We start from the raw sequence: 57,671 nt of genomic DNA, 5'->3' as shown, positions 1-57,671 counted from the left end.
ATCTTCAAGCCGCTTCAACGCCTCATCTATTTCCCATTTTATTTTTTGCGGAAGCTTTTCACCGTTTTCATAATAGACCTTGCATGCCTCTGTGGTAATTGTGAATCCGGGCGGTACAGGAATACCTGCGTTGGTCATTTCAGCAAGCCCTGCACCTTTTCCTCCGAGCAGTTCTTTCATATCGCCTTTACCGTCAGCAGATCCCTTCCCGAAAAAATAAACAAATTTAGCCATACATTCCTCCTGAATTAATATTTACATCCTTTTCATAATTTAGTATTTAACCCTCAGATATTCTGCTGAAATCAGCAATTCTGGAAAAAAGTCCAATCACATTATTTAACAAACTGAGCCTGTTTTTTTTCAATTCAGCATCATCAACCATTACCATAACATCATCAAAAAACTTATCAACCTGGTCCTTTATCTTAGAGATTTTTTTAAGCGCCGCATAGTAATCTCCGTTATCGAGGAGAGTTCTGCTTTCTGCCTGTATTGATTTAAAAACAGTGTATAAATCCCTTTCAGCGTTTTCTCTGAGAAGCGATTCTCTGACATCGTTTTTTTCATTGCCGGGAAGAATCCTGATTGCTCTCTTAAATGTTGTGGTAAGGGAATTGAAGCCTTCCTCCTTTTTCATCCGTGATATTGCATCAATTCTGTTTTTTGAATCAAGCAGGTCATCAAAATTCTGCGAAAACACAGCATCAATCACATCTGATTCATAGCCCTGAGAGATTAAAATGTTTTTAAACCTTGCTGTAAAGAAACTTAAAACGTTTGACTGTAGACCTTCCCTGTTTTTTTCAACACCGTAAAGTTTAAGAGATTCGGAAATGGTTTCTTTCAGCGACAGCTTGTATTCCCTGTTAATCAGAATGTTTATTATCCCGATTGTTGAACGGCGCAGGCCAAGGGGGTCTTCAGAACCTGTTGGGACAAGAGAAATCGAGAAACATCCTGAAATAGTATCAAATTTATCTGCAAGGCTTAGCAGGGTTCCGTAGTCAGTTAGCGGAGTTTCATCCTCGGCAAATCTTGGCAGATAATGCTCGTATATTGAAGCGGCAATATTTTCATTTTCTTTCTGCAAAAGCGCATATTCCCTGCCCATTATTCCCTGGAGTTCAGGAAATTCCTTGACCATTTCAGTAAGCAAATCAGTTTTGCAGAGCATTGCAGACCTTTGCACTATACCTTCATCAAGGTTTAATGCCTCATTTTTCCCGCTTCTTAATACTTTACGGTTTAAGAAGGCAGCAAGCTTTCCAATCCTTACAACCTTGTCATAAACGGTTCCTAGTTTTTCCAGAAATATTATGCCTTTAAGAGCATCGACTCTGGATTCCAGTTTGATTTTCTGGTCTTCCTTAAAGAAAAATTCAGCATCTGAGAATCTTGCTCTCAGCACTCTCTCATTACCTTTTATTATAATGCTCAAATCCTTATTTTCAGTATCCGCAACACCTATGAAGTAGTTCATAAGGTTATTTTGGGAGTTAAAAAGAGGGAAGTACATCTGTTGTTTCTTCATGGTGTTTATAAGTACTTCCTTTGGAATGCTCAAGAATCTTTCAGAAAAGCTTCCAACAAATGCTGTAGGATATTCAGCCATGAAATTTACGGTTTCAAGAAGGGCGCTACAGTCTGATACAGACCCGTTTTTTGATGATGCCGCATTTTTTATACCGCTTTCAATAACTGTTTTTCTTTCCAATGGGTCAACAATTACAAAATTGGCTTTACATTTTTTCCTATAGTCTTTAAAATCCCTGACCTCAAATGTATCCGGGCTCAAAAACCTGTGCCCGAATGAGATATTAGAGCTTTCCACATCTCCAACCTTTAGTTTTATTACCTCTCCATTATACAAAACGAGGAGCCAGTGAACCGGTCTTGCAAACCTGAAATCAAGGTTTCCCCATCGCATAGATTTAGGAAAGGAAAGCTCGGATATTATTTTTAAAATAATTTCCGGAAGAATTTCTTTTGTGTTTTTCCCTGACAGTTTTTTCCTGGCGCAGACAGATTTCCCTTTTTTCGTTTCCTTTATAAATAATGAAGAGATATCAACGCTGTGGGCTTTTGCAAATCCTGCAGCTGCCTGAGTTGGATTGCCGCCGGAGTCAAAAGAAGCTTCAGCTTTTGGTCCTATTACTTCTTCAACAAGGTCCTCCTGCTTTTCCTCAAGCCCTTTTACGAGAAGAACAATTCTCCTCATGGTTCCGAAAGCAATAGTTTCTTTAAACTTAAGCCTCTCTGCCCTGAGATTTTTTTCAGCAACTGATTTTAAGTTTTCCAGGGCTTCCGGAAAAAACTTAGCCGGGATGTCCTCTGTGCCAATTTCTATTAGTAATTCTTTGGTCATAGTTTTTTCGTTGTCCGTGTCTGGTAACCCGTCACTTGTTGTTCGTGCCTTGTCGCTTGTAATTCACGGGTCACGGAGCCCGAGTCACGAGTCACTCATTACTCACACACCCCTTTAACAGCGGGAACCCCATCTCCTCCCGTTGTTTCAAATATGCTTCTGCGCATTTTCTTGCTATCTGCCTTACTCGCCCTATATAACCAACTCTTTCTGAAACTGATATTGCACCCCTTGCATCAAGAAGATTAAAGGTGTGTGATGTTTTCAGGCAGTAGTCATAAGCGGGAAGCACGAGATTGATATCAAGAAGCCTCAGGGCTTCTTTTTCGTACATTTCAAATAATTTTAAAAGCATCTCAATATTTGCTTCTTCAAAGTTATATTTTGAGAATTCAACTTCACTTCTGTGGTGGACATCTCCATATTTGATTCCAGGCGTCCACGTTATATCATAGACGTTTTCTATCCCCTGAAGGTACATTGATATGCGTTCTATTCCGTATGTGATTTCAGCTGAAACAGGTTTCAGGTCAATACCTCCAGCCTGCTGAAAATAGGTAAACTGGGTTATCTCCATTCCATCAAGCCACACTTCCCACCCAAGTCCCCACGCGCCAAGGGTTGGCGATTCCCAGTCATCTTCTACAAAACGGATGTCGTGTTTTAACGGGTCAATTCCAAAGCTTTTAAGACTGTCTATGTACATATTCTGTATATTTTCAGGCGAGGGCTTCATTATTACCTGAAACTGGTAGTAGTGCTGAAGCCTGTTTGGGTTTTCGCCGTATCTTCCGTCTGCTGGCCTTCTTGAAGGCTCAACATATGCAGCCCTCCAGGGTTCAGGCCCTAATACTCTTAAAAAAGTGGCAGGGTTAAATGTTCCCGCACCTTTTTCAGTATCATAGGGTTGGACAATCAGACACCCCTGTTTAGCCCAGAAATTCTGCAATGCAAATATCAGTTCCTGAAAAGTCATTTTTCTCTAACTCCGAACAATGGGAATGGCATAAATCCGATTTCATCCGATAGGCGGGACATTCTTGTCCCGCCAAAGCGGGGTTAGAAAACCCCGCCTATCGAGGGCGAACACAAGGTTTGCCCCTACGCCGAACTCCGAACTGGGCGAGTCACCGACTCGCCCCTACTTTCTCCAGCTTCCCGTCCTTTAACTCAAGAATTCTGTCAGCCTGTTTAGCAAGTGAAAGATTATGGGTGACAATAACGAATGTTTCTTCCCTTTCTTTTTTAAGTTTTTTCAGAAGCTCAAAGACCTCTTCTCCTGTTTTCTGGTCAAGATTTCCGGTTGGTTCATCAGCAAGCACAATCTTTGGTTTCATTACCAGAGCCCTTGCAATAGCTACCCTCTGCTGTTCACCGCCTGATAATTCTCCGGGTTTATGGTGAGCCCTCTCAGCAAGGCCTACACTTTTCAGAATATCATCTGAGATTTCTTTTGCCTGCGTTTTTTTGCAACCTCCAATAAGAGCAGGAATCATTACATTTTCAAGAGCGGTAAATTCGTTGAGGAGATGGTGAAATTGAAAAACAAAACCGATTTTTTCATTTCTGAATTTTGCCAGTTCGTTTTCTTTCAATCCGGAAGCGTCAATTCCTTCATAAAAAACCTTGCCTGATGTTGGATTCTCAAGAAGCCCAAGAATATGAAGAAGAGTACTTTTGCCTATCCCTGACGCTCCGACTATAGCCACCATTTCACCTTTTCTGATATCAATCTGAAGCCCTTTAAGTATGGCTAAAATAGTATTGCCGCTTGCAAATGATTTTGATAGATTCTCAGCCCTTAGAATTAAAGAATTATTCAATAGATTTACACACCAAAAAGTAGGTCAGGCGTCCCGCCTGACAATAGATTTTAAGTTCAAATTTCAAAACTCAAATTTTAAATCAAGTTCAAAGGATTAAATGTTAAAAAATTTCTTTCTTTTCTGCCATTTAGGCTTTGGATTTCATTTGAACTTTGAATTTTGACATTTGAAATTAATTTATTCCTCCCTATGCCTGTTTAAACTCAAATTCCACAATGTAGATAAAATGGAATGATCGCCGTCAGTCAGGTCACTGTCTTCTACATTTTTACTTTTTGGGAATCTATATGTGGAGTTGAAAAAAAGTCAAGAGAAAAAGGGAGAGAAAAGTTAGAAATTTTGATGAAAAAAAGCTAAAAAAACAGAAATCTGATTTGAGATAAAATATTTATTATCAATATGTTATAAGAAATTATTTAATGTATAAAGTTATGTTAATTAAAAAGAATTCCTCGATGCTTTGCAGGCTGTCCGACAATGTCATTGCGAGGAGCGAAGCGACGAAGCAATCTCAAAAATGTCATTGTTATAAAAGAGATTGCCACGCTCCCTTTGGTCGCTCGCAATGACAAAAAAGGAATTATCGGACAGCCTGCTTTCTGAAGGGTAGTTCATTTAAAAATAAAATTGAATGGGAGAATCTATATATAAAAATTCTCCTTGACATAAATCTATTTTTAGATTTTATGAATATCGTTGTTTTGGTGAATATTAATCAGAAAAGGAGGATTAAATGAAGGGTTCAGATAAAGTTATTGATGTGTTGAATGATGTTTTGGCTGCGGAGATTCTGGCAATTGTTCAGTATGAAACCCACCATGCTTATGCTGAAGAAGCGCTTGCTCTAAAGGGTCTGGGAGAGATGTTTCACGAAGAATCTCTGAATGAAATGGACCATATGGAGGATCTGGCTGAGAGGGTTCTTTTTCTTGAAGGGACTCCTGAGACAAAGTTAAAAGGAAAGCCTGTTCCGGGAGGGGAGGCAAGGGCAATGGTGGTGGCAGATATCGAGCTGGAATACGATGCAATTAAACGTCTTAACGATGGAATAAAGATATGTGTTGCTGAAGGAGACAACGGCTCAAGGGCTCTTCTTGAAGAAATCCTGAAGGATGAGGAAGAGCACGCTGATAAATTTGAAGATGTCAGGGATTTGATTGACAGCCTCGGCAAGCATTATCTTGCAACATTGGTTGATAAGAAATCTAAATAAGAGTGTCTGATTGATTCTATATCAATGAAAAGTTGTTTATATCTGATAAGGAAGGGCTTTTGTTCCGTGAGGAATAATATATGTTGATGGTTTTTCCCCTGTAATGGAAAAAGCAATATCCAGAGCTTCCTTAATGCCTGAGGCAGGAATCATCGACATTTTTTCCACAGTTTTTTCTGGAAGAGAAGAGACAAGGATGATTTTATAATCCTTGGCTTTTATAAGCGTTGAATATGCAGTCTGTCCATTGACCTCGAAATTTTTTCTCAGAGCAGTTTCAAACTCATATAAATCTTTATGCTCAAACCAGTTCAGGAAGGTTTTATTTCCAATCCCATCCCCGCACTCAGCAAGGAGTATTAATACTCCATTTTTGTTTAAGGCATTTCTGGAATATTCAAGGGTTTTATGCGCCTGTATAAAGTTTATATCAAGAGGGAAGCCTCCGCAGCTTGCGATTACCAAATCTGCCTTTTCTCTGATTTTAACCCCATAATGGTCAAGAAAATATATGCATCCTTTAAAAAAAGCTTCTCTTGCATCACCTGCAAAGATTTCTACTATTTTCTTTTTTGAGTTCATAACTGTATTCAAAAGAAAGCAGGGCTTTACCATATCAATAACTTCGTTCATTTCTTCTTCCATAGGATTACCTGTCAGAATTGCTGTTGAAGCCTTTGGATGCCGCCCTTTCCCTTGCCCGTGGCAGAGGCTTAATAGATGAAATAAAATAATGCTATCGTATGATGCAACCCCGGGCAGCAGACTTTTTCTTCCCCCTCCAAAACCTGCCAAATAGTGAAAATTTATTGCACCGGTCAGGATGACTTTATCTGCTTCAAAGATTTTTTTGTTCAGGGATATTCTATTGCCCTTTGAGGTTTTTCCGGCTGTTTCCGTTTCGTCTGACCACGCATCGTGATTGTATGTCTTTATCCTTGAGCATATATCTTTCCCCAAAAGAGCAAGCCTTTCATCATCAGTAAGGGGTCTGTGAATGCCTAAGGAAAAAAGTATCTTGATGTTTTTGTCAGGAATACCGCAATCATTAAGCTTTCCAATCAACAGTGGAAGAAAAATATCTGAGCCTGTTGCCCTTGTGATATCTGATACAATCAGAAGGATTTTTTCATTTGAAGAAAAGAGGTCTTTAAATGGTTCTGAATATATTGGAAATGATAAAGAGGCTCTGATTTTTTTTTTGATATCTTCAGGCGGAGCCGGTTCAGAAGCGAGAAGGATTTCCTTTAGATTTAGATTTGAAGTTGGAAGTTTTAATTTTTCTCTTCCATAAGAAAGATATATATTGCTGCTCCCTAAACCTTTCTGCACACTCATGAAACCTTTTTTATCAGCTTTCTTGAATTTTCAAAAACCTTTTCTATCTGATTTTCAGGGACTCCTGAAGCAAGCAGAACCCTTCCGGCAAAATCTTTTTTTATCAGGTCTGAAGGTGAATGGGAGTCTGTGTTTAAAACTACAGGGGCTCCTGTTTTTGTTGCCAGCTTTGCCACATTACCATTACCCAATGAATGTCCGCGCCTGGTTGTTATTTCAAGAAATATACCTCTTTCTTTTGCTAAAAGAACCTCTTCTTCTGTAATTAATCCCGGATGAGCGAGGATATCTATGTCTGAATTGATGGCAGCAAGGTTTGTTCCTTCCTGCACCGGTTCAACAAGCGTCTCTCCGTGAACAACAACTATCTTTGCACCAAGTTTTCTGGATTTTCTGGCTAAGTCCTTGACTGACTCAGGAGGGATGTGTGTTAGTTCTATTCCGGGAATGATTTTTATCTTCCAGAACCTTGCAAGCTCTTTTGAAACATCAACAATTCTCGGGATAATAAACTCAATATTTGAAAAATCTCCGTGGTCGGTTATGGCAATTGCCTCATAACCCATAACCATAGCTCTTCTTGCAAGCTCAGACGGGATGAGCTCTCCGTCACTGAATAATGAATGTGTGTGTAAGTCAATCATAAACTCCTTGCTCCATGACTCTGAAAATCTTAAACTTATTTTTAATTCGCCCAATATTTCTACCAATCCAGAAATTCAATGTCAAATCAATTTGCCTCAAAAAGAGAACTTGACAAGATTTCTTTTCTGTCTATATTAATTTTTATTAACTACTTAAATTTACTTAAAGACCAAATATTTGGTATTATAGCAAACAATCCTTTTTTTTAAAAGCAAGGAGGAAGTAGTGCTATGCCAGACAACAATAAGCCCATAGCTAATCCTATGGTAGTCCTTAGAGAAGAGTTTGACGATTGGGCTATTCTTTTTGATCCTGATTCAGGCAATGCCTTCGGCATTAATCCGGTAAGTGTATTTGTATGGAAACGTCTTGATGGCAAGCATACTGTTGAAGACATACTAAAAGAGCTACGTAAAAGCTGTGAAACCGTACCGGAGGATGCCTCTGAGCACATCAAAGAGTTCATTCAGGATATGGTCAAACATGGGCTAATAGGATACGAGGCTGAGAAGAGTTAATATAAATTATGAAAATAATGAAAACACCACAATCTGTTGATTTAGCCATAACTAACAGATGTAATCTGAGGTGTAAATACTGTAGCCATTTCACAAGTGCCGGTGATGTAGGTCAAGATTTGCCCAAAGAAAAATGGCTTAAATTCTTTGAGGAATTGAATCATTGCACTGTCATGAATGTTACACTTCAGGGAGGAGAACCATTTTGTCGGGAAGATTTGAAGGAACTTATCAATGGAATTGTACAAAACCGAATGCGCTTTAGCATCCTCAGCAATGGAACATTGATTACTGATGAAACGGCAGCATTCTTGGCTTCAACCGGACGTTGCAATGGAGTGCAGATTTCAATTGACGGTTCAATTCCAATGACACATGACGCCTGCAGGGGTAATGGAAGTTTTTACAAAGCAATGGAGGGAATAAGATACCTCCAGAAACATCATGTCACTGTCTCTGTCCGGGTTACAATTCATAGATATAATGTCGGAGACCTTGAAGGAGTTGCAAGGCTGTTGCTGGAAGAAATTGGGCTTCCTTGTTTTTCAACCAGTTCTGCTTCTTATATGGGGCTATGCCGTCAGAATGCTGAGCAGGTTCAGCTTACTGCTGAAAAACGTTCCTTGGCAATGGAAACACTTTTGAAACTCAATAAGAAATACAATGGACGCATTAATGCATCTGCAGGGCCTCTGGCTGATGGGAAACATTGGATTATGATGGAAAATTCCCGTAAAGATGGGAAAGAACGAATACCCGGACGAGGATATCTGACAGCTTGTGGCGGACAGCCAATGAACAAGATAGCAGTACGCGCTGACGGGATGATGGTTCCATGTATTCATATGAGTCATATTGAGTTAGGTAAAATCAACAACTATAAACTCAGAGAAGTCTGGCACAATCATCCCGAACTTAAAAGAATAAGAGAACGATGCAATATTCCATTGAGTGATTTTGAATTCTGCAAGGGGTGTGATTATATTAACTATTGCACTGGTAACTGCCCTGCTCTGGCTTTTACACTCTCTGGTAATGAGAATCATCCAAGCCCTGATGCCTGCCTCAGGCGATTTCTCAAAGAGGGAGGAAAACTTCCGGATGTGAAATTATTAATTACATCAAATAATATATGCTAAAACCTACTATGACTAAAGAAGAAACAGAAAAAATTAAAAAACCAAGATATAGATTGAATCAGATCTATTTTTATCTGACAGAAGGATGCAACCTTTACTGCCATCATTGCTGGATTGAACCTAAATACCAAAATGGCAACTACTCTTATCCTGCACTTGATTTAGACCTCTTTAGATCAATACTTGAACAGTCAAAACCCATGGGGCTTTCCAGTGTCAAGTTAACTGGCGGTGAACCCCTTCTGCATCCAAATATCCATGAAATCCTGGAACTGATTCGAACTCAAGATATTCGCCTTACCGTAGAAACCAATGGTGTTCTATGCACACCTGAATTAGCTCAAGAGATGGCATCCTGTAAAAAACCCTTTGTTTCAGTAAGTCTTGATGGCGCTGATGCTGAAACCCATGAAAGGATACGAGGTGTAACTGGTTGTTTTAAGTCTGCATTGGATGGCATAAGGAATCTTGTAAAAGCTGGCTTCAAACCTCAGATAATCATGACAATCATGCACCTTAACAAAGACCAGATGAAGGCTATTGTACGTTTAGCTGAATCATTGGGTGCTGGTTCAGTCAAGTTCAATATTGTACAGCCTACTGCAAGGGGAGAGAAGATGCGCAAGGCAGGAGAAACTCTGACTATTGAGGAGCTTGTATATCTTGGGCAGTGGGTGGGAAATACCCTTTCATCTTCAACAGATTTGCGTCTTCACTATAGCCACCCGCTGGCTTTTAGACCGCTTAGCAAAATGTTTGGCAATAATGGGGATGGTTGTGGAGTATGCGGGATACTGGGAATTCTTGGTGTTCTGGCAAATGGCTCATATGCCCTGTGTGGCATTGGACAGACTGTCCCTGAGCTCGTTTTTGGACATGCAAGCTCGGAATCCCTGAAAGATATTTGGAATAGTGCACCTGTACTTCTGGAACTCAGGGAGGGGCTACCAAACCGTTTTGAAGGTATTTGTGGTGAATGTCTTATGAAGGGTCAATGCTTTGGAAACTGTGTTGCCCAGAATTATTACCTGAGTAAGAATTTCTGGGCACCTTTCTGGTACTGCGACGAGGCTCAAAAAAAGGAACTTTTCCCTGAGACACGTACTCGTCCAACAACTTTATAAGGAGGTAAAGCAAAATGACATAGGATAGTATTTTTAGGAAGGCTAATTTTATGGTTAATTTAAAAATCAGAAAAAATATTTGCAAACAATCTCATTAAGAAAGGAGGAAATATGAAGTACGAAAAACCTGAATTAAAATCACTAAATCTAAAAAACCCCGAGCCAAAATCACCAAATGATGAAAAAATAGAAACTGCAGGTGGCGATGTGTGTACTGAGGGAGGAAATGCCGGAACTTGTAATATTGGTTATGATGACGGACATTTGACTGGTGGATAAGGCATAATGTAGATTGATATAAGGAGAAGAAATTTGAAAAAGTCAGATAATTCTGGCTATGTGTATAGCCTTGTCTTAGCCGATGGCCAGCAATGGAACATCAAAAGCAATGAAAATTCAAGGGAATTGGCAAGTAGCTGGGCAAAGGCAATGGGACTTCAACCTTATGAACTAAAAGAAGGTACTAACCTGATAGTTGTATTAGATGATTGCGACAAAAGTAAGAACATACAGGAAATGTGCAGTGTTGATAAGGATTTAATGTTAAAACTTCCAAGGAAAGGGTGGAAGAGCCGACAGGTAAAATATATTAGAATCTGGTATAATGACGCAGTGAAGGATGTGGTCTGCAAATTACAAAATAAGGCAACATTTAATGGAAATATAATGGGAATGTGGTATACACTCCATCCTATATATCACCGCGCACAAGATTCTGGAGGACTTCCCCTACACGGAGCACTTCTTGAATGGAAGGGAAATGGTATAGTGTTATCGGCTCCATCAAAAACCGGGAAATCAACCTGTTGTAGGCGTCTTCCACTTCATTGGCGTGCCTTGTGCGATGATGAAACACTCATTGTGAGCGATAAACAAAAACAATACATGGCACATCCTATCCCCTCATGGAGTGAATACATCGTGGATGTTAGCAAGCGGACGTGGAATGTCCAACATCATGTCCCGCTAAAAGCATTTTTTTTCTTAGAACAGGCAGAGAAGGACGAAGCTATACCGATAGGACATGGACAAGCTGCTATATTGATTAATCAATCAGCTATAGCAATATATCGCAAAAGTCTGGAAAATCTTGTTCCTGAAGAAAAAATGGTACTTAAAAAAAAGATTTTTGACAATGCGTGTGAACTTTCTAAAGCAATCCCATCATTCGTCCTCCGATTTAGCCTCGCAGGTCAATTCTGGGATGAGATGGAAAAAGTTTTATGAAGAATTGGCAGAGACAGCTAACATGGACAAATAAATAATATGGAAAAGAAATCAAAATATATCATCCCAATGATTTCAAAGTTTCCTAATGATTCTCTGAAAACTATAATCTACACAGGTACGTCCATGAATCCTACTCTTAAGACTCTGGATATACTTCAAGTCATGTCCTACAATGGTAAAAGAATCCGGCGGGGAGATATAATTGTTTTCCTTCCTCCAGGAAGTGATAGAAAATCTGCTCACAGAGTAATCTCTGTAAACTCACAAGGAATTACAACGCAGGGGGATAACAACAGTAATATTGATTCATACATCCTTACCTCTGACAGTATAGTCGGAAAAGTAGTATATGCTAAAAGGGGAAGCACGCAGTTGCGCATATACGGGGGAATGACAGGACGATTATTTCTTCTCACAATTAAAGCAACTCATATGGTAAACTTAAAAATCCTAACATTTCTACGCCCTATCTATCGCTGGTTAGCCCGATCAGGCCTTTTAAGGTGCTTTATACCCACCCGGATGAAAGCACGGGTTCTTTGTTTTGGCCGCCCTACTGGAAAAGAACTGCAATTACTAATGGGAAAGCATATAATTGGCAGGCTTAAGCCAGGAAAGAATCGATGGCAGATAAAGCGACCTTTCCGGCTGTTCTTAGATGAAACAAGCCTCCCAAAGCCTTTCACAGATTAGACAAATGCAAAAATTCTTTAGCGTAGAACCAACCAATAATCTGAAACTACTGCCTGAAGAACAATTTATCATTAACTGCCTTCGCTCAGAATTCAGTGGCGAAAATGACGACGATTTTGTGAATTTTAACTTTTCAAATATTGACTGGAATGTGGTTTATGAAAAATCAATATGCTGGAAAACAGCCTCTTTATTGTACAAAATCATTAAAGAAAAACCTTCACTTCTGCAACATTCAGGCATTCCAGACAATTTTCTACAGCAAATTAAATTAGCCTATCTAAAAGCATGCATTGTCAATGAAACAAATTTTAAAAATTTATTCAAAGTAATAGAAATTCTCCACGCAGCGGAGATAAAGGTTATCCTTCTCAAGGGAAGCCATCTTGCCCAATTTGTGTATAAAGGTATTGGTCTTAGACCTATGGGTGATATAGATATCTTGATAAAAAAAGAAGATTTAGACAAAGCTGAAAAGTTACTGCTTCAAAATGGGTTTAAATACTCGCAGTTGAATCAAAAAGTTTATTCTTACTTCGGAATAGACCAGGATGTTTTAAAACAAACTGACCTTATCAGACAGTATAAAAAAATTCACCACCATTCGCACCCTTTCAGTAATTCAAAAGGTATAAAACATTTAGAGATACACTGGACAATTGCAGATCAGAATAGTCCATTTGATATAGCCATAGAAGAAATATGGAAAAGAGCAAAAAGAGTAAAAACCAATGGAACAGACATGCTGGTACTTTCTCCTGAAGATTTGCTGCTACATCTATCTTTACATATTTCTCATAATGAAAAATTCAAAAATCATGGTCTAAGACCTTGCTGCGACATTGCAACAATTATTAATCATTACTCTTCAGGGATTGATTGGAATCAGCTTCAATCTCGTGCCTGTGAGTGGGGCGTTGGAAAATATCTTTATCTTATGCTTTATCTCTGCAAGGAGATTCTTGGATTGAAAATACCAAACAAATTATTTGATAACCTTAAACCCAAACCATTCAGCGGAAAAATATTATTAGATGCACAAAATCGTATTCTCTGTCATGAGAAAAAGAAATCTATTGCTCCGAGGATATATAAAAAGTTTCATTCTGATATCAGTCTCTCGAAAAAAATATCTTACATTTTCCATGAAATATTTATCCCCTTTAATAAGTTGGCATCTCGTTATTCAATACCAGAATCTTCCAAACGTGTTTACTTTTATTACTTTGTCCGTCTTATTTTATTATTGTACCGTAGAAGTACTCACTACGCTTCATTTTTCCTATACTTCTTAACCCATAAAAAAACTGATTTCTATAATTACAACCTTGATACATGGTTAATTCCCTCAGATTATAAAAATACAAAAAAATTCAATTAACCATTTTGGTTGCAAAAGGTTTCTTATCTCTTCTATATCTTAACTTGATATTTCTCTCCTTTTCTCTTCTGCTAAACAGGCATTTGCTATTTTCTGTTTGACAAAGAAGAAAAGATTTATAAAATAAGAACTACTTTGCGGGAATAGCTCAGCTGGTAGAGCACAACCTTGCCAAGGTTGGGGTCGCGGGTTCGAGTCCCGTTTCCCGCTCTTTATTTTTGTGAATAGTGAATAGTGAATGGTGAACAGTGAATAGTAGTCAGTAGATAGTGGCCAATTCTATTTTCATTCTTTGATATTCACGAACTCCTATTCACTATCGACTATTCACTTTCTTTCCGGCGGCGTAGCCAAGTGGTAAGGCGACGGTCTGCAAAACCGTTATTCCCCGGTTCAAATCCGGGCGCCGCCTTGAGAGGGTTAAAATATGTCCAAGGATAAAAAGAAAAAATGCAAGAAATGTAATGGGACAGGTTATGTCTCAAGAATTGAAGATTTTGCTGCTGAAGAATGGGTAAAGGGAGAGAATGAAAGAGTTCCTATTGAGACAGAGGAGTGTGAAGCTTGCGGAGGGAGCGGTTATATAGAAGATAAGGAATAGGTTTTAGCAGACTGTCAGGTTTTGATATCTTCTATTTTTTAATAGTAAAAAGTTTTGTAAAGCAGAAAACAAACAGGAATATTAATACTCCCCACGAGATAATCATAAAAATCCAACCGCTTAAAGTCATTCGGGACTGACCTCATCTGAAACAGTTTTGTTTTTCCAAGCTATTCTGACACAGATTATCAGCGCTAATATAATTCCGACCATTAACAACCTTGCGCCCCATTTCCATATTATTTCCTCAGGCTTTACTCCTTCCATCATAATAACTGAGATTCCCTGTTGCCATGTCCACGCACCAAGCAATATGAGTAAATAAACCGGGGTAATGTATTTGATGATGTAGTAAAAAACCTTTGGTATTTTTATGTCTGCACCTATATGGATTTCTTCCCATCCTTTATCCATCTTAAATATCCATGCAAAAATGACGACTTCAAGAAGAGCAAAAAAGGCAAGGCCAAAGGTTCCTGCCCAGAAATCCAATTCATCAAGAAAACCTTTGCCAAAGATAACCGGCTGGACACAAATGAATACGATTGTCCATACCAGCAGTACTGCTTTGGGTTTTGTTAACTTAAATTCATCTTCCAAGAAAGCAACTGCAGGCATTGATATTGCTACAGATGAGGTTATTCCTGCAAAAAAAAGAAGCAGGAACCATAGTGTTCCAAAAAGCTGCCCAAATGGAAACATCTGAAAGATTATTGGCATTGACTGAAAGCCGAGGCTGAAAGCTCCTGTTTTGGCAATTTCCTGTGTGGCTGCAATACCAAAAAAAGCGCAGGCAACAGGTATGGCTATTGAGCCGCCGAGGATTACTTCTGCAAACTCATTGAATACTGAAGTGGTTAAACCTGACAGGGCAACATCGTCCTTTTCCCGTAAATAGCTTGCATAGGTCTGGATAGCACCAAACCCGATGCTCAGGGTGAAAAAAATCTGCCCAGTAGCGGCAAGCCATACGCTGCCATTTTTTAACTGGCTAAAATCAGGATTCCAGATAAATCCGAGTCCGTTTAATACATTCCTGTCAGGATAGGCAGGGTGAGGAACTCCAAGAGTGAAAACCCTTATTACCAGTACTATACCGAACAGGAACAGAGCAGGCATTGCAATCTTTGCAAGAGTTTCAATTCCCTTAGCAATCCCCCTGTACATAATAAAAACATTTATAGCTATAGTTATAAGAAAGAATATATAAGCTGTTGCTATTCCAGTGAAATACTGGCTTTTACCTGAACCAAGAAATCCTCCAAAGAATTCTCCCATTCCTTCTCTTGATGTTATGCCAAAATATTTACCTGTAACAGAGAAAAAGCTATACGCGAGAGTCCATGATTCTATATAGACATAGTAGATTGTTACTATCAGAGGAAGGAATATGCCGAGAATGCCAATATATTTTGCAATCGGGTGTTTCCACATGGCGTTGAAGATTCCTGGCGTTGTTCCGTGACCTCTGATGCCTCCATAGCGACCCATTGACCATTCTATCCACATTAAAGGAATACCCAGCAGGATGAGGGCAATGAAATATGGTATCATAAAAGCCCCGCCGCCATTTGACGCTGCCTGAACAGGAAAGCGAAGGAAGTTTCCAAGCCCTATGGCATTGCCTGCCATTGCAAGAACGAGTCCAAAACGGGATGCCCATTGTTCGCGATGATTGTTACTCATGGTATATTAAATAAATTTATGTAACAAAAGCAGATATAGTTTGCAAACAAAAAAAATTAATATATTGACTTTGATGTTTTTTTTTCATAATAATATTGGAAATTGTCGCAGTGTTCAGAGCGATAGATACGAGAAATTAATTTTACCTGAAAGGTTGTTTAAACAATGGATATAATTGATTTAGCCAGCAGTTCTCAGAGTACAATATTGGGGTTAGTGCTGCACGCAGGGTTAGTGGTTAAGGGTGTGCTTTTACTGCTCTTGAGTTTTTCTGTTCTTTCGTGGGGAATTATTTTTTCAAAATTCAAACTTGTGCGCAAAGCCAAAAGTGAGTCTGATGATTTTCTCGAATATTTCTGGAAGAATAAAGATATGTCCTCAATAGATGAAAATATATTGCAGTACAAGAACAGCCCCCTTGCGCAGGTTTTTCATGCAGGGTATCAGGAAATTATAAAAATTAAAAAAGCAAAGGCAGGAAAAAATCCTGAAAGAGTTCCATTTGACGTTGATACTATTGGAACTGAAATAGACAGCATTGATAATGTGCACAGAGCCTTGAGGAATGCAGTGATGTCTCAGATTGCAAAACTGGAGAGAACAATTTCGTTTTTAGCAACAACAGGAAGCACAGCTCCCTTCATAGGGCTTTTCGGGACTGTATGGGGAATAATGGATTCTTTCAGGGGAATAGGATTGAAAGGCTCAGCCTCTCTTGCTGTAGTTGCTCCTGGAATATCAGAAGCGCTGATAGCAACAGCAGCAGGACTTGCAGCTGCAATACCTGCTGTCGTTGCGTATAATTATTTTGTAAGCAGGGTTAAGTCTCTGGCAAACGAGATGGATAATTTTTCTTCAGAATTTTTAAATATCGTAAAGAGACAATATTTCCACTTGCAGAAATAAATCTTAATACTTAGGGGAAAGGAGAAGAATTTGCAGATAGATACAGGAAGGAAAGAACTGACCGCACTTTCTGATATAAATGTAACTCCTCTTGTTGATGTAATGCTTGTGCTTCTGATTATATTCATGGTAACTGCTCCAATGATGCTTCAGGGGATAGATGTCAACCTTCCAAAGGCTGAAGCAAAACAGGTTGAAGTCAAAGAAGAAGAGCTCGTCTTGACGATTGGAGAGGGTAACAAGATATTCCTGAACAAACAATTGATAGGCATTGATAGTCTTGGCGGCAAGCTGAGGGAATTGATTCAGAAAAGGGGAAGCAAGGATCTTTATCTGAGGGCAGACCAGAAGATTCCCTACGGTTTTGTGATTAAGGTTATGGCTGAAGCCAAAAAAGCAGGTGTTGAAAGACTCGGTATGATTACAGAAGAAGAGGAAAAAGTGGTTGACACATTTAGCGGAAAATAGCTTTGGGGGTTATGCAATCCAATATGAATTCAAGGGATTGCTCATATCCCTGTTAATTCACTTGGTTTTTATAAGCGTTTTGATGTACATACCTGATTTCAGAAAAATCGAAATAAGCAGTTCTCAGGTCATTTCAGTGGATATTGTGAGCCTTCCCAGAACAGAACCTGCTTCTGGTTTACCAGGAAGCCTTGTACAGGAAATTAAATCTCCAAACCCTGTTCTGAAAAAAGAGGTAAAGACTGAAGAAAGCCGTTCCGCAAGGAAAATGGCTTACAAGAATGAAAATAAAAAAGATAAAAAGAAGGAGAAAAAGAAGGCAGAAGAAAAACATGAAATAAAAAAAGAAATAACTGCTGTCTCTGGTTATGATGAAAAAGCTGATAAGGCAATGGAGAAGGCTGTGGAGAAAATAAAACAGGGGCTTCTGGCAAAAAAGGGAGATGTGAAGACGGGTTCAGTGCCCGGAGCAGAAGGGGCAGGAGTAGGTTATTCATTGCCGGGACAGGGAGTATCCTCAGGCAAAACAACAGATTTGAGGTTTCAGATATATTATAGCATAATATGGTCAAAAATAAAAGATTCATGGGTTGTGCCTGAGAATACGGCTTCAGCAGATAAAAAACCTGAAGCCATAATTGCCATAAGAATAAAAAGAGATGGCGAGATTGTTAAGGTGTGGACTGAGAAGTCTTCAGGAAATACTTATTTTGACCAGTCAGCTTTGAGAGCAATTGCAAAATCCAATCCCCTGCCTCCTGTTCCTGAGGGATATGGCGAGGAATATTTTGAGCTTGGAATCAGGTTTTTGCCATCTGAGCAGTAACTTTATGATTACACAGATTAGAAAAAAGATTACACAGATTTTGGTTTTGGTCATTATTTTTTCCTTTTTACTTACAGATACCAGAATATGGTCTAAAGTTTATATAGATATAAATGCTCCGTCTATGAAAAAATTTCCAATAGCAATCTGCGAGTTGAAAAGCCTGAGCAACCTGCAGGATGAAAAAAAATCAGGAAATGTAGTAAGAGACACACTCTCAGCAGACCTTGATTTTTCAGGGTTTTTTTCAATAGTTGATGCAAAAAAAATTCCGCCTCAGTATGATGAGGAGGGAATCACAGGACAGGAGATTGATTTTAAAAAATGGGCATTTACAGGGGCTGAACTTTTGATAAAGGGTGCAATCATTCAAAAAGAAGATTCTTTATCAGTCGAGATGCGGCTTTTTGATATAACTCAGGGACAGTTTGTAACAGGAAAAAGATATAAAGGGAAAACAGGTGATTTAAGAAAAATGGCGCACAAGTTTGCAAATGAGATTCTGCTGAAACTCTCAGGAACAGAAGGTGTGTTTGATACAAAAATAGCATTTGTTTCAAACCAGACAGGTAATAAAGAGATATATCTGATGGACTATGATGGCTTTAATTTGTACAGGCTGACGTCAAATAAATCTATAAACTTAACACCTAACTGGTCTCCGGATGGGAGAAAGCTGATTTATACTTCATTCAAAGCAAGCAGCCCAAAGCTTTATCTTCTGGATTTAACGGTATTTAAGGAAACAAACCTTTCAGTCAGAAAGGGGTTAAATCTGGGAGGTTCATGGTGCAGGGCTAATAACAGAATAGCCACTACATTGTCTGTTAATGGCAATTCTGATATCTATACTATGAGTCCCGAGGGAGACGGACTGAAAAGGCTGACCGAAAATTTTTCCATTGATGTTTCGCCTTCATGGGCACCTAACGGAAAGTGGCTGGCATTTACTTCAAGCCGTTCAGGAACGCCTCAGATTTATATTATGGATTCAGAGGGAGGCAGTTTGAGAAGATTGACATTTGAAGGCAATTATAATGCTTCACCCTGCTGGTCTCCAAAGGGAGATAGGATTGCTTTTGTTTCCCAGCAGAACGGTTTGTTTGATATCTGTGTAATAAATGTTGACGGAAGTGATATGAAAAAGCATACTAATAATTCAGGAAACAATGAATCACCGAGTTGGTCTCCTGACGGGCGTTTTATAGCATTCAGCTCTACCAGAACAGGAACGGCAAAAATTTATATGATGAATTCAAACGGGAGTAACCAGAGGTTAGTAGGTATTACTAAGGGAAATGAATCCAATCCATCATGGTCTCCGGTTATTGCTGTTAACAACTAGTATTCTGACATAGTTTTAAAAGGAGGTGAAAGGGAAAATGAAGAGAGGTTTAAAAGGGATGGTTTTTATTGCAGGGGTTATTGCACTGATCACACCGCTTCTGATTTTTTACGGATGCGCAAAAAAACAGCTTATTAAACCAGAAACAACTGAAGAGACTCAGGGTGAAGGCGCTGCAGAAGGTTCCGCTCAAGGTGCGAAAGAGGGAGAAGGAAGGTTGCCTGAAGAAGGAAAAATAGGAGAAGAAAAGTTAGATGAGGAAGCATTGAAAGGAGAGGCTCTATCATCAAGGGTTCAGGAAGAGATGCTTGATATTAACTTTGAGTTTGATCAGTTTATGCTAACAGATACTGCAAGGCAGAAATTATCTAAAAATGTTTCAATCCTTTCAAAATATTCTGATGTCAAGGTTTTAATTGAAGGTCACTGCGATGAAAGGGGAACTGAAGAATACAATTTAGCCCTTGGCGAAAGAAGAGCAAATGCAGCCAAAGAATATATGGTAACTTTGGGCATAAACGAGTCAAGACTTTCTACCATAAGCTATGGTGAAGAGAAACCTTTAGACCCTGAGCACAGCGATGTTGCCTGGGCAAAAAACCGCAGGGTTCATTTTGAAATAGTTACAAAATGAATTTTTCTGTAAAAGTATATCACAGGGAATCTGGTTTAAAAAAGTTATTACTTTTGAGGAGTATAAGGTGAGAGGATTTTTATCAATAAATTTATTGCTTTTTTGTCTTATGGTATACAGCGGATGTGCTTACCATGAAGATGTAGTCCTGCTAAGGAAGGAACTGATTTCTTTAAGAGATAATGTTGCTGCTGAAAACATGGAACTTGGCAGGAGAGTAAAAACGAGTGAAGAAAAATTAAAAGAACTTGATTCCGGTTTAAAGCGAAAGCAGGCTGATTTGGAAGCCGACCAGAAAAACCTGCTCACTGAAGTACAGAGCATAAAAGGATTAATAGAAGAGAGTGAGATTAAAAGCAAAAAAATCTCGCCTGATATTGAGCAGATAAGAAAGAATTTAACCGTTATAATCCAGTCTCTTGGAGACCGCCTTACAGAGCTTGAAAAAAAGATTTATATTCCTTCTGGTACAAACCCTTCAAAGGAAACATCAACTGCAATACAGCCTCAGCAGAACAAACAAAATGAATCAGCTTCTCCTGAAAACAAGGTATCTTCAGAGACTACAGTTCCTGTTGAGGAAGAGAAGCCAACAGATGAAGAGGTGCTTTATAGTGAAGCTTGTAAGGAATTTTTTGATGGAGAGTATGAAAAGGCAAGGGAGAAATTCAAGGAGTATCTGGAGCTTTATTCCTCTTCAAAAAATGCAGGAACTGCGCAGTACTGGATAGGAGAGTGTTATTATTCGCAGAAAAAGTATGAAGAGGCGATAGTTGAATTCTTTGAGGTTATAAAGAAATACCCAAAAGGAAGCAAGGTCGCTGCTGCTTATCTGAAACAGGGTATTGCTTTTATTGAGCTTGGTGGAAAAGAGAATAAGGAAAACGCAAAAAACAGCTTCCAGAAGGTAATTAAGGAGTTTCCTGATTCAATAGAAGCAAAAATTGCCTCAGATAAAATGGCTCAGATAAAGTAAGAACTATGTCTTTAAAACCATTGGCTGGCCACAGCAGTAGATTGGACCTTTGCCAGCCTTGACAATTTCTATTTCTCTTCCGCAAATGAGACACTTGTAAAATTTTCCAACTTCATTCTGCATCAGTGTTTACCTTATGAGGATTTAACCTTCATTTCCTCCCCGCAGCAGATTAAACTCGGGCCTGAACCCCAGCTTGGATTGTTAGGTTTAACAATTTTAACTTCCATTCCGCATGCGTGGCATACCAGAGTTTTTCCTATCCAGTCAACCATTATAATCTCCATTTTAGTTTAAGTTCCGAGTTTTGATTTTAAAGTTTCAAGTTATAGAAATCAAGTTTTTCTTCTTATCAGATTAATAAAACCTGAAACTTTAAACTATGTAAAAATATTAACTCCACAGTTCATTTTGTCAGTCAATATCTCTTTTTTCTATGTAAGCAGATTGTTCTAATTCCTTTAAATAATCCTGATAAATTTTATCTTTTTTCTTACTGTAAAGAATTTCTTCTATTTCATCTTTTACTTCTGCGAAAGGATTTATTGATTCATTTTTTTTATCAGCTATTTCAATAATATGATATGCGCCTGATGTTTTTATGAGAGTAAAACTTCCTGTTTTCATTGAAAAGGTTCCTGCAAATTCCTGAGAAAGGTCTTCTTTGTTAAAAACTCCCATATCAATAAATTCAGATGATATTCCTTTATTCCTGAGTTTTTCTGAAAGCGAAGAGAGCCCTTCGGCATTTTCCCTTCCATTAAATATTTCAGAAATTTCAGAATCAAGGCTTTGCATTTCAAATGAAGTTTTTCCTTCAGGAATTCTGACAAGGATTTGCCTTAAATGAATTGTTCCTGAAACCTTAAAGAAATCAAGGTGTTCATTGTAGTAGTCAGTGAATTCTTTTGCTGTGAAAAATATCTTGGGTTTTACAACCTGGTTTGATAAAGCGATTATTGTTATCTGGTCTCTTATTCTCTGGCGGTACTCAGAAAGTGTCAGGCTTTCTTTTTTCAAGGATTCCTCAAACTGTTCATCTGTAAGGGAATATGCCTTCTTTTGCTCTTCGATTGCAGATGTTACATTCTCTTCAGAAACAGTAACTCCCAACTCTTTGGCTTTTTGAAGTTGCAGTTTCTGTTTTATAAGTTCATCAAGGATTTTATTTTTAATTTCTTTTATTTTTTCTTTTTGTTTTTCAGGAGAATACCTGTTTTTTATTTCCTCAATGGGAAGGAAAGATTCTCTCTTTATTTCGCTCAAAGCAAGAGACTCGTTATTTACCACGGCAACAATGCGGTCAATAATTTCTCCATTTGATGAAAACGAAATAAGAAGGATAAAAAAGGATAACATGAACAATTTGGTTTTTCTCATTATTTTCATAACTTCCTTAAAAAAATTAATTAGTCTCTTCAGAAATAATCTCATAGCTGCGGTTTATGGCGTCAGGAAGATTTTTAACATCTTTCCCTCCTGCCTGGGCAAAATCGTTTTTCCCCCCACCTTCGCCTCCAACAATCCTGGCAATTCTTTTTATTATATTTCCAGCGGGAATTTTTTTTGCAAGGTCTTTGCTCACAATAACTATTATTGATGCTTTACCTTTTATATCTGCGCCAAGCACTATTATTCCTGATTTTAACCTGTCTTTTAACCTGTCCCCAAGGTTTCGCAGTTCATCTATAGATTCTGCTTTTTCTAATGAGGCTACTACTTTTATTCCGCCTAAGTCTTTTAAATTTGAAGATATTATGTCATTTACATTATCCCTTGTTCCTTCATTTCTGAGCTTTTCTATCTGGCGCTCACACTCTTTGATTGTCTCGGCTAATTTTTTTATTTTAGGGATAATATCATCAGGTTTTGCTTTGAGCAAACTGGAGATTTCTGCTATCTCCTTTTCTTTTTTCTGTATGTACTCAAGTGCTGCCATTCCTGTTATCGCTTCAATCCTCCTTATCCCTGAGGCTATGGACCTTTCCTGAGTAATTTTGAAAAAACCAATATCTCCTGTTGCCAATATATGGCTTCCACCACAGAGTTCCTTGCTAAAGTCAGAGATTTTAACAACCCTTACCACATCCCCGTATTTCTCATTGAATATAGCTATTGCTCCTGAGTTTACTGCGTCTTTAAAATTCATATTACTGACTTCAACTTCGCGATTCTCCTGAATTTTTTCATTAACAATTATTTCAATCCGTTTAATCTCATCATCTGTCAACTGGGAAAAATGGGTGAAATCAAATCTGAGCCTTCTTGGCTCTACAAGGGAACCTGACTGCTTGACGTGGTCTCCAAGGACTTCCCTTAAGGCAGCATGAAGAAGATGGGTTGCTGTATGGTTGAGCTGGGTTTGCTTCCTGTTGCCGGAGTTGATTTTTGTATCAACCGGGTCTCCGGTCATTAAAGCTCCTGTTATCAGCTTCCCTATGTGGACTATAATTTCCGGAAGTGGCTTCTGCGTGTCTGAAACCTCAAAAATGGAACCATTTCCGATTATTTTTCCTGTGTCTCCAATCTGTCCTCCGGATTCTCCGTAAAAGGGTGTCCTGTCAAGGATTATTTCACATTCTTCTCCTTTTGAAACAGAGTCAACCGGAGTATCATTTTTCAGGATTTTTAAAATTTTTGATTTGGAAGAGCGGGCTTCGTATCCTATGAACTGGACAGGATTTATTTCAGAAGCTATCTGTCTGTAGGCAGGTTTTACCCTTTTTCCCCCTGTGCCGCTCCAGGATTCCCTTGCAAGTCTTTTCTGCTCTTCCATTGCAGATGTAAATCCTTCAGTATCAATTGTGAAGCCTCTATCTGAGGCAATTTCCTGAGTAAGGTCCACAGGAAAACCATAGGTATCATATAATTTAAAAATCTCTCTGCCGGGTATTGATTTTAAATTTTTTTCCTGCAACTCCAGCATCAGTTCATTTAGAATTTTTACACCGCAATTAAGGGTGTTGCTGAATCTTTCTTCTTCATTTAATGTGAGCTTGATTATTAGTTCCTTTGCTTCAACAAGTTCAGAATAGGCATCTTTCATCATTTCAATCAGAACACCTGTCAACCTGCTCATAAAAGGTTTTTTTATTCCAAGCAGGTTTCCGTGGCGCAAAGCCCTTCTTAAAATCCTGCGAAGGACATATCCCCTCCCGTCATTGGATGGAAGAATTCCGTCACTTATCAGAAATGAGATTGCACGGACGTGGTCTGCTATTACTCTTATTGAAATGTCATTTGACTGGTTTCTGCCGTATTCTTTTCCTGCAATTTCAGAGGTAGTGTTAATGAGCGGTTTTAGCAGGTCTGTTTCGAAATTGGAGCTTACACCCTGAACCACTGATGTTATTCTTTCAAGCCCCATTCCTGTATCAATGCTTGGTTTTGGAAGAGGAGAAAGATTTCCTTTTTCATCCCTGTTAAACTGCATAAAAACGAGGTTCCACAACTCAAGATACCTTCCGCAATCGCATTCTATATTGCATTCCTGACGCTTACAGCCAAAATCCGGTCCCTGGTCAATTATTATTTCCGAACACGGACCGCATGGACCTATTTCACCCATTTGCCAGAAGTTATGTTTCTGTCCAAGACGCACAATTCTGCTTTCAGGGAGTCCTATCCTGTTTTTCCATAAATTATGTGCTTCATCATCATTTTCAAACACTGTTACCCACAGGGATTCTACTGGAAGCTTGATGGTATTGGTGAGAAATTCCCATCCAAACTCTATTGCAGCTTCCTTAAAGTAATCTCCGAAAGAAAAATTTCCAAGCATTTCAAAGAATGTATGGTGTCTTGCGGTTTTGCCAACTATCTCAAGGTCGTTGTGCTTGCCACCTGCCCTTACACATTTCTGGACCGTTGCAGCCCTCTTATACTCTCTTGTTTCTTCTCCGAGAAAAATTTCCTTGAACTGATTCATTCCTGCATTTGTGAAAAGAAGCGTGGGGTCGTTTTGTGGAAAAAGGGAAGAGCTTGAAAGGATTTTATGACCCCTTTTTGCAAAGAAATCGAGGAAAAGCGCCCTTATTTCATTTCCAGATAAAAACATTTTTTAAAACTGAAACCTCCTTCTATAATCTCTTAAGAATTCGAAGAAAAATAGAATAAAAGCTTGTGGTTGTCAACTTAAAACAGAGAGATGCAGATTTAATAGTGAATTATTTGCGTTAGAAAATTTTATTTAAAAATTTTAAAATTATTTTATATAAAACAGAGAATTATTAGTGGATATAAAATTTTTATTGACAAAAAATCGATTATCCTTTATAAGGAAAAAGAATCTTTAATAAACAACCTCATTTTTTTCCTTCGGGTAATGCTACCTTGTGAAGAGAAGTGGTTAAAAAATCTGTAATGTGAAAGATATTTTTAAGTTCTGTAAATATAGGTTTTCTGCATGAGACAATCATCCCTGTTTTAGCATACAGAGGGATTAATCCAAAATTTAATGGAAAAATTCTAACCAAAAACATCTCTTTTTAAAATAGCTTTTAACCTAACATAAACATTTTTGAGGGAACACAAAGATGCCAAGAACAAGTAGTAGGGAAACAAAAAAAGAAAGCAGAGAAAGCAAGGAAGTCAAAGAAGTAAAGGAAGATATCAGAGAAGAGGTTAAGGTAGTTAAGGAAGAAATCATAAGAAGAGACAGCAAAGAAGATGGCATGGACCTTCGCAAACTCAAGAATATGACCATAGCCTCACTGAGTTCTTATGCTAAAGACCTTAATATCTCAGGAATAAGCGGTTTCCGGAAACAGGAACTGATTTTTGAGATTTTAAGGGCCCAGATTGAAAAGAACGGATTAATTTATGGAGAAGGTGTTTTAGAAACACTGCCTGATGGTTTTGGATTTTTAAGATCAGCAGATTACAATTACCTTCCGGGACCGGATGACATATATGTTTCACCGTCACAGATAAGAAAATTTAGTCTCAGGACAGGAGATACAGTATCAGGACAGATCAGGCCTCCAAAAGAGGGTGAAAGGTATTTTGCTCTTTTAAAAGTTGAAGCAATCAACTTTGAAGCCCCTGAGGCAATAAGAGATAAAACCCTTTTTGACAATCTCACACCCCTTTACCCACAGGAAAAGATAAAACTTGAGGTTGAAAACCCGGGACATCAGGACGTTTCAATGCGTGTTATGGACCTTCTCACTCCAATAGGCAAAGGGCAGAGAGGGTTGATTGTTGCTCCTCCAAGAACAGGCAAAACAATGCTTCTTCAGTCTATTGCTAACAGCATAACCCAAAATCATCCTGAGATTATTCTCATAGTTTTGCTGATTGATGAACGTCCTGAAGAAGTTACTGATATGCAGCGTTCAGTTAAAGGTGAGGTTGTCAGCTCTACATTTGACGAACCTCCTTCAAGGCATGTTCAGGTTGCTGATATGGTAATAGAAAAGGCAAAAAGACTGGTAGAGCACAGAAAGGATGTGGTGATACTTCTTGACAGTATAACAAGGCTTGCAAGGGCTCACAACTCAGTAGTTCCCCCAAGCGGAAAGATACTCTCAGGCGGTGTTGACTCGAATGCCTTGCAGCGCCCAAAGAAATTTTTTGGGGCTGCGAGAAATATTGAGGAGGGAGGAAGCCTTACAATTATTGCAACTGCTCTAGTAGATACCGGAAGCAGGATGGATGAAGTTATCTTTGAAGAGTTTAAAGGAACAGGGAATATGGAGGTTAACCTGGACAGGAAGCTTGTTGACAGAAGGGTTTTTCCTGCCATTGATATAGGCAGATCAGGAACAAGGAAAGAAGAACTTCTTCTGGAAAATGATGAGCTGAACAAGATTTGGATTTTAAGAAAATTCCTGAACCCAATGGGAGTTGTTGATGCGATGGAGTTTTTAATAGAAAAGATGAAGGCAACAAGAAGCAATAAAGAATTTTTAAACTCAATGAATACTTAAAATTTTTCCTGTAAAAAAATATTGCTTTAAATTTTTATTTATAATAATTAGAAAACCAGGTCTGTAAATATAGTAAGAAAACTAATCTTTGAAAGTATAAATAGCAGAAGGAGAAGAAAGTGAAAAAAGGTATTCACCCGGAATACAAGGAAACCACAATAAGCTGTGCCTGCGGTGGAGTTATTCAAACAAGGTCAACAAAGAAGGATTTAAGAATAGAAATCTGCTCTAACTGCCATCCATTTTTCACAGGAAAGCAGAAGCTTGTTGACACAGCAGGAAGGGTTGAGAGGTTTCAGAGAAAATACAAGAAAAAAGACGCAGAAAAAAACTGATAAATTTTTACCTGTAATGAAGTTTTGTAATTTTTTCTCCCTGTATTCATCCGCAAAAGAAGCCCTCATGGTGTTTCTGCAAACAGCAGGATAGCCTTCTGTTAAGCTAAAGGCATATTGCCTTGGGCTACAAAATCCTAAATTCTAAACAAGCATAAATGTTCAAAATAGAAATGGCCTAAACAAGAAAAAGTTTAGGATTTTGGTATTTGAATTTTGAATTTGTTTACCTGTCTACCGGCAGGCAGGGAATTTAGATATTAGAATTTAGGATTTTATTATGACTAGCATTAAATTTTGACTTTGTGCTCAATAAAACAAAGTATAAATTTTTAGGACTGAGGATTAAATATGTTTGAAAAATTAGAATGGTCAGAAAAACGGTTTGAGGAACTTGCCATGCTGATGAGCGACCCTAAAACGCTGGGCAATCCTGCAGAATTTTCCAAATACGCAAAAGAACATTCGGAGCTGTCAAAGATTATAGAAATTTACCGCCAGTACAAGAAAGCTACTAAAGAGCTTGGAGAGAACAAGACAATTTTAAGTGATGAAAAAGACGAGGAACTGAAAGAGCTTGCAAAGGATGAAATAGAGAGGCTGAATTCTGCTATTGTTGAGATTGAAAAAAATCTCAAACTTCTATTGCTTCCCATGGATCCGAATGATGAAAAGAATATTCTTGTTGAGATAAGGGCAGGTGCCGGAGGCGAAGAAGCCGCACTCTTTGCTTCTGAACTCTTCAGAATGTATTCCCGCTATGCTGAAGGAAAGAAATGGAAGGTTGAGGTAATGAGTTCCAGTTTAACAGGAATCGGCGGGGTAAAGGAAGTTATTGCATTGATTGAAGGTAAAAATGTTTACAGCCAGTTGAAGTATGAAAGCGGTGTTCACAGGGTTCAGAGAATTCCCTCTACTGAAGGAGGCGGAAGGATTCACACATCGACTGTTACCGTTGCAGTTTTGCCTGAAGCAGAAGAGGTGGATATACAGATAAACCCCGATGAGGTTAAAGTAGATGTGTTCCGTTCTTCTGGTCCCGGAGGACAGAGCGTTAATACAACTGATTCTGCAGTGAGGGTTACACACATACCGACAGGGATGGTGGTAACCTGTCAGGATGAAAAGTCACAGCATAAAAACAAGGCAAAGGCAATGAAGATACTCAGGGCAAGACTTCTTGACAGGATGAGAAAAGAGCAGCAGGCTGAGAGGTCCCAGCAGAGAAAGAGTCAGGTAGGAACCGGAGACAGGAGTGAGAAAATAAGAACCTACAATTTTCCTCAGGACAGGATTACTGACCACAGAATAGGTTTAACACTGCACAATCTTGATAAAATCCTGGACGGTGAGATTGATGGGATTATTGATGAACTGATAACATACTACCAGACACAGGCTTTAAAGGAAAGCTTTGTAGGTGAGAATGAAAATGCACAGTGAAGTAAATTTTATTGATAATTCTCATAAGAACTTTAATCCTACAATAGCTGAAGCTCTGAGGACAGCAAGGGAATTTCTTGAAGGTTTAAATATGGAAAAGCCTGGGATTGACTGTGAGGTTTTTATGAGAAGTATGCTTGCAATTAGACGGGCAAAACTCTATGCAGGCCTTGAAAGAAATTTATCCTCGCAGGAACTTGAAAATTACAATGAGCTCATAAAACGGAGAAGCAAGAGAGAGCCGGTACAGTACATACTTGGAAACCAGGAATTCTGGTCCCTTGATTTTTTTGTGAACAAAAATGTTTTAATACCAAGGCCTGAAACAGAGGGTTTAATTGAAAAAGTTATTGCACGGGCAAAAGATAAAAATATAAACAACGAACCATTAAAGATTCTTGATATAGGAACAGGATGTGGAAACATTGCTGTTTCTATTGCAAAGGAATTAAAATCAGCAAGTATAATCGCAACTGATATTTCAGCAAATGCTTTGAAAGTTGCAAGGATTAACGCTGAAAGAAATGGTGTTGCTGGCAGAATAATATTTGTTCAGGGTAACCTTTTTACACCTTTTGCCAAAGATTTAAAATTTGACTTTATAGTTTCAAACCCTCCATATATTCCTTCAGGGCAGATTGACAGGTTATCCCCTGAGGTTTCAAAATGGGAGCCAAGAATAGCTCTTGATGGGGGAGAGGATGGACTATGCTTTTACAGAAAAATTATAGGTGAAGCTTTTAATTGCCTGTGTGATGATGGATTCATTATGCTGGAAATAGGCGGGGACCAGGCTGAAGGGATTAAAGAGATTGTTAGAACACATAAAGAATATAGTGAAGTGAAAATTAACAGGGACTACTCAGGGAAAGACAGGGTGGCTGAGATATGGATAAGATAGTTATAAATGGCGGTGAAAGACTTAAAGGAGAGGTCAGAATAAGCGGGGCAAAGAATTCAGCACTTCCTATAATGGCAGCAACTCTGCTTTGTGAAGGTGTGAATGTTATAAAAAATGTTCCACGTTTAAAAGATGTTGATACTTTTATAAAACTTCTGAAACATATCGGGGCTGAAATCAGCATGGATGCAGAAGGTAATTTTCTTGTTGATGGAAAAAGGATAAATTCCTGCGAAGCTCCTTATGAGCATGTTAAGACAATGAGGGCTTCAGTCCTTGTTTTAGGTCCTCTTGTCGCAAGGTATGGCAGGGCAAGGGTTTCTCTTCCGGGCGGGTGTGCAATAGGCGCGCGCCCTATAAATTTACATATTAAGGGACTTGAAGCTTTAGGGGCAGAGATTCAGCTTGAACATGGATATGTTATTGCATCAGCAGAAAAACTTAAGGGAGGGAACATCTATTTTGACATTCCCACTGTAACAGGAACTGAAAACCTTATGATGGCTGCGGTTCTGGCAGAAGGGATTACAGTTATTGAAAACACAGCCTGCGAGCCTGAGATTCCAGAGCTTGCAGAGGTTTTAAGGAAAATGGGCGCAAGGATTACAGGAGACGGAACAGGAAGAATTGAGATTGAAGGTGTTGAAAGTCTGAGCCCGTTTGAGCACAGGATAATGCCTGACAGGATTGAGACAGGGACATTTATGCTTGCAGCAGGAATTACGTGCGGGAATATTCTTATAAAAGACTGCGTACCAGCACACTGTCATTCCCTGATTCTCAAGCTGAGAGAGACAGGAATAGAGGTGACTGAAGGGGATAACTGGATAAGGGTTGTGAGTCCTGAAAAGATAAAGGCAACTGATGTAAAGACTTCGCCATATCCCGGGTTTCCAACAGACATGCAGGCGCAGTTTATGGCTTTGATGTGCCTTGCAGACGGAATGAGCGTTGTTACTGAAACAGTCTTTGAAAACCGCATGATGCATGTGAGCGAGCTTTTAAGAATGGGCGCTGATATAACTGTTGACGGCAATTCAGCAGTTGTCAAGGGTGTAAAGTATTTAAGCGGAGCGCAGGTTATGGCTACAGATTTGCGGGCAAGTGCAAGCCTGATACTTGCAGGGCTTGCAGCGCAGAATGAAACAATTGTATCAAGAGTGTACCATATTGACAGGGGGTATGAAAGGATAGAGGAGAAGTTTCAGAAGTTGGGGGCGAAGATTAAGAGGGTGAAGTGATAAAAAAATCCAAATGTCAAGTCGCAAAATTCAACATAAGCACAAAACAAAATAAATTAAATACTTCTTGTGTTAAATTTTAGAATCTGAAATTTTTTGCTTTTAATTTTAACATTTTTTATTTAGATTTATTTTGTAGTTTGGTTTTTGTTATTTGTCATTAGCAATTGAAATTGGGCCTGTAGCTCAGTAGGATAGAGCGGCAGATTCCTAATCTGTAGGCCGGGTGTTCGAGTCACCCCAGGCCCATATTAAATCAATAAATTTTTTTATACTTTTATCTTGACTTATTCTATATATTCAACTTATCTTAAATTGTGAATTATATAATTTTTATTTCTTTTTGAGGTTTTTCAAGAACAAGACTATTCAAGATAATTTTAAAAGGCATCCATGGTTTTGAGATAAATTCATCTAAAATTTTTTGATTTCTTAATTAACAATTATTATAAAGGAGGGTTTAGCTATGAATCTTATAACAAATATTCTGGCAATTGTCTCAGCAATAAGTGTTTTTTTAGGGATAATTTTTAAAGCAGGAAAAATCGAAATCCTCGAAGTAGTCAATCCAGCAAATTTATTACAGCTTGCCTATGTTTGTCTTGGCTTTGCTATTCTCTCATGCCTGATGGAAATTAGAAATAAAACAAAGAGTTAATTTGTCAAAGACCGGGCAAGAGTAAGATTATATTTAGCTGCAAAAAAATCGGGCTGAAGCTTGAGTGCAAGCTGAATCCATTTATATGTTACACATGTCATGAGCCGTTCAATAAAGAATAATAGATTCTCCCTTAAAGGTCTTTTCTAATACCCTGTCAAATATCAATCCTGAAGTCAGGTCCCTACTTTTTTGGGATTTGAGTTTATTCTTATTAATGAGTATTATAAGTCTTTAAACTTGATTTGATATTTATATTTTGGTATTTGGATTTAAAATAATCTTTGGCTGGAATATTGATGTTCCAGATTTATAAAAACCATGAAAAACAATACAGGATTAGCGGTTATCATAGCACTTGTGATAGGTATTATTTTAGTTGTTGCTTTCAATGTTCAGAAATCCTCTGAAAAGGAGATTGCCAGCCAATTTAATTCCCAGCAGTTAATTGTGGCACACGAAGTTGCAATACTTATTGAGAGTTTTTTTAAAAAAACACTGGATGAGCTTAATCTTGCAGCATTTTTTTTAGGCAGGAATATTTCAGAATTAGAAGAAACGACACCTCTTTTAAATAAGCTTTTTTCAAATTTACAGTTTGATTCAATAATTATCAGTACTGCTTTTATAAACGCAAAAGGGGAGATGTTGTCTCAATATCCAACACCTGAGTCATTGAAAAACAAGGATATTAATTCGTTTGACAATAAGGACTTTTTTGTTTTTTCAAAGCAAACCTTGAAGCCATTTATATCAAAGGCTACCATGAATAAAGGAAGAAGGGAAATAATCATTTCTTTCCCAATACATAAACAGACTAAAACTGAAATTGGAGAAGGCAAGGAATTTTTAGGGATTCTGGTATGCTATATAGATGTTAAGGAACTGGCACAGACTTTTTCAAAACCCATTAAAAGAGGGGTTATAGGGTATGCATGGATTCTGAATGAAGATGGGACGCTGCTCTACCATCCTTCTCATCCCGAGATGATATGGAGAAATATATTTAAAAACGATGGAACCTGTTTTCAATGTCATGAAAGCTTTGAAAATGAAAAAAGGATGGTGAGAGGTGAAATAGGGACAAAGGAATACTTTGTAAAGACTGGAGGAAAAAAAATAATTGCCTATTACCCAATAAAAATTTTTGATAAGAGATATATTCCTCGCCTGAGCGAAAAAGGAATGAGAATTGCAAACTGGTCAATAGCGGTTTCTTCCCCTTATTCAAATGTAATAAGCCTGATAAAGCAAAGCAACAGGAACATTCTTTTCATGACAGGGCTTGTGGTTTTAGTCCTTTTCTGCGGAAGTATTTATCTGATAACAATTAACATAAAGAGAGTCAAGGCTGAAGAGAAGATGACATGGGGAGAAAAGGTTTTAGAGGCAAAGAACCGTCTTCAGGCGCTGTTTGATGGGATTACTGATGGCATTTCTATCATGGACAAGGACTATCGTGTGGTTGCTGTCAATAAAGGACAGGTAAGAATGTCAGGGAAATCTGAAGATGAATTAATCGGACAGCTCTGTTATGAGAAATTTACTGATAAAGACGGAGTTTGCGAGGGATGCCCGGTAGAGGTAACTATGACAACAGGCAAGTCTTCAACAGGAGAAAGGATTGTAAAAAAAGAATCAGAGGGAAAGAGATACTGGTCAATGCTGACATTTCCATTAAAGGACAGTGAAGGAAGGACAACACAGGTGATAAAATATGTAAGAGATATCACCGAGCAGAAAGAAATGAATGAGGAAATCGAGCAGTCAAGAAGGCTGTCTGCGATGGGAGAAATGATAGCCGGTGTTGCCCATGAGATAAAGAATCCGTTGCAGAATATAAGTATGGGGATTAGTCTGGTTAAATATGAGACCGAGGGTAACAAGGAGTGCAGGGAGACTATTGAAAATATAATGGAAGGAGTAAAAAGCCTAAACACTATTGTAGAGGATCTTTTGGATTTTTCAAAACCCATGAAATTAGATATATTTAAATGTGATATAGATGAAATATTAGATGAAGTTCTTACCAGTATGGATGAAATTTTTGAGAAAAATCATACAAAGATAAAAAGAGACTTTTGCGGAGACAAGAAGTATATAAGAATAGACGGCATGAAAATAAAGCAGGTTTTTATCAACCTGATTCAAAACTCCATTGAAGCAATGCCTGAAGGCGGAGAGATAATGATATCAACAAAAAACCTTTCCGGCAAAGGGATGGATTATTCTGAGGTTAGAATAAGGGATATAGGGCATGGGATTGCAGAAGGGAATCTCGGAAGGATTTTTGACCCTTTTTTCACTACCAAGACTAAAGGCGTGGGACTTGGCATGGCGATAATCCAGAGGATTGTAAAGCTTCACAAGGGTGAGATAAAAGTCAACAGTGAGGTTGGGAAAGGAACAGAATTTATCCTTACTTTGTATCCTAATTCCCTTGAATACTAATTTAAAAGGACATTGTTTTACAATGAACAAAAAGATTTTAATTGTTGATGATGAAAAAATAATCTGTGAACATTTGCGAAAAGTCCTTGGCAGAGAATCCTATGAGGTTAAAGTCTGCCATAGTGGTTTTGAGGCTTTGGAATGTCTCAAAGAGGAACCATTTGGGATGGCAGTTGTGGACATTAAGATGCCGGGAATGGACGGGATTGAACTTCTTGGAAAAATAAAGGAAAAATATCCGCAGACATCAGTGGTAATAATGACCGCCCATGGTTCTGTTGAAACTGCTGTTAAAGCGATGAAAACCGGTGCCATAGACTATCTTTCCAAACCCTTTGAGGCAGAAGAGATTAAGCTTGTTGTTGAACGGGCTTTTGAACATCTGAAACTTGTAGATGAAAACCTCTATTTGCGTAATCAGATAGCGGAAAAGCACAGATTTGGAAATATCATCAGCAAGAATTACAAAATGCAGCAAATCTTCGACCTGATAGCAAGCGTGGCAGTGACTGATGCAACAGTTTTAATCTATGGAGAAACCGGAACCGGGAAAGAGTTGGTGGCAAAATCAATTCACTATAACAGTAACAGGAAGGAGAACAAATTTGTTGCCATAAATTGCGGTGCATTGCCTGATACTCTCCTTGAGACCGAGCTTTTTGGCCATGAGAAGGGGTCTTTTACAGGAGCGATAAGGCAGAAAATCGGGAAATTTGAACTTGCTGACAAGGGGACAATTTTTTTGGATGAAATAGGGAATGTCACTCCAGCCATGCAGGTTAAGCTTTTAAGGGTTTTGCAGGAAATGGAGTTTGAAAGAGTTGGAGGTAACAAAACGATAAAAGCTGATGTAAGGATAATAGCCGCTACCAATAAAGACTTAAAGCAAAGAGTTGTTAATGGAGAATTCCGTGAGGATCTTTACTACAGGGTGAATGTTGTCCCTATAAACATTCCTCCTCTAAGGGAAAGACTGGAAGACATTCCTGTCCTGGCATTGCACTTTCTTGAGAAGCACTGTGAAAAAACAGGTAGGGAAATTTATGCCTTTTCACAGAATGTTCTTGATTCTCTGATGCATTACCACTGGCCCGGAAATGTGAGAGAGCTGGAGAATATTGTAGAAAGGGCAGTTATTCTGGAAAGAGGCAAGATGATTTCCAAAATAGATTTGCCTGTATCTCATAAAAAAACAGAGGAAAAGAAAATTGATTTTCTCAATACCGGTTTAAAAACAGAGGGGATTTCGCTCAGGGAATGGTTAAGGATGAATGAGAAAAAGTATCTAGCTGAGTTAATGAAAAGGTGCGATGGAAATGTCAGGGCGGCACTGGTACAGGCAAAAATTGGCAGCAAGACCTTTTACAGAAAAATAAAGAATTATGGAATTACTAAAGATAAATTGAAAGAGATTGACTCTGAAAATATCAAAGGTGAAATAACTACCAAAATGTAGGAAATCCATTATAAAAAAACCATTCTCTGAAACGACAAAACCCTTTGTCGTTTTTAAGACAATACCTTTTTCCCCCGCTTTAGTTGAAAGTTAGGATCTTATTGTAAAACAATTGGTTAGAAATTTTAGCTGATTCTTTTATTTTTTGGCATAGATTATGCTACAACTTTTAAAGTTAGTAAGTTTTTTAAAAAGTTTAAATGAAAAAATCCGGAGCTTTGGGATTTAAGCTTATTTTTATGAAATGTCCTTATTACTCTGATGAACCTATAAAGATTTGCAAGGCATTTTTAGAGGGGATTAAGATGCCGAGCAAAAAAGAAATAAAGGAATACTGCTTGTCTGAGAATTATGAAAAATGTGTTTTCTTTCAAAAAAAAGAAAAAGATATTTGGGAGTCTGAAAATGATAAAGAACCAACCCCCATTAAGCTATGAAGATTAGAGAAGGATGGGTTTGTGTTGGATGGTGGAAGGGCTGAGGCTTTTGAGGGTTGTAGAAGGGGGGGGTGTTGGAACCTAGTTTTATACTGGGAAAATCTAACACCCCCTATTTTTCTTTTGGCTTTTAGCTGTCAGAAATTGGATTTTTGGCATTGATTTAATGGTTTCACTTTTGATACTCTAAACCTATGTGATTTATTTTGATAGAGCATAGAATATGAATGCAAGTAAAAAAAAAGTTTATACTATATTATTAATAACTGTATGTTTGTTCTTTTCTTTTAGAGTTGAGGCAAAGAATAATAATCCGTGCTCAGACTGCCACTCAGAAATAAAGATTGAAATTCATTCAGTACTTGCCTGTTCTGAGTGCCATCAGGATCTGCAGAATATTTCTAAGTTTCCCCACAAAACACCTCTTGCGTCTGTTGACTGCAGTGTCTGCCATAAGGATTCAAAGGCTGTATATGATAAAAGCCTTCACGGAGAGGCTATGGCAAAAGGAATTGCTGATGCTCCGCGTTGTCAGTCATGCCACGGGAGACACGACATTAAAAGTAAAAATGACCCCGATTCTCAGGTTTCCAGAGTAAATATCCCGAATATGTGCGGCAAATGTCACGGAGATTTAAAATTCGTTGAAAAACAGAAAGGGGTTTTGACTGTAAACCCTTATCAGGCATATAAGAAAAGCATCCATGGTGAAGCAGTTGCCGGCGGTGCAACAATGGCAGCAGTTTGTATAGATTGCCATGGCAATCACAATATGAGGCTTCCTAATGACCCGGATTCTCTGGTTTCAAGAAAAAATACATCAAGTACCTGTGGTAAATGTCATCTTGGTATTTATAAAGTCTTTGAAGAGAGTATTCACGGGAAGGCTGCCAAAGCAGGAGTATCTGATGCTCCGGTCTGTACTGATTGCCATGGGATTCATGCAATAAAATCACATATTGATCCAAAATCTTCTGTTTCAGAGGTAGCTATTTCTCTTACAACTTGCCCGAAATGCCATTCCGGAATAAGGCTGACAGAAGAATACGGAGTAGCTGCGCAGAGGGTCTCAAGCTATCTTGACAGTTTTCACGGGCTTGCTAAAAGAGGCGGCTCACACATTGTTGCAAACTGTGCAAGTTGCCACGGAGTCCACGACATACTTCCTTCTTCTGACCCAAAATCAACAATCAATAAAAATAACCTGCCGGTAACCTGCGGCAAGTGTCATCCGGGTGCGGGCAAAAACTTTGCTAAAGGTGCAATCCATGTAATTCCTTCTTTAGAGGGAGAGATAGGAACAAAAATTGTGTTTTATGTGAAATGGTTCTATATTGTTCTTATCATATTTACTATAGGCGGGATGGCTTTTCATAACGGTCTTGATTTTCTTAAAAAGCTTCTTGTATCCCTTTCAGGTAAAAGGACTTATCATTCAGTGTCAGGGATATGGTATGAGCGCTTCAATCTGTCAGAAAGAATCCAGCATCTTCTTCTTCTAACAAGTTTCATAATTCTGGTCATTACAGGATTTGCCCTTAAATTCCCTGATGCGTGGTGGGTAACACCAATGAGGGTTGTTGAGGGAGGAATGAATCTGCGAGGGCTTATTCACAGGCTGGCAGCCCTTGTTATGATTGGCGCTGCCATTTACCATATTTACTTTCTTCTTGTTACAAGAAGAGGGAGGTATGAGCTGAAGGAGATGTTTCCTGTAGTTAAAGATGCGATAGATGTATTTCAGAACATTAAGTATCTGCTAGGGATAACATCTGAGAAACCGAGATTTAAGAGATTTAATTATATAGAAAAGAGTGAGTATTGGGCACTGGTATGGGGAACGATTGTGATGGTAATCACAGGTTTTATTTTATGGTTTGAAGTTGAGACAATGAAATTTTTTCCAAAATGGATTTCAGATGTTTCAGAGGTTATCCATTATTATGAAGCCTGGCTTGCAACACTGGCAATAATTGTATGGCATTTCTACTATGTAATTTTTAATCCTGATGTTTACCCAATGAACTGGATCTGGCTTAACGGAAAAATTTCAAGGGAGGATATGGAACATGAGCATCCGCTTGAACTTGGAGAGATAGAAAAGAGGAGCGAAGAAAATGCTTAAGAATTTTCCTGTAGCAATGTTTCTGATGATTTTAATCATTTTTTTACCTTTAAAGGCTTCAAGCCAGACTGCCGGTGTTTCAAATGAGGAATGTTTTGGATGCCATGAGGATAAAAGCCTTTCAAGAAAATCTGCAACAGGCGAAGAGATTTTGCTTTTCGTAGAGGGCAAGGAATTCAACAGGTCAGTTCATAAAAATGTAAGATGCATTTATTGCCATGATGATTTAAAAGACATCAAAGATTTTCCTCACAAAGAATCCCTGAAAAAAGTTGAGTGCAAGACGTGCCACGAAAAAGAATTTGCAAGCTTTGCTCAAAGTGTGCACGGAAGGGAATTTATCAAAGGCGACAGAAATGTTCCGGGATGTGCAACCTGTCATGGAAAGCATTATATTCTCTGTGCAGATGACCCCGAGTGTTCAACTTCACCGGCGAAACAGATAAAGACATGTACAAAGTGTCATGAGGACCAGAGAATTGTAAAAAAATATAATCTGCCGGGAATAGAGTTTATTAAATCATACGAAAAAAGCATTCATGGACGTGCAATTACGGAGAAGGGGCTTATTGTTTCTGCTGTTTGCAGCGACTGCCATGGGGCCCACGAAATAAAACCTGCTGATGATCCAAAATCCTTGAAGAACAAAGCGAATATTCCAAAGGTATGCGCTAGGTGTCATGATTCAGTCTATAGCCAGTATGTGGAGAGCATCCACGGGAAGGCAATTTTAAGTGGCATTAAGGATTCTCCTGTGTGTACTGATTGCCACGGAGAACATACAATAGCAGCGTCTTCTGAACCTTCCTCAAAGGTTGCTCCAAAAAATATTCCTGAAACTTGCTCGGTCTGTCACTCAGATGTAAAACTGACTGAGAAGTACGGAATCCCGGGAGCAAGATACAAAACCTATCTTGACAGCTATCACGGAATGGCGAGCAAATTCGGGGAAGTGACTGTTGCAAATTGTGCAAGCTGTCATGGTTACCACAACATACTTCCATCTTCTGATAAAAATTCGCTAATCAATAAAGATAATTTACCCAAAACCTGCGGGAAATGCCATCCGGGAGCAACAGGAAAATTTGCTATTGGAAAAATACATGTTGAGGCAAAGAAGGAAAGTTCTTTAGGCAAATACTATGTAAGGCAGTTTTATATATGGTTTATAAGTATACTGATTGTCTGTTTTGTTAGTTATGTTGCGCTGGAATTGTATGGGTATTTCAGGAGGAAGCGGTAGAATTGTAACATCTGCGGGACAAGAATGTCCCGCCTATCGATAGGCGGGGTTTTCTAACCCCGCTAAAAGATAATTTTTGACAAGGATAACAATCATGAATAATAGAAAAGAGAGTTTTGTAATAAGATTCAATCTGACCTTCCGTCTTCAGCACGTTCTGTTATTTACTTCAATGATAATTTTATCTCTTACAGGATTTGCTCTTATGTACCACGACACCTCATGGGGGGAAATGCTGATTAATTTAGAAGGCGGGTTCAAAATGCGGGGAAGAATACACAGGGTCTTTGCAGTTGTCCTTATCCTTACCGTTACCTGGCATTTTTTTCAAGTACTTTTTACAGAAAAATTCCACCGGGAATTTTTAAAATTTAAGCCACGGCTGAAGGATTTTAAGGACTTAATGATGACAATGAAATATTATTTAAAGTTAAGCAATGAGAAAGCCAGGTTTGAGAAATTCAACTTCATCCAGAAATTCCAGTACTGGGGGGTTATAACTGGTACTTTTTTCATGGGAGCAACAGGGATTATTTTGTGGTTTAAGGATTTCTCAATGGCAGTTATGCCTAAATGGGTTATGGATGTAACCCTAGTGGTCCATGGCTATGAGGGGACTCTTGCTTTTTTAGTTCTCTTTCTCTGGCATCAGTATAACGCACATCTGAACCCTGATGTTTTCCCAATGGATATGACGTGGATTAATGGGAGGATGTTGCTAAAGGATCTGAAGGAAAGGCATCCGCTGGAGTATGAGGAGCTGATGAAAGAAACAAAGATTGATTCTGCTCAATAACAAAGGTCAGCTTTAATGTCATTGCGAGGAGCGATAGCGACGAAGCAATCCCCCCATCCCCCCTTTTGTAAAGGGGGGATAAGGGGGGATTTGTGAGATTGCTTCGCTTCGCTCGCAATGACAATTGGAATAAATTAGGTATTATGAAGAAACTTTTAAGATTAATTTTATTGGGGACTATTTTATTAGTAGGTGGGAGGGCTTACTGTGAAGAACTCAAGAAATGTACCACCTGTCACGGGAAACCCGATTTCAGAAAGATTCTTGAGAGCGGGAAGGTACGGGATTTGTACATTAACGAGAAGATACTGAGGGAATCTGTACACGGGAAAAGAGAGTGTACTGACTGCCATACTGATATTACAGAGATTCCTCACAGGGGAGAGATAAAAGCTGTTAACTGTTCAAAACAGTGTCATTTTATAGGCAATATAGCAGGAGCACCTCAAAGCGATAAATACGCTGAATACAAAGACAGCGTTCATGGAAAGGAATTTTTTTTAGGAAACAAAAAGGCTCCTGTTTGTCAGGATTGTCACGGAAATCATAACATTTTCAAACCATCAGACGGGCTTTCTCAGGTTGCAAGAAACAATCTTCCAAGGACATGCGCAAAATGCCATCTGAATATTTACATTGAATACAAAGAAAGCATTCACGGTGTAATGTTTGAAAAAGGTAACAAGGATGTTCCTGTTTGCACCAACTGCCACGGAGAGCATAACATAAGAAGACCTAATGACCCGAAATCAACTGTATCAAAAGAGCATATATCAGGGTCCTGTTCAAAGTGCCATTCAAAGGTTGAGATAATGAAAAAATACGGAATTGAGACTGAACAGGTTGAAACCTTTAAAGAGAGTTTTCACGGGGTGGCAAGCGAGTTTGGTTCCACAACTGTTGCAAACTGCTCAAGCTGTCATGGCATCCATGATATAAGACCGTCAATTGACCCGAAGTCTTCGATAAACAAAGCAAATATTCCGGCGATGTGCGGCAAGTGCCATCCTGGTGCAAACATCAATTTTGCAAAGGGTAAAATTCATGTAAATCCAAAGAAAAAAGAAGCTGGGATAATATTTTATGTAGCGCAGGGATTTAAGTGGTTAACAATTTCAACAATGATTGCGCTTATTACACATATTTTCTTTGACCTTTACAGAAGAAAGAAAAAAGAAAAAAACTGATAAGTAATTTGGGCAAGTTCTGAAGTTATGACTTTTGGAGTTTTTTTGATTATGGAAAAATCAGATGAAAACAAGAAAGAGGAACAACAGTTTTCTAACCAGAAAGTTTCCGGAAGCAATGAAACCCATCTCAAGGAAGAGATAAAAAAAAGCATAATTAGAGATATCGAAAAGAAAACTGAGGATGGGATAAGCGACGATGTTGCTGATGAAATGGCTAACGCTCTGATTGCCCGTGTTAAAGGAGCGAGGGAAGAAGTCGTAAAGGAGTTTTTAAGAAAGAAGAAAATAGAAGAAAAGAAAGTCCTTGAAGAGGAAAAAGAAGAAACTTTTTTAAGGTTTGGATTGAACTTTAGACTTCAGCACATGACATTGTTTGCAAGCGTTCTTCTTTTAATCATAACCGGCATGCCTGAGAAATTTCATGAAGCCGGCATAAGTTCCTTTATTATAAATTCACTGGGAGGAATAAAGGTTATCACTATTCTCCACAGGATGGGCGCAATAGGCCTGACAATAATGTTTGCATATCACTGTGTGATTTATACTCTTTTTTTCAGGCAGGGAAGAAATGATTTTATTGAACTCATTCCAAAACCAAAGGACTTTTTTGATGTAATAAAGATGATAAAATATTTCTTTGGTTATTCAGGTGAAAGACCAAAATTTGGAAGATTTTCATACATTGAAAAATTTGACTACTGGGCAGTTTACTGGGGTTGTATTGTAATGATAGGCTCAGGGATAATTATGTGGTTTGAAATTAATTCAATTAATTTATTTGGAAAGTTTGTTGTTGATATTGCAAAAGAGGCGCACAGCGATGAAGGATTGCTCTGTGCCCTAGCAATTCTTATATGGCATTTTTATAATGTCCACCTGAACCCCAGAGTATTTCCAATGAGCTGGGTATGGTGGAATGGAAGGTTGACAAAAGAAGAAATGCTGGAGGAACATCCGCTGGAGTATGAGAGGATAATGAAAAAGAGAGAGGCGAAAGGTTAAGCGTTCGGGGTTTAAAATCCAAATTTCAAAATTCAAATGCCAAATGAAGTCCAAAATCCAAAGAAGAAAACATTATTGGTATCTGAACTTTATTTGATTTTGAGCTTTGGAATTCATTTGAACTTTGAGCTTTGGAATTTGAACTTCTTTTGGACGCAGGCTAAAGCCTGCGGCTACCCACAGGAATTTTGAAAAGATTATGGTTAACAGTATAAAAAAAATCGGCAATGGTATCTGGCAGAGGAAGAGGAAGATAATTCTTATTATTTCAGGGTTAATAGCTTTTGCAATAGCTCTGAATATTTTTGTTTTTTACAGGACAAAAAACCCAACATTTTGTCTCAACTGTCATTATATGAAACCATATTATGAGCAATGGAAGACATCTTCCCATAAAAATGTCAGTTGCATGAAGTGCCACGAATATAATAGTTTTAAGATGCTGGTTTCAACAATAAAGTATTTTGCAAATTCTTATAATCCAAGGCCAAGGACAGAAATTCCGAGCAGTAATTGCCTTCAGTCGGGATGCCATGAGACAAAAATGCTGCCCGGTAAAATAAAATTTAAAGGAAAGATTGAGTTTGACCATAAACAACATTTAAGCGGCATTAAGAGAGGAAAAATGCTCAGATGCACGAGCTGCCATTCACAGATAGTTCAGGGAAGCCATATTGATGTTACAAGCGAGGTTTGCTTTATCTGTCATTTTAAAGGCGCTGCAAAGGGTGAGGCAGTAACAGGATGTCCTTCATGCCATGGAAGCCCAAAGGGAGTTGTTGAACACGGTGGATTTATGGTTGACCTCACACAGTACTTGAGAACAGGAGTTACGTGCAGCAAATGCCATGTGGATGTAGTCAAAGGAGAAGGAAACGCCCCAAAAGAGAAATGCCATTCATGTCATGTTGAAAGAATGGAAAAATATGAGGACCATCAGTTTATACATGATAATCATGTTAAGAAACATGGAATAGACTGCCTCTCTTGCCATACACCAATTGAACACAAAAATGTAAAGATGGTAAAGACTCTTGAGATTTCCTGTGAGGGGTGTCACAGCAAGCTCCATTCAGCACAGAAAGAGATGTATATGGGTGCAACGGGCAGAGGGATTGAAAACATTCCAAGCCGTATGTTTGCTGCACAGGTTGCCTGCGATGGATGCCATACACAGGTTGAAACTGTTAAAGGGACTCATATCCTGGGAGATAAGAGTTTTAAAGCAGACAAAAGGTCGTGTATTGCATGCCATACCACAGGATATGACCAGATGCTTGATGTATGGGAAGCTGAGATAAACAAAATATTAAATGAACTTGGTCCAAGAATTGAAAATGCTGATGGGATAGTTGGTTCTTTTAGAAAAATCAGAAAAGACATCTCAAAGGAAAAGCAGCTTATTGAGAATGCAAAATATAACTACAATTTTGTAAAGGAAGGCAGAGGTGCCCATAATGTAGAATATGCTGTAAAACTTTTAAAGGCATCAAATGATATGATTGATGAAGCAATGAAGATGGTGAATAAGGATTTTACCCCTCCATCAAGAAGCGAGATATTAAAATTCTCTGATGCTTACTGCAATATTATGTGTCACAAGCTTATTAAAACCAGAGAGAAATTTGAATTCCAGGAAATAGATTTTCCCCATAGCCACCACATAAATGATATCGGGCTTGAATGCGTGCAGTGCCATTCATTGAAAGTTCACAAAAAGACTGAAATAAACAAGAAGGGGTGCGTTGGTTGTCATCACGATGATAAAAAAGCCCAGTGTTCGCGCTGCCACAACCTTCAGTACCAGCTTTATTACGGCAATGTTAATAGTTTTAAGAAAAAAGAAAAAAAACCAAGCCTGATGGCACAAGCTGATATTGGCTGCAGCGGATGCCATAATATTGGCAAGGAACATTCAATCAATGTTATGAAAGGGAAATGCGTTGAATGTCATAGCAAGGAATATGGAAATATGTTAGATGATTGGAAAGGGAAAATTTCAAAAATGCTTGGAGAAGTAAAATCATTGATTGATAAAGATGAGCTTGCTCTTATTTTTGCACAGAGAGAAATGGGCAAGGATGTGACAGATGACAAGAAAGTGTTTAATGAAGCTTTAAGCAATTATAATTTAATTCTTAAAGGTAAGGGCGTTCATAACTTTGAATATTCAGAAACTATTTTGAAAGAATCAAAGGCTGTGCTTGACCAGATATGGGAAAAATATGGAGTCAGAGGAAAACGGTAAGAAATTGAAAAATTCTATGACAATTTGTCATCAAAAATAATATTTTGACAAAATAAAAACTAAATAAAAAATTTTTAGATTTTAAATAAAGTTAATAAAAACAGCTAATTAATTCATAAACAGTTGTTTTTATTATTTTTGGCACTAAAATTGCTTTTGACAGTTTCTGATTTGCATGATAGTTCTACGAGTAGGATATCGCAAAGAAAAATATAATATTTATAGGTGAAAATTAGTAATGAACGAAAAAATATTAATAATTGATAATGATGAAAAAAGTTGCGAGACCTTAAAAATCAGGCTCGAGGGAGAGGGTTACGATGTAATCATTTCTCGCAGTGCAGTAGATGGTTTGAGAAAGGTAAAGGATGAATCTCCAGCCATAGTAATCCTTGATTATCACATACCTGACAGAAACAGCATTGAAGTATTAAATGAGATAAGACAGAAATTTCCCAATTCATTTGTAATAGTTACATCAGGGCAGGGGATTGAGGAATCGGCTGTTGAGTTGATAAAGGCTGGCGCCTCAGATTATTTTGTTAAACCATTAAGTTTAAATAAATTTGTAAATATAGTCAAAAGGCTCTCAGAAGAACGTGAGTCTTTAATCGAGAAAAGAGAGAAATCAAAAGCAAAATGGAGAAGGTTTTTTGAGTATATTGGAGTTCATTTCCCTGTTGATAAAAAAGATGTGATGCATTTTTCTCCAAGGATTTATTATTTCCTTGGCACCTGTCTCTTGGTAGTAATTGTTTTTTTTATTACATTTATTGAATTCAGCACAAGCTCCTACTTCTGCAGATCCTGTCATATCATGAGGCCATATTACAATGCCTGGAAAACCTCAAAACATAATACGGTTCCATGCGTTGATTGTCATTACCCTCCGGGATTCAGGGAAGAGGTCAAGGGGAAATTTCAGGCGGCAACCCAGGTAGTAAAATGGGTAACAGGAACTTACAGCACAAAACCATATGCTGAGATAGAAGATGCTTCCTGCCTCAGAAAGGGATGCCATTCAACAAGGCTTCTGACAGGAAAAGTAATATTCAAGCAAGGAATAATTTTTGACCATACAGTCCATTTAACTAAAATGAGAAGGGGTAAGAAGTTAAGATGCACCTCATGCCATTCGCAGATTGTCCAGGGTACACACATTGCAGTTACAGAGAACAGCTGTTTTGTCTGCCATTTTAAAGGAATAAATGAAGACAAAAATCTCCTTGAAACCCAGGCAAGGTGTACTCTTTGCCACGAAGTTCCTAAACGAGATATTAAATTTCAGAATATAACTTACAATCACAAGGATTTTGTTGGAAGGGGAGTTCCCTGCCAGAAATGTCATCTTGATGCAATAAGAGGCAATGGAGATGTTCCACAGGAATTTTGCGTTGTCTGCCATGGAGAGCCTGAAAAGCTTGCAAGGTATAAAGATGTGGAATTTATGCATCTAAAACATGTTACAGAAAGAAATGTTGAGTGTACTAGGTGTCATCTTGAAATTAAACACTCAGTTCGCACAAGTATGGAACCTCTGGATTACAGCTGTGATATTTGCCACAAGTCAAAACATCTGGGAGAGAAGCAGATGTATATGGGAGTTGGAGGTAAAGGGATAGAGCCGATACCAAGCCCAATGTTTACTGCACAGGTTGATTGCATAGGCTGTCATGTAACAGAGGCTTTGAAGGAAAAAGCGCAGGGAGGTGTCTTTGACGGGTTTACCTTGAAGCCGTCAGAGCAGGGGTGTATTTCATGCCATGGAAAAGATTACAAAGGGATGTTAGATGAGTGGAAAAATGCAATAAAAAGTTCTCTGACTAATCTTGAACCGACCCTGAAAAGAGTTGAGAGTATGGCGGAGCTAATTGATAAAAACAATCCTAAATTTGCAGAAGTATTCAATTTTTTAAATGATGCAAGGTATAACTATGATTTCGTTAAATACGCAAAGGGCGTTCATAATGTTGATTATGCGGATGCTCTGCTTCGCAAGTCAATGGAGAACTTGAACAAGGCTGAAGGGATTTTTAAAGGCAGGAAGCAATAAGTATATATTTGACAAAAGAATTTGCATTTTGTCTTTGAGTGGAGCGAGTTTGTTAGGGTAGGGGAGGAATACGAATAGGGATGGTTGAGAATTATGCTATATTATAAGACTGCGATATGACAAACCTTTAAACTTTTTATAAAAAAGGAGGGTTGCAGCTTGGAAGAAAAAGCAAAAAAAGAAGAGTTGCCTGTTTTAATGAGACGAAGGACTTTTCTTGATTACTGTATAGGCGGAGGAGTTACTGCATGGGCAGTATTGACGGCTTATACAGGTCTCGCATTTTTATGGCCCACCAAGAGCTCAACAACAGAAGAAGGTTCTGAGGGAACCACAATTGCCCTGTCTGAAATACCTGTTGGGAACGCATCAAAAATAAGTTATAAAGGGAAGCCAACAATTGTAGTGCATACACAGGAAGGAGTTTTTGCCTTGTCAGCAATATGCCCCCATTTAGGATGCCTTGTTAACTGGCATCCCGATGAAAAGCAGATTGCATGCCCGTGCCACGCAGCAAAGTTTGATTTGCGAGGTAATGTCCTTGGAGGTCCATCGCCAGGACCACTTGAAAGTTATAAAGCAGAAATAATTAATGACCAGATTAAAATAGGTTAGGAGGTGTAAATTAAACCATGGAAGAAAAAGAAAGTAAAAAAGACGAGAAAAAGAGTTTGGCTGCCCGTACAAGCTTCAGGGAAATACTTAACCTTCTAACTCTTACAGGCTTTGTATATGGTCCGCTGGATGAACGTCTGAGCATCAAGGAGGCTTTGGAAAAAAATTTAAAGAAACCTGTGCCGCACCATGTTAATTTCTCATTCTGCCTTGGAGGAATGACCTTTTTCCTGTTTTTAGTTCAGGCTTTTACAGGGGTGCTGCTTCTGATGTATTACCGCGCTACAACAGCAGAGGCTTACAAAAGCGTTGTCCATATTACAAACAATGTTCCATTTGGATGGCTTTTCAGGGATATACATCACTGGGCATCAAACCTGATGATAGTTACTGTTTTTCTTCATATGCTAAGAGTTTTTTTTTACGGGGCATATAAACCACCAAGAGATTTTAACTGGGTTACAGGTGTTGTTCTTTTAACACTGACTCTGACTTTTGGGTTTACAGGATATCTGCTTCCATGGAATCAGGTTTCTTACTGGGCAACAACGGTTGGAACTGAAGTGCCGAGTGCAATGCCGATTTTCGGGAATCTTCTTAAAATTTTGATACGCGGGGGTGCTGATGTAACGCAGGTTACTCTAACAAGATTTTTTGCAATCCATGTTGCGATTTTGCCTCCTGTGATAAGCGCAGTTCTGGGAATGCACTTCATAATGATAAGAAAGCAGGGGATTTCAGGGCCATTGTGATTAACAGTGAATAGAGAAGAGTTTTTAGTTTTTGTAAAGTTTTCTGTTTGTAATTTAAACCATTGGGGTGATTAAAATGAGTGATAAATTAAATGAATCTAAAGAAAAATGGGAAGAAGAAGGGATTCCATTTTTCCCGAATCACTTGCTCAAAGAAGTTATAGTTGCCTTTATGCTTATAGCGCTGCTTCTTACCCTGGCAACATATTACCCTGCTCCAATGGAGCCTCCTGCAGACCCATTTACAACTCCGGAACATATTAAACCTGAGTGGTACTTTCTTGCTGCATACCAGGGTTTAAAGGCTGCAGAATATCTTGATTTTTTAGGGCAGTGGGCTCCAAAAGTACTCGGAGTTTTCGCTCAGGGACTCGTCATGTTGCTTCTTGTTATTTTTCCCTTTGTTGACAGAAATCCTGAAAGAAATCCAAGAAAAAGGAAATTTATAATATTTTTAGGAATTGCAGGGATGATAGGATTTATAATTCTTACTATATGGGGATATGTGTCTTAAAAAATAAAAATCAAAGACCAAAAATCAAAAGTTGAAAGTCAGAGATTAAGAAAAATATATGGATTTTAAAAAAAAGACTTTATTGTTAATAAAAAATGTTATTGATTGTTACCTTTTGGACTTAACTGAAAGGGATAAAAGATGTTAAAAATTGCAAAGTTATTATTGCTGTCATTTGTTATCGTTACTGGAACGGTTTTTTTATGTTATGCGGTTGAAGATAGTGGTTGTGTCAACTGCCACAGAGGGCAGGATGGAGAACTCCGTCTGCCGGTAACCTTGTGGGAGGGGAGTGTTCATAAACAGGCAGGGGTCAGCTGCCACGACTGCCACGGTGGAAATTCAAAAATAATGGATGATACTGACAAGTCAATGTTTGATGTAGCAGGCTTCCTTGGTACTCCTGACAAAAAAAAGGTTCCTGAATTATGCGCAAAATGCCATTCCGACATTGGCAGGATGAGAAGATATAATTTAAGAACAGACCAGTTTGAACTTTACAAATCAAGCGTTCATGGCAAGAAACTTTATGGCGAGGGGGATGTGAATGTAGCTGTATGTTCAAGTTGTCACGGGGCACATGACATAAAAAAAGTGAATGACCCCAATTCCCATATTTATCATACAAATGTTCCTGATACCTGTGGTAAATGCCATGCTGATAAAAAGCTTATGGATAAATATGGAATCCCTTCCAACCAGCTTTCACTGTTTAAAGAAGGCTACCACGGACAGATTTTATACGGAAAGATTCAAGGAAAAAATCCATCTCTTGTTCCTAATTGCGCAACCTGCCACGGGATACACGGAGCTACACCACCGGGCGTAAAAGAGACTGCTGATGTCTGTGGCAACTGTCACTCAACAATTCTCTCTTACTTCAAAGAGGGTCCTCATTATGAGGCTTTACAAAAATCAGGTGGGCCAAAATGCTATGACTGCCATGACAATCACAGGAATAGAATGCTTACAGCAGAGGTGTTTCAGGGCAGCGAGGCAGGCCACTGCGGAGAATGCCACGCCGACAGAGATACAATTGACATTGCCAAAGAAATTCATGAATTGATTCTTGATACAAAAGATAACCTTGACAGGGCTGAGAAAGCGATGAAGGGAATTGAAAATTCTGGAAGGAATATGCAGGATATGGAAGATCTTTTTAATCAGGCTAAAACTTTCTATACTGAACTTGGCCCTCTTACACACGCTTTATCTCCAAAAAGGATTAATGAAATAAACGTGAAGGTAACAACAAATACTGATAAGATTCAAAAATTAACAGCGGATTTTAATAAAAATCTGGAGCAGAGAAAGAAAAACCTTGTATATTTTCTTATAATAATCTTTGCCATACTGCTAATGCTTTACCTGAAATACCGTGAAGTAAGCCTTGAACTGGAATCTAAAAAATAGTTATGAGTGAGCTATAGAGCCTATCTCTGCCAAGACTTGTGTTCTGTGGTTTGTTGCCCGGCGTGTTGCGAGAGACAAGGGACAATCCACGGACATTTTTTTGTAAGGAAGTAAGAATGATTGATGGCTATTGATAAAGAAAAGGAAAAGACTGAAGTCAGATATAGTATGGTTATAGATCTGAGGCGGTGTATTGGATGCCACAGCTGTTCTGTTGCGTGTAAGAGCGAAAATGATGTTCCTCTCAGCGTTTTCAGGTCATGGGTCAAAATCATAGAAAAGGGGAAGTATCCAAATGTGAGCAGATCCTTTCTTCCTTCTCTCTGTAACAACTGTGAAAAACCAATATGTGTTCAAAACTGCCCGACAAAGGCATCATATCAGAGGGAAGACGGAATAGTTATGGTAGACCCGCACAAGTGTATAGGATGCAAATACTGTATTGCGTCATGTCCTTATGATGTACGGTTTGTGAACCCAATAAGAAGGATAGTTCAGAAATGTTATTTCTGTAACCACAGGGTTGATGCAGGGATAGCTCCGGCATGTGTTGTAACATGCCTTGGCAGAGCAAGGATATTTGGAAACATCATGGATCCGAAAAGCGAGATTTCAGAGCTTCTTGCCGCAAACCCTATCCAGGTATTAAAACCCGAAATGGCAACTAAACCTCAGGTTTTTTATATAGGAGCTGACCTTGAGGCGATGGATCCAATGAAAGGGAGAGAGTAGAATATGGATGTTAACGTAGTTTATAATACACCTTATGAGATGCCACTCGGTTACTTGATTGCCACATATTTTTACCTGACAGGATTGAGTGCCGGTTCGTTTGTCATATCAGTTATTGCTACTATTGGAGGCAAAGTAGAATACAAGCCATTTGGAAAAATTGGAGCTGTAATTGCGCCAATTCTGCTGATGTTGGCACCTCTGACACTTATAATAGATCTTGAACAACCATTCCGCTTCTGGCATTTGTTTCTTTATCTCAATATGAAGTCTCCAATCACCTATGGAACTTTTCTCCTTTCAGCATATCCTATTAACGGAATAATTTATGCCTGGTATCTTTTTACCGGCAGAGATAAAACAGCAAAGATCCTCGGGATAATCGGAATTCCGCTGGCTCTTGCAACCCACGGTTATACAGGGTTTATTCTTGCTCTCGGAAAGGGAAGAGCACTCTGGAGCACTGCGCTGATGCCAACTCTTTTTATTGTATCTGCCATGGTCTCCGGAATTTCTCTGGTTATATTGCTTGCAATGATCAGAAATACTTATTTCCAAAAAGATAAAACCCCTGCTGAGGTAGAAAAGGATGATGAACTGATAAGGAGTCTGGCAAAATTTCTCGCAGCATTTATTATAGCAGATTTATTCTTAGTCTTTAATGACATTCTTGTGCTTCTTACCTCCACAGAGGAAGCTCTGAGGGTGGCAAAGCTTATTCTTTTTGGAGAGTTTGCAGGGGAATTTTTGCTGGTAGAAATATTCTTTGGCGGTCTTGTGCCACTCTTTATAATATTTAATTCAAAGTTGAATAAATATAAGAGAAACATAGTTGTAGCTTTGGTACTTACTCTCATAGGGGTTTATTCCATGAGAGTTGTGGTGGTAATTGCAGGTCAGAGCCTGCCATTGCATTGATGGAGAAAAGATTAAATGAGTAAGTTTAAAAGAAGGGATTTTTTGAAAATCGGAGTAGCAGGGGGGTCAATACTTTCTGCAAAAAAATATCTTGATTCTTCTCTGAAGGCTGAAGAACTAACTCGCGGAACATCTGTTTCACGTACTACAGGTAGAATCAGAAAGGCTGTAAAAAGCACATGTTTAAACTGCTACGCGAGGTGCGGGCTTTTAGGGTTTGTGGAATATGGAAGACTTGTTAAAGTTGAGGGGAATCAGGACCATCCAAACAGCAAAGGGAGGCTGTGTGCCAAGGGACAGGCAGGGGTTAATCTGGTTTATGACCCTGACCGGATATTATATCCTTTGAAAAGAAGCGGTGCCCGCGGACAGGGAAAATGGAAAAGAATTACCTGGGAGGAAGCATACAATACAATAGCAGACAGGCTTAAGGCAATCAGGGATTCAGGACATCCTGAGGAATTTATTATTCAGAGCGAAAGGGATATAACGACTCAAAACTTTGTAAAGCGATTTATGCACGCTTTTGGTTCTCCAAATGCGCTGGTTCATGCAGATTTGGGCTGGTCCAATAAAAAGGTTTCTCAGCTTTTAACATGGGGGGAGAAAATTGATATAAACGATGTTGCATATACACAATACATGCTGAACTTTGGTTCAAATCCATATGAAGCGCACATCCTGAGGACAAGCTTTGCGCAGAGGATTGCAGAGGGAAGGACAATGAGGCTCTTTGAAGGCAGAGTGCACAGTCCTGCAAAGATTGTTACCTTTGATGTGAGAGTGTCTCAGACTGCAGGAAAGAGCGATGAATGGCATCCAATAAAACCAGGCACAGATGGTATAGTTGCTCTTGCAATGGCTAATGTTATAATGCAGGAAGGCTTATATGATAAAGAATTTTTGGAAAAATGGACTAACTATCCAGTGAATAAACTCAAAGAGCATCTGAGTCAGTACACTCCTGAAGCGGCTGAAAAAGAAAGCGGTGTATCAGCAGCAGAAATTAAAAGAATAGCTTTGGAGTTTGCAGAGACAAAACCTGCAACAACAATTTCTACAGGAGGAGTGACAAAGCACAGGAATGGTACCTACAATGAACGGTGCATTTTTCTGCTGAATGTAATAACCGGTAATATTGATGTTAAAGGCGGTTACTGCATGCCGCGAATATATGAGTTGAATGATTTGGAACCATTGCCGCCAGCACCTTCTATTAAAAGCGAGCTTTCAAATCCATCAAATTTCCCTTTGCTTCAACATGAAGCTTTTTACCAAGTGCTTCCAATGATAAAAGCAGGTAAAGAAAAAGTAAGTCTCTATATGACCTATAACTATAATCCTGTCTACTCCAGCCCGAATTCTTTGGAGATAAGAGATGTATTGAAGGATGAAAGAATAATTCCATTCTATGTAGCGATTGATTCATTCTATTCAGAAAGTACAGCATTAGCTGATATAATCCTTCCAGAAGCTACTTATCTTGAAAGATGGGAAATAGAAACTCCGCCTTCACTTGGCTTTGTGCCACTTATCAGCCTGAGACAACCTGTGGTGAAACCACTCGGAGAAGCAGTATCCCATACTGATATAATGATTGAGCTGGCAAAAAGGATTGGCGGAGGGATGGAGAAGTATTTTAGTTTTAATTCAACAAAGGATTACATAAAATTACAGGCTTCCAAGATAGATAAACTTGCGGAGGCAGGAGGTTTTGAGTACCTGAGAGATAATGGAATCTGGTATGACACAGAGGCTCAGCCTGAATATAAGCAATATGAGAAAAATGGATTCAAAACCCCTTCAGGAAAAATAGAAATTTATTCAAAGCGGATGGAGGAAAAAGGGTTTAATCCATTGCCTGTGTACGAACCTATAGCCGAGCATGCAAAGATGAAGGATAATGAATTTCACCTTGTTACATTCCAGTTGAATGTCCATACACACGGAAAAACTGCAAACTGTATGTGGTTGTCGGAAATAGTGCACGAAAACAAACTCTGGATAAATGCTAATACCGCAAAAAAACTAGGGATTGAAAAAGATGATGAAATAAAAATTGATTCCAGCGTTGGAAGTATTAAAACAAAAGTCTGGCTTACAAATGGAATTCACCCTAATGTGGTTGCCCTTTCTGATAGTTGTGGCCATTGGGAATACGGAAGAATAGCAAAGGCAAAGAAATTTAAGAGCGATGAACTTAATACTGAGTTTATCTGGTGGGAGGAAGACGGGAATGGAGTTCATCCCAATCCTGTTATTCTGGCAGAACCTGACCCGATAGGCGGAAGCCAGGCATGGATGGACACAGTGGTGAGAATTACGAAAGTATAAACTTATAACTAATGACTTGTAACTTATAACTTGAAGAATTAAGTAGCGAGTAGAGAGTAGCAAGTAGCGAGAAAAAATCAGTATTCTGTAGGCTGATAGCTGAAAGCTAAGAGCTAAAATCAAGGAGAAGTGAGTTGGTTGAAAGAGCTATAAGAATTGCGAAGAAATTACCTGAAATGCCTTTTAAATACTGGGTTCTTATTGGAATCTTTGTTATGATTGGCGGGATTGCATCCTTTATTGTGTTGGAGCAATATACTACATCGCAACGTCAATTCTGCATGACATGTCATTATAAGCAGGCTCATTCCGAGTTCTGGAGGTCTTCAAAAGTACATCCTGAAAATGTCAAGTGCCCCCAGTGCCATGCAAAGCCTGATGAGTTTATCCCAAGGGGATATTCAGCCCATTCTGAAAGGGTTAACCCGAACTGCATCAGGTGCCACAAGGATATTCCCAAAACCAATGAGCAGAAAGGCTTTAAAACAAATCCTTTAAATATCAAAATACCTCATAAATTTCATATAGAAGAGGTTGGTGCCAAGTGCACAGACTGCCATAGCAACATAGCCCACGACAAACAGAATCCTACTACTAACCGACCAAAAATGACTACCTGTTTTGACTGTCACGAGGAGGAGGATTCAAAGAAGTCCTGCCTCAAATGCCATTATGACTGGGAAGCTTAGGGGAAGTGAATAGTTGTTAGTGAATAGCGAGTAGGTGAATCGGTGAATAGTTAAGAGTAGCCGCAGAGCCTTGCTCTGCCTCTTTCCTTAAACGTAGAAACAGGTCTTCAGACCTGTTGATTCAAAAAAATAACACACCTGAAGGTGTGTTTCTACAAGCAACAAAAAATATAGATCTGCTTTTCTGAATTCAGTCTGTGTTTTTTTATCTTTCTTATCTTTGTAGTTGCAGGCTCTTAGCCTGCGATTACATTGGAAGAGGCAGAGCAAGGCTCTGCGGTTACTCAATCAAATACAGGCGGGGGAAGGATTGGCGGCTTTTGTTTTTTCTCGGGGCTTCTCTGGAGCTCAATTTCTTTTATTAATACAGTCGGTGCAACTGTTGAGACAGGTATTGTTCCTGACTCGGCACCGCAATAGCCATTAAAAACCTCATAGTCATCAGCTGTGGCTATTATTTTGTCTATACTTATGAGTGGTGTCCCGATCATTTCAACTCCTCTTACAAGGGTTTCTTTTCCTGTATTCACATCAACCTTATAGACAAGCTTTGGTATATTTCTGAAAGCCTGAAAATCCCTTTTCTGTGTGCTTGTGTCTCCTCCCTCAACATCCCTTATTATAAGCCCAAAGGGCTTGTTTTGTTTTTTTGCTTCTTCAATCAGAAGTTTTTTAAGCTCTTCATTGCTGACTGTTTTATTCGAGCGGACTATGAGGTTTCCCATCCTCGCCATAGGGTTATGGTTGGAGCTACTTCTTCCATGACCATTTGAATTAGAAAAACCCTCTATTGGTGTTCTTGAAAGCAGAAAGTTTTTAAGAATACCGTTTTCTATAAGCGTTACTTTACGGGACGGAATTCCTTCTTCATCGAATTTATAGTAACCGTTAAGAGGTATACCTCTGAAGTCCTGAAGCGTAGGGTCATCTTCAACAGTCAGAAATACCGGAATTATTTTTTCTCCTATTCTCCCTTTGAAGGTCTGTCCTTCTTTTTCGCTTTTCTGCCTTTCTCCTTCAAGCCTGTGACCTATTGCTTCGTGAAAAAAAACTCCTGTAGCCTGAGGGGATAAGATTGCAGGACCTGTATAGGGGTCGATGGTTTCAGACTTTCTTAAAAGCAACAGGTCGCTTATTATCTTTTTTATCTCTTCCCGGAGTTTTTCCCGGTTTAAGAACTGCGAGGGGTTTCTGAAGTAAAAGTACTTCGAGTTATCAAGGCTCATTCCATCTTCTGCCCTTGTTTTTGCTGAAATGCCAAGAGAAATAAAAGGTTCCTGGGTGAAAATTTCAGAACCTTCAGAGTTTATAAAATATTTTGAAATCTTTTTAGCCTCAATGGATATTTCTGAATCATATATTTCCCTGTATTTTTTAAATTCCTGACTTTCTTTTCTTACAATGTCTGCCCATTCATCTTTGGGAATCAGGAAGTTCTCTTCTTTGTCAAAAAAGACATATGCTTTTTCTTTTGAGAAATCAGAGATTAATATTTTTTTATCGACCTCAAAGATTTTCTTTCCCTTTTTCTTCAGGTACATTGAAAGGGCTTCCTTGTATTGAAAATCAGAAAGGAGCCAAAGCGCATTCCTGAGAGCATCCTCGTTATTGTCAAGAGGTGCTTCAAGGTAGTTGTATATTTCGTAGTGGTTTGAGTCAGGGTCCCATATAGCATCTTCAGTAGCAGGGTTTGAACTGTCAAAGTCATAGTTTCCTACCCGGATATCTATATCTAAGTTTCTTTTCCTGTCAGCGAAATTTGAATTAATTGCCCCGTATTTTCCGGAAACGCTGAAATCTTCTATATCTCTCATAAGGTAGCTTATAAAGTAGGAACTTTCAAAGTTTTCTGCTTTTAGCTTGTTCGTTGACCTTGAGAGTTCTTTATTCATTATGGAAATAATTTTCTGGGGATCTGTTTCTTTTTTGTCAGCACATATTCCAAAGGACGGAAAGATTAAAACAATACAGACAGCAATCACAAAAAGATAGTTGCGAAAAATCATTTTTTCTCCTGTAAAATATATTGGCTAAAGAATAATTTCAATAAGTTAACATGAAGACAATGGTTAAAAGAAAAAACCATAAATCGACATCACTCATTAGGAGAATTTAGGTTTTATGTCAAGGCATAAAAATATAGAGTTTTTCCCTTGACAAAAGTTTTTTGAATATGATAGCTGAAAGCAACTTTTTGTAGAAAAGATTACACAGATTAAAGAAGGATTCCACAGATGAAATTTTGAGTAATAATCTCAGAGTTTTTGCGGGACAAGAATGTCCCGCCTACCTGCCTGTCGGCAGACAGGTCAATAGGCGGGGTTTTCTAACCCCGCATTTAAAAAAAATAATGAATGAATGAATGATGATAGAGAAGAAAATGATAAGGAAGGCAATGGCCTCTATCGTCAGATGGGTTCTTTAAGCACTATCGGGATAAACCTTGTAGTTGCTACGCTTGTTGGTTTTGCTATGGGCTACTACTTGGATAAGTGGTTTGGAACAAAACCAATATTAATGATAATTTTTACAATTTTTGGCGTGGCTGCGGGGTTTAAAATAATATTTGAGATTATAAATAAAAAATAAGGAAATAGGATAGATGGAGCATTCTGTTGTTTATTTCTTATTGCCATTAAATCCACATATAGCAGAAAAATTCAGGTTTGTATTTCTGGCAGTTTTAGTAACAATCATCCTCACGACCATTTCATTTCTTGTTACACGCAGGCTTGAAACAATACCAAAAGGGAAGCAGAATGTTTTTGAGCTTATAATATCAGCGCTTCTTGATTTTATGAAGGATGTTATGGGACATGAGTCAAGGAGATTTTTCCCTCTCATCGGAAGCCTTGCTTTCTTTATTCTGACATCCAATCTGCTCGGATTGATTCCTGGTTTTGATTCACCGACCGGCAACATAAACACTACAGCTTCCTGTGCAATAGTTGTATTTTTCGCAACCCATTATTACGGGTTTAAAGCGCACGGAATAAAATATATAAAACATTTTACAGGTCCAATAGGATGGCTTGCGCCTCTTATGATACCTATAGAACTAGTAAGCCATATTGTCAGGCCTGTATCGCTGTCAATCCGTTTATTTGGAAACATATTCGGAGGGCACCTGGTGCTTGCAAGCTTTGCAGCCCTTGTTCCTCTTATAGTTCCTCTGCCAATGATGGTGATGGAGATCTTTGTAGCCTTTGTTCAGACAATAGTTTTTATTATGCTGTCAATGATTTATATTTCACTGTCAGTAGAAGAGGCACATTAAA

Annotated in this window: 50 protein-coding genes and 3 tRNA genes (1 of these 53 running past the window's edge); 42 read left to right on the top strand and 11 right to left on the bottom strand. The window is 38.5% G+C overall.

All coding sequences use genetic code 11. The features are described 5' to 3' along the window. The 4 genes from A3H37_05875 to A3H37_05860 form a co-directional block, all read right to left on the bottom strand. A protein-coding gene (locus A3H37_05875) for a pyruvate, phosphate dikinase (GenBank protein OGL48593.1) crosses the window boundary here: on the bottom strand, positions 1–234 show its 5' portion. 2,619 nt of this gene lie to the left of the window's left edge; the window shows 234 of its 2,853 coding nt (coding positions 1–234); it begins with the start codon at positions 232–234; the stop codon falls past the left edge of the window. A 46-nt stretch (positions 235–280) separates the two neighbouring features. Further along, positions 281–2,368 (bottom strand): glycine--tRNA ligase subunit beta, encoded by a 2,088-nt coding sequence (locus A3H37_05870; protein OGL48592.1) that lies wholly within the window; start codon positions 2,366–2,368, stop codon positions 281–283. A gap of 91 nt (positions 2,369–2,459) precedes the next feature. Then, positions 2,460–3,344, bottom strand: coding sequence for a glycine--tRNA ligase subunit alpha (locus tag A3H37_05865; GenBank protein ID OGL48591.1), 885 nt, complete (start codon positions 3,342–3,344; stop codon positions 2,460–2,462). 151 nt (positions 3,345–3,495) lie between these two features. Then, entirely contained in the window at positions 3,496–4,191 is a 696-nt protein-coding gene (locus tag A3H37_05860) for a hypothetical protein (GenBank protein OGL48590.1), read from the bottom strand. A 736-nt stretch (positions 4,192–4,927) separates the two neighbouring features. On the opposite strand from A3H37_05860, the gene A3H37_05855 reads away from it, so the two are divergent. After that, on the top strand, positions 4,928–5,407 hold the full coding sequence (locus tag A3H37_05855; GenBank protein ID OGL48589.1) for a hypothetical protein: 480 nt from the start codon (positions 4,928–4,930) through the stop codon (positions 5,405–5,407). Positions 5,408–5,443: 36 nt separating this feature from the next. Here the strand turns inward: A3H37_05855 and A3H37_05850 are convergent, their stop codons facing one another. Together A3H37_05850 and A3H37_05845 are read right to left on the bottom strand one after the other, a co-directional pair. Beyond that, positions 5,444–6,745, bottom strand: a complete 1,302-nt coding sequence (locus A3H37_05850; protein ID OGL48588.1) for a hypothetical protein — start codon at positions 6,743–6,745, stop codon at positions 5,444–5,446. Continuing rightward, positions 6,742–7,389 (bottom strand): PHP domain-containing protein, encoded by a 648-nt coding sequence (locus A3H37_05845; protein OGL48639.1) that lies wholly within the window; start codon positions 7,387–7,389, stop codon positions 6,742–6,744. The genes A3H37_05850 and A3H37_05845 overlap by 4 nt, the downstream gene beginning before the upstream one ends. Positions 7,390–7,620: 231 nt before the next feature. Here A3H37_05845 and A3H37_05840 point away from each other — a divergent pair, with 231 nt between their 5' ends. The 8 genes from A3H37_05840 to A3H37_05805 all read left to right on the top strand — a co-directional run bounded on the left by A3H37_05840 (position 7,621) and on the right by A3H37_05805 (position 13,887). Continuing rightward, entirely contained in the window at positions 7,621–7,908 is a 288-nt protein-coding gene (locus A3H37_05840) for a SynChlorMet cassette protein ScmD (protein OGL48587.1), read from the top strand. A gap of 8 nt (positions 7,909–7,916) precedes the next feature. Next, complete coding sequence (locus A3H37_05835) at positions 7,917–9,047, top strand: SynChlorMet cassette radical SAM/SPASM protein ScmE (protein ID OGL48586.1); 1,131 nt, start codon at positions 7,917–7,919, stop codon at positions 9,045–9,047. A gap of 8 nt (positions 9,048–9,055) precedes the next feature. Continuing rightward, the gene (locus tag A3H37_05830) at positions 9,056–10,171 is read left to right on the top strand and encodes a SynChlorMet cassette radical SAM/SPASM protein ScmF (protein OGL48638.1); all 1,116 of its coding nucleotides are present in this window, start codon (positions 9,056–9,058) and stop codon (positions 10,169–10,171) included. 312 nt (positions 10,172–10,483) lie between these two features. Continuing rightward, complete coding sequence (locus A3H37_05825; GenBank protein ID OGL48585.1) at positions 10,484–11,398, top strand: SynChlorMet cassette protein ScmC; 915 nt, start codon at positions 10,484–10,486, stop codon at positions 11,396–11,398. A gap of 39 nt (positions 11,399–11,437) precedes the next feature. Continuing rightward, positions 11,438–12,094: a signal peptidase I gene (locus tag A3H37_05820; GenBank protein OGL48584.1), complete on the top strand. Its 657-nt coding sequence runs from the start codon at positions 11,438–11,440 to the stop codon at positions 12,092–12,094. Between the two features lie 4 nt (positions 12,095–12,098). Continuing rightward, complete coding sequence (locus tag A3H37_05815; GenBank protein OGL48583.1) at positions 12,099–13,475, top strand: hypothetical protein; 1,377 nt, start codon at positions 12,099–12,101, stop codon at positions 13,473–13,475. A 137-nt stretch (positions 13,476–13,612) separates the two neighbouring features. Next, a tRNA-Gly gene (locus tag A3H37_05810) sits at positions 13,613–13,685 on the top strand. A gap of 130 nt (positions 13,686–13,815) precedes the next feature. After that, positions 13,816–13,887: transfer RNA gene (locus A3H37_05805), tRNA-Cys, on the top strand. A 315-nt stretch (positions 13,888–14,202) separates the two neighbouring features. Here A3H37_05805 and A3H37_05800 read toward each other — a convergent pair. Then, complete coding sequence (locus A3H37_05800; protein ID OGL48582.1) at positions 14,203–15,762, bottom strand: sodium:calcium symporter; 1,560 nt, start codon at positions 15,760–15,762, stop codon at positions 14,203–14,205. A gap of 207 nt (positions 15,763–15,969) precedes the next feature. On the opposite strand from A3H37_05800, the gene A3H37_05795 reads away from it, so the two are divergent. From A3H37_05795 to A3H37_05770, 6 genes are all read left to right on the top strand, one after another. Next, positions 15,970–16,668 (top strand): protein TolQ, encoded by a 699-nt coding sequence (locus A3H37_05795; GenBank protein ID OGL48637.1) that lies wholly within the window; start codon positions 15,970–15,972, stop codon positions 16,666–16,668. Positions 16,669–16,698: 30 nt separating this feature from the next. Next, on the top strand, positions 16,699–17,136 hold the full coding sequence (locus A3H37_05790) for a protein TolR (protein OGL48581.1): 438 nt from the start codon (positions 16,699–16,701) through the stop codon (positions 17,134–17,136). Continuing rightward, complete coding sequence (locus tag A3H37_05785) at positions 17,114–17,962, top strand: hypothetical protein (GenBank protein OGL48580.1); 849 nt, start codon at positions 17,114–17,116, stop codon at positions 17,960–17,962. The genes A3H37_05790 and A3H37_05785 overlap by 23 nt, the downstream gene beginning before the upstream one ends. A gap of 28 nt (positions 17,963–17,990) precedes the next feature. Then, complete coding sequence (locus A3H37_05780) at positions 17,991–19,307, top strand: Tol-Pal system beta propeller repeat protein TolB (GenBank protein ID OGL48636.1); 1,317 nt, start codon at positions 17,991–17,993, stop codon at positions 19,305–19,307. A 58-nt stretch (positions 19,308–19,365) separates the two neighbouring features. Continuing rightward, a complete protein-coding gene (locus A3H37_05775; protein OGL48635.1) occupies positions 19,366–19,941 on the top strand; it encodes a peptidoglycan-associated lipoprotein in 576 nt (191 codons plus the stop codon). 67 nt (positions 19,942–20,008) lie between these two features. Beyond that, entirely contained in the window at positions 20,009–20,917 is a 909-nt protein-coding gene (locus tag A3H37_05770; protein OGL48579.1) for a tol-pal system protein YbgF, read from the top strand. 3 nt (positions 20,918–20,920) lie between these two features. Here the strand turns inward: A3H37_05770 and A3H37_05765 are convergent, their stop codons facing one another. The 3 genes from A3H37_05765 to A3H37_05755 all read right to left on the bottom strand — a co-directional run bounded on the left by A3H37_05765 (position 20,921) and on the right by A3H37_05755 (position 24,974). Beyond that, the gene (locus A3H37_05765; protein ID OGL48578.1) at positions 20,921–21,040 is read right to left on the bottom strand and encodes a desulfoferrodoxin; all 120 of its coding nucleotides are present in this window, start codon (positions 21,038–21,040) and stop codon (positions 20,921–20,923) included. A gap of 291 nt (positions 21,041–21,331) precedes the next feature. Next, the gene (locus tag A3H37_05760; protein ID OGL48577.1) at positions 21,332–22,306 is read right to left on the bottom strand and encodes a hypothetical protein; all 975 of its coding nucleotides are present in this window, start codon (positions 22,304–22,306) and stop codon (positions 21,332–21,334) included. 16 nt (positions 22,307–22,322) lie between these two features. Then, complete coding sequence (locus A3H37_05755; protein OGL48576.1) at positions 22,323–24,974, bottom strand: alanine--tRNA ligase; 2,652 nt, start codon at positions 24,972–24,974, stop codon at positions 22,323–22,325. Positions 24,975–25,590: 616 nt separating this feature from the next. Between A3H37_05755 and A3H37_05750 the strand changes: the two genes are divergently transcribed. From A3H37_05750 to A3H37_05630, 25 genes are all read left to right on the top strand, one after another. Continuing rightward, entirely contained in the window at positions 25,591–26,847 is a 1,257-nt protein-coding gene (locus A3H37_05750) for a transcription termination factor Rho (protein OGL48634.1), read from the top strand. 119 nt (positions 26,848–26,966) lie between these two features. After that, positions 26,967–27,182, top strand: a complete 216-nt coding sequence (locus A3H37_05745) for a 50S ribosomal protein L31 (GenBank protein ID OGL48575.1) — start codon at positions 26,967–26,969, stop codon at positions 27,180–27,182. 351 nt (positions 27,183–27,533) lie between these two features. Continuing rightward, positions 27,534–28,625 carry a peptide chain release factor 1 gene (locus A3H37_05740; protein ID OGL48574.1) on the top strand — a complete coding sequence of 364 codons (1,092 nt, stop codon included), beginning with the start codon at positions 27,534–27,536 and terminating at the stop codon, positions 28,623–28,625. Beyond that, the gene (locus A3H37_05735) at positions 28,615–29,526 is read left to right on the top strand and encodes a protein-(glutamine-N5) methyltransferase, release factor-specific (protein ID OGL48633.1); all 912 of its coding nucleotides are present in this window, start codon (positions 28,615–28,617) and stop codon (positions 29,524–29,526) included. The genes A3H37_05740 and A3H37_05735 overlap by 11 nt, the downstream gene beginning before the upstream one ends. Next, positions 29,514–30,767 (top strand): UDP-N-acetylglucosamine 1-carboxyvinyltransferase, encoded by a 1,254-nt coding sequence (locus tag A3H37_05730; GenBank protein OGL48573.1) that lies wholly within the window; start codon positions 29,514–29,516, stop codon positions 30,765–30,767. Before A3H37_05735 ends, A3H37_05730 begins: the two co-directional genes overlap by 13 nt. Positions 30,768–30,942: 175 nt before the next feature. After that, positions 30,943–31,016 (top strand) — tRNA-Arg (locus tag A3H37_05725). A 217-nt stretch (positions 31,017–31,233) separates the two neighbouring features. After that, positions 31,234–31,425, top strand: coding sequence for a hypothetical protein (locus A3H37_05720; GenBank protein OGL48572.1), 192 nt, complete (start codon positions 31,234–31,236; stop codon positions 31,423–31,425). Between the two features lie 321 nt (positions 31,426–31,746). Next, on the top strand, positions 31,747–33,876 hold the full coding sequence (locus A3H37_05715; protein OGL48571.1) for a hypothetical protein: 2,130 nt from the start codon (positions 31,747–31,749) through the stop codon (positions 33,874–33,876). 22 nt (positions 33,877–33,898) lie between these two features. After that, the gene (locus A3H37_05710; GenBank protein OGL48570.1) at positions 33,899–35,332 is read left to right on the top strand and encodes a two-component system response regulator; all 1,434 of its coding nucleotides are present in this window, start codon (positions 33,899–33,901) and stop codon (positions 35,330–35,332) included. Between the two features lie 200 nt (positions 35,333–35,532). Beyond that, on the top strand, positions 35,533–35,769 hold the full coding sequence (locus A3H37_05705; protein ID OGL48569.1) for a hypothetical protein: 237 nt from the start codon (positions 35,533–35,535) through the stop codon (positions 35,767–35,769). Positions 35,770–35,992: 223 nt separating this feature from the next. Then, positions 35,993–37,894: a hypothetical protein gene (locus A3H37_05700; GenBank protein OGL48568.1), complete on the top strand. Its 1,902-nt coding sequence runs from the start codon at positions 35,993–35,995 to the stop codon at positions 37,892–37,894. Further along, positions 37,887–39,137, top strand: a complete 1,251-nt coding sequence (locus A3H37_05695; GenBank protein ID OGL48567.1) for a hypothetical protein — start codon at positions 37,887–37,889, stop codon at positions 39,135–39,137. The genes A3H37_05700 and A3H37_05695 overlap by 8 nt, the downstream gene beginning before the upstream one ends. Before the next feature lie 76 nt (positions 39,138–39,213). Next, on the top strand, positions 39,214–39,933 hold the full coding sequence (locus A3H37_05690; GenBank protein ID OGL48566.1) for a hypothetical protein: 720 nt from the start codon (positions 39,214–39,216) through the stop codon (positions 39,931–39,933). Between the two features lie 143 nt (positions 39,934–40,076). Further along, a complete protein-coding gene (locus A3H37_05685) occupies positions 40,077–41,120 on the top strand; it encodes a hypothetical protein (GenBank protein OGL48565.1) in 1,044 nt (347 codons plus the stop codon). A 366-nt stretch (positions 41,121–41,486) separates the two neighbouring features. Continuing rightward, the gene (locus A3H37_05680) at positions 41,487–42,125 is read left to right on the top strand and encodes a hypothetical protein (GenBank protein OGL48632.1); all 639 of its coding nucleotides are present in this window, start codon (positions 41,487–41,489) and stop codon (positions 42,123–42,125) included. A 199-nt stretch (positions 42,126–42,324) separates the two neighbouring features. After that, a complete protein-coding gene (locus A3H37_05675; GenBank protein ID OGL48564.1) occupies positions 42,325–44,373 on the top strand; it encodes a hypothetical protein in 2,049 nt (682 codons plus the stop codon). Positions 44,374–44,611: 238 nt separating this feature from the next. Beyond that, a complete protein-coding gene (locus tag A3H37_05670; protein ID OGL48563.1) occupies positions 44,612–46,426 on the top strand; it encodes a hypothetical protein in 1,815 nt (604 codons plus the stop codon). Between the two features lie 198 nt (positions 46,427–46,624). Then, on the top strand, positions 46,625–47,041 hold the full coding sequence (locus A3H37_05665) for a hypothetical protein (GenBank protein ID OGL48631.1): 417 nt from the start codon (positions 46,625–46,627) through the stop codon (positions 47,039–47,041). 83 nt (positions 47,042–47,124) lie between these two features. Further along, positions 47,125–47,793, top strand: coding sequence for a cytochrome b6 (locus A3H37_05660; protein ID OGL48630.1), 669 nt, complete (start codon positions 47,125–47,127; stop codon positions 47,791–47,793). 76 nt (positions 47,794–47,869) lie between these two features. After that, entirely contained in the window at positions 47,870–48,307 is a 438-nt protein-coding gene (locus A3H37_05655) for a hypothetical protein (protein ID OGL48562.1), read from the top strand. Between the two features lie 141 nt (positions 48,308–48,448). Then, positions 48,449–49,720: a hypothetical protein gene (locus A3H37_05650; GenBank protein ID OGL48561.1), complete on the top strand. Its 1,272-nt coding sequence runs from the start codon at positions 48,449–48,451 to the stop codon at positions 49,718–49,720. A 123-nt stretch (positions 49,721–49,843) separates the two neighbouring features. After that, complete coding sequence (locus tag A3H37_05645; GenBank protein ID OGL48560.1) at positions 49,844–50,452, top strand: 4Fe-4S ferredoxin; 609 nt, start codon at positions 49,844–49,846, stop codon at positions 50,450–50,452. 3 nt (positions 50,453–50,455) lie between these two features. Next, positions 50,456–51,370, top strand: a complete 915-nt coding sequence (locus A3H37_05640; GenBank protein OGL48559.1) for a hypothetical protein — start codon at positions 50,456–50,458, stop codon at positions 51,368–51,370. Between the two features lie 15 nt (positions 51,371–51,385). Beyond that, positions 51,386–53,704, top strand: a complete 2,319-nt coding sequence (locus tag A3H37_05635) for a hypothetical protein (GenBank protein ID OGL48558.1) — start codon at positions 51,386–51,388, stop codon at positions 53,702–53,704. 134 nt (positions 53,705–53,838) lie between these two features. Continuing rightward, a complete protein-coding gene (locus A3H37_05630; protein OGL48557.1) occupies positions 53,839–54,393 on the top strand; it encodes a hypothetical protein in 555 nt (184 codons plus the stop codon). A 284-nt stretch (positions 54,394–54,677) separates the two neighbouring features. Here A3H37_05630 and A3H37_05625 read toward each other — a convergent pair whose 3' ends face one another. Continuing rightward, a complete protein-coding gene (locus A3H37_05625) occupies positions 54,678–56,399 on the bottom strand; it encodes a hypothetical protein (protein OGL48556.1) in 1,722 nt (573 codons plus the stop codon). Positions 56,400–56,751: 352 nt separating this feature from the next. Here A3H37_05625 and A3H37_05620 point away from each other — a divergent pair, with 352 nt between their 5' ends. Further along, the gene (locus A3H37_05620) at positions 56,752–56,982 is read left to right on the top strand and encodes a hypothetical protein (GenBank protein OGL48555.1); all 231 of its coding nucleotides are present in this window, start codon (positions 56,752–56,754) and stop codon (positions 56,980–56,982) included. 13 nt (positions 56,983–56,995) lie between these two features. Further along, the gene (locus A3H37_05615) at positions 56,996–57,670 is read left to right on the top strand and encodes an ATP synthase F0 subunit A (protein OGL48554.1); all 675 of its coding nucleotides are present in this window, start codon (positions 56,996–56,998) and stop codon (positions 57,668–57,670) included. Position 57,671 lies beyond the last annotated feature (1 nt).

The sequence above is a fragment of the Candidatus Schekmanbacteria bacterium RIFCSPLOWO2_02_FULL_38_14 genome, assembly GCA_001790855.1.
GTDB lineage: Bacteria > Schekmanbacteria > GWA2-38-11 > GWA2-38-11 > GWA2-38-11 > 2-02-FULL-38-14-A.
The sequence above is the reverse complement of the archived record's forward strand: the minus strand, read 5'-3'. Positions and strand labels throughout refer to the sequence as shown.

Excerpts from the sequence above, each read along its gene's own strand:
- A3H37_05870 (OGL48592.1), bottom strand. The coding sequence starts at position 2,368 with ATGACCAAAGAATTACTAATAGAAATTGGCACAGAGGACATCCCGGCT.
- A3H37_05865 (OGL48591.1), bottom strand. The coding sequence starts at position 3,344 with ATGACTTTTCAGGAACTGATATTTGCATTGCAGAATTTCTGGGCTAAA.
- A3H37_05855 (OGL48589.1), top strand. The coding sequence starts at position 4,928 with ATGAAGGGTTCAGATAAAGTTATTGATGTGTTGAATGATGTTTTGGCT.
- A3H37_05850 (OGL48588.1), bottom strand. The coding sequence starts at position 6,745 with ATGAGTGTGCAGAAAGGTTTAGGGAGCAGCAATATATATCTTTCTTAT.
- A3H37_05845 (OGL48639.1), bottom strand. The coding sequence starts at position 7,389 with ATGATTGACTTACACACACATTCATTATTCAGTGACGGAGAGCTCATC.
- A3H37_05840 (OGL48587.1), top strand. The coding sequence starts at position 7,621 with ATGCCAGACAACAATAAGCCCATAGCTAATCCTATGGTAGTCCTTAGA.
- A3H37_05835 (OGL48586.1), top strand. The coding sequence starts at position 7,917 with ATGAAAATAATGAAAACACCACAATCTGTTGATTTAGCCATAACTAAC.
- A3H37_05830 (OGL48638.1), top strand. The coding sequence starts at position 9,056 with ATGACTAAAGAAGAAACAGAAAAAATTAAAAAACCAAGATATAGATTG.
- A3H37_05820 (OGL48584.1), top strand. The coding sequence starts at position 11,438 with ATGGAAAAGAAATCAAAATATATCATCCCAATGATTTCAAAGTTTCCT.
- A3H37_05815 (OGL48583.1), top strand. The coding sequence starts at position 12,099 with ATGCAAAAATTCTTTAGCGTAGAACCAACCAATAATCTGAAACTACTG.
- A3H37_05800 (OGL48582.1), bottom strand. The coding sequence starts at position 15,762 with ATGAGTAACAATCATCGCGAACAATGGGCATCCCGTTTTGGACTCGTT.
- A3H37_05775 (OGL48635.1), top strand. The coding sequence starts at position 19,366 with ATGGTTTTTATTGCAGGGGTTATTGCACTGATCACACCGCTTCTGATT.
- A3H37_05765 (OGL48578.1), bottom strand. The coding sequence starts at position 21,040 with ATGCAGAATGAAGTTGGAAAATTTTACAAGTGTCTCATTTGCGGAAGA.
- A3H37_05760 (OGL48577.1), bottom strand. The coding sequence starts at position 22,306 with ATGAAAATAATGAGAAAAACCAAATTGTTCATGTTATCCTTTTTTATC.
- A3H37_05755 (OGL48576.1), bottom strand. The coding sequence starts at position 24,974 with ATGTTTTTATCTGGAAATGAAATAAGGGCGCTTTTCCTCGATTTCTTT.
- A3H37_05750 (OGL48634.1), top strand. The coding sequence starts at position 25,591 with ATGGACCTTCGCAAACTCAAGAATATGACCATAGCCTCACTGAGTTCT.
- A3H37_05740 (OGL48574.1), top strand. The coding sequence starts at position 27,534 with ATGTTTGAAAAATTAGAATGGTCAGAAAAACGGTTTGAGGAACTTGCC.
- A3H37_05735 (OGL48633.1), top strand. The coding sequence starts at position 28,615 with ATGCACAGTGAAGTAAATTTTATTGATAATTCTCATAAGAACTTTAAT.
- A3H37_05730 (OGL48573.1), top strand. The coding sequence starts at position 29,514 with ATGGATAAGATAGTTATAAATGGCGGTGAAAGACTTAAAGGAGAGGTC.
- A3H37_05720 (OGL48572.1), top strand. The coding sequence starts at position 31,234 with ATGAATCTTATAACAAATATTCTGGCAATTGTCTCAGCAATAAGTGTT.
- A3H37_05715 (OGL48571.1), top strand. The coding sequence starts at position 31,747 with ATGAAAAACAATACAGGATTAGCGGTTATCATAGCACTTGTGATAGGT.
- A3H37_05710 (OGL48570.1), top strand. The coding sequence starts at position 33,899 with ATGAACAAAAAGATTTTAATTGTTGATGATGAAAAAATAATCTGTGAA.
- A3H37_05705 (OGL48569.1), top strand. The coding sequence starts at position 35,533 with ATGAAAAAATCCGGAGCTTTGGGATTTAAGCTTATTTTTATGAAATGT.
- A3H37_05700 (OGL48568.1), top strand. The coding sequence starts at position 35,993 with ATGAATGCAAGTAAAAAAAAAGTTTATACTATATTATTAATAACTGTA.
- A3H37_05695 (OGL48567.1), top strand. The coding sequence starts at position 37,887 with ATGCTTAAGAATTTTCCTGTAGCAATGTTTCTGATGATTTTAATCATT.
- A3H37_05685 (OGL48565.1), top strand. The coding sequence starts at position 40,077 with ATGAAGAAACTTTTAAGATTAATTTTATTGGGGACTATTTTATTAGTA.
- A3H37_05680 (OGL48632.1), top strand. The coding sequence starts at position 41,487 with ATGACATTGTTTGCAAGCGTTCTTCTTTTAATCATAACCGGCATGCCT.
- A3H37_05675 (OGL48564.1), top strand. The coding sequence starts at position 42,325 with ATGGTTAACAGTATAAAAAAAATCGGCAATGGTATCTGGCAGAGGAAG.
- A3H37_05670 (OGL48563.1), top strand. The coding sequence starts at position 44,612 with ATGAACGAAAAAATATTAATAATTGATAATGATGAAAAAAGTTGCGAG.
- A3H37_05665 (OGL48631.1), top strand. The coding sequence starts at position 46,625 with ATGAGACGAAGGACTTTTCTTGATTACTGTATAGGCGGAGGAGTTACT.
- A3H37_05655 (OGL48562.1), top strand. The coding sequence starts at position 47,870 with ATGAGTGATAAATTAAATGAATCTAAAGAAAAATGGGAAGAAGAAGGG.
- A3H37_05650 (OGL48561.1), top strand. The coding sequence starts at position 48,449 with ATGTTAAAAATTGCAAAGTTATTATTGCTGTCATTTGTTATCGTTACT.
- A3H37_05645 (OGL48560.1), top strand. The coding sequence starts at position 49,844 with ATGGCTATTGATAAAGAAAAGGAAAAGACTGAAGTCAGATATAGTATG.
- A3H37_05640 (OGL48559.1), top strand. The coding sequence starts at position 50,456 with ATGGATGTTAACGTAGTTTATAATACACCTTATGAGATGCCACTCGGT.
- A3H37_05635 (OGL48558.1), top strand. The coding sequence starts at position 51,386 with ATGAGTAAGTTTAAAAGAAGGGATTTTTTGAAAATCGGAGTAGCAGGG.
- A3H37_05625 (OGL48556.1), bottom strand. The coding sequence starts at position 56,399 with ATGATTTTTCGCAACTATCTTTTTGTGATTGCTGTCTGTATTGTTTTA.
- A3H37_05620 (OGL48555.1), top strand. The coding sequence starts at position 56,752 with ATGAATGATGATAGAGAAGAAAATGATAAGGAAGGCAATGGCCTCTAT.
- A3H37_05615 (OGL48554.1), top strand. The coding sequence starts at position 56,996 with ATGGAGCATTCTGTTGTTTATTTCTTATTGCCATTAAATCCACATATA.